Origin of the sequence: Pseudomonas sp. URMO17WK12:I11, assembly GCF_007677725.1 — a bacterium.
Classification (GTDB): domain Bacteria; phylum Pseudomonadota; class Gammaproteobacteria; order Pseudomonadales; family Pseudomonadaceae; genus Aquipseudomonas.
The window spans coordinates 1-56585 of the sequence record NZ_VEDF01000014.1; the positions used below are offsets into that span (position 1 = coordinate 1).

The window sequence follows — 56585 nt, forward strand, 5'->3', positions numbered from 1 at the left end:
CGGGCTGCGCCATTCTCCCGGTGACTGATTCGGCCTGGCGGCCGGCTTCGCTAACATAACGTGCGTCACATTATGCGCACATTCGTATTTCCCACACGATACCCACCCAGGGTACATTTCAAGCTCTGGAGCTCACCAAGACGTTCCACTGCCAATCCAACCAAGGACGTCCCCGGTCATGTCCCACCATCCATCCGCCGACCAGATCGTCGATCTCTATGATCGCCACGCGTCCATCTGGAACAAACTACGCGCCAATCACTTCATCGATAGCAAATGGATCGAGCGCCTCGCTTCGCTGCTCGCGCCGTCGGCAAATGTGCTTGATCTGGGCTGCGGCTCTGGCCAACCGGTCGCGCGTTATCTGATCGAAACCGGCGCGTCTGTCGTGGGTGTGGATTCATCTAGGCAGATGATCGCATTGTGCAGCGGGCAATTTCCTGCGCAGGAATGGATTCACGCAGACATGCGCACGCTAGCGCTCAATCGCCAGTTCGACGCGATTCTGGCTTGGGACAGCTTTTTCCACCTCAAGCCCGATGATCAACGCCAGATGTTCCCGATTTTCCGCCGCCATGCTTCGCCGAATGCGTTGCTGATGTTCACAAGTGGTCCCTCGTATGGCGAGGCCTTGGGCACATTCCAGGGCGAGACGTTGTATCACGCGAGCCTGGATCCCCGAGAATACGCTGCGCAACTGCATGACCATGGATTCGAACTGCTGGAACATGTCGTAGAAGACGCGGACTGTGGCGGTCATACCGTCTGGCTCGGGCGGCGCCTACCCTAGCCTTATATGCATTTAAGTAATAACTATGCTAAATATTCATTTAGTTGAGTTATTAGAATGCTTCTTCTAATCCGCATCTGCCCCGTCCGTCGCCAAGCCATCTTCCGAAAGAGTACAAATGTTCTCACGCCCGCAATTGCGGCATAAGCTGTATAAATTAACAGTATCAAAAGCATTTTAGTCTCTGTCTGGTTCTGCCAGGCGGCCTGCGCTCGTCAAGCACCTCCGTTCCCCCAGGAGCCCACTATGTCGCTGAAAGCCCCTTTTGCCGTGGTCCTGCGCACCTTGCGCGGCGTGCGCAATATTTCCCAGCGCGATTTCGGCGATACCAGTCGCACGTTCCTTTCCAAACTCGAGGGCGCTCGCGCGAGTATCACGCTGGACAAGCTTGAACAGGTCAGCCAGAGGCTGGATCTAAGTCCCCTGACGCTGCTGACCCTCACCCTCCAGGAGCAGACAGGTAAAACTGCAGCACGGCTCATCGAGGAGCTACTGAGGGAAATAGAATGTCTCGGGGCTGATGGACGCGCCTCTGAGCCAGTGACCCTGCTAGCTCAGCGCCGTCAAATCGATCAGGTCGGGCAGCTGCCCCCGCCTCATGGATAACTGCCCTTCACCTGATACCGCTGGTCGGTGTCGCAGTGCTCGCAATGGATCATGCTCACAGTGCCGGTACTCAGACACAGTGAGAGGTCAACGGCATGGCCACTCACACTCCTGTACCTGGCCCACCTCAGGGTGGGCCTTTTTTCACGAAGCTGAGGACGCTGAGATGAATAGACAACTGCAAATGGGTGGCGGCAGCGTGCAGGATGACTGGCCTGAGCTTGATCGGGACCAACGCAATGACAGGGCCGACGACCCGGACGCCGACCCGAATGTAGCGGATGATGATGAAAATCGCCCTGGGGTGCCTGCCAGCGACCCGGAATCCGGCGCTTGAGTGTCAGCTTGTCAGCGTTGAATCAGTGACGGTCTGGCTGGGTTTGCTGCCGGATAATCGCCAACTTACCGCGGTTATACCGTAGCGCTCAGCCATGGGCCTGCTCACCTTTCTGATTTTCTCCCGGCCGAACTTGGGAATGATGCCAATACCTGCATCACAACTCGCCCAGTGCCAGGCTTCTGCGTTATCGATTTTCTCCAGGCGAATGATGAAACTACGCGGCTGGCCATGCAGCAGGTAATCGATAATGTACAGCTGGGGACTAGGCATCACGCAGCCCTCCTCTTCTCCATGGATGACTTGAAGATTGAGTGACGCGACTGCGCAAAGATTCAATAAAATTGTCGAACAATTCGAATGAATGGCTGAATGTGCGCTGACGATACCCAACTGGCCCGCCAGAAACGCTGGCGGGCCGTGGAAAAACCGCTACTGCTGTTGCTGGCGCCCTCCTCCATGGCTGTTCTGACCACCCTTGCGGCCTGCTTCGGATGCCCGTTGCCTGTCATTGGCGAAATTGCCGCCCGACGCCTGGCCACCTTTATGACCAGCGCGTGAAGCCCGTTCACGGTCATTGGCAAAATTGCCTGGATTGGTTTCCTTGGTGCCGCCACGTTGCCCGGTCCGTTGTTGATCACCAGCCATGTCGTTTCTCCATTGCGATGCAGATGGGTGGGGCGCATGAAACATTGTCATGCATAGTTTCCGAGCCACCAGCGCACGCGGATGCTCAATCCATTTACCTGGCGCCGACCGGTGGCGCCAAACACCCGCCATGCAAATACTTGTGCCATGGGAGTTGCCTGCACGGAATTTTGGTTCACCTGGCGCTGGCCCTCGCAGCAGAGCCTGCGGCCTGCCTATAATGCGCCATCCAGTGCCCGGCGATGCTTCGAGGGGCGTTCATCAGGTGTGCAAAAGGCATTTCCATGACTTCATCCTCCAAGCAGCCCGCTTCGCCACACGACCCGGCGTTGACGCCGAGCCACCTGGACTTTCCGGTGGTGGGCATCGGCGCCTCTGCCGGTGGCCTCGAAGCTATTCGCACGTTCTTCCAGCAGATGCCCAGCGACTGTGGCATGGCCTTCGTGGTGGTGCTGCATCTCTCGCCAGACCATCAAAGCGTGGCCGATCGTATCATTCAGGAATCGACCCAGATGCCGGTACGTCAGGTGACCGAGCCGGTGCCGATTGAGCGCAACCACGTGTACGTGATATCCCCGGCCAACCGTTTATCCACCAATGACGGCTACTTGCGCGTGACGCCGGCCAACCGCCGCCGTGGCGACCATGTCGCGATCGACCTGTTTTTCCGCGACCTCGCCGAGGTGCACAAGGACCATGCTTTTTGCGTGGTGTTGTCCGGCACCGGCGCCGACGGCGCAGTGGGCTTGTCGCGCATCAAGGAACAGGGCGGCGTGACGCTGGTACAAACACCGGACGACGCTCAGTACGACAGCATGCCACGGGCAGCAATTGAAACGGGCATGGTCGACGTGGTACTGCCCGCCGCCGAGATGCCGCAACGGTTGCTCGAACTTTGGCGTACCGCCCGCCATGTGAAACTGCCCGAGATCGAGGACGAATCCTTGCCGCCGCCCTTGGGCAGCCGCGCAGGCGACCCGCTAGCCGCAGAGCCGCAGCTTGAAGAGATTCTGCTGCAGTTGCGCAGCGCGACCGGCCACGATTTCCAGCATTACAAGCGCGCGACCGTATTGCGACGCATCGAGCGCCGCTTGCACGTCACCGGTCAGACTGATCTAACCGGTTACCTGCGTTACCTGGAACAACACGACGACGAAGCCCCTGCTTTGCTGGACGATCTGCTGATCGGGGTGACCAATTTTTTCCGCGACCGCGAAGCCTTCGAAGGGCTGGAACGTCACGTACTGCCGCAGTTGGTCGCAAGTATTGAAGATGGCAGTGAAATTCGCGCCTGGTCGGCAGGCTGTTCGAGCGGAGAAGAAGCTTACAGCTTGGCCATGCTGCTATCCGAGCAGTTGGCAGTGGAACAGCGTTCGGCCAAAGTTCAAGTCTTCGCCACCGATCTTGATCAGCGCGCGATCAGTGTGGCGCGCACCGGCATGTACACGGAAGCCATCGTCACCGATGTGCCGCCCAGCCGTTTACGCCAGTTTTTCGTCAAGGAAGACCAGCACTACCGGATCCGCAAGGAAATCCGCGAGAAGGTCTTGTTCGCCCGCCACAATCTGCTCGCCGACCCGCCGTTCTCGCAAATCGACCTGGTGGTCTGCCGCAACCTGCTGATCTACCTGGACCGCGAAGTACAGCGTGAAATCCTGCAGATGTTCCACTTCGCGCTGCGCAGTGGTGGGTTCCTGTTCCTGGGCTCATCGGAATCCGCGGATGTTGCCAGCGAACTGTTCGTGCCGGTGGACAAGCGCAACCGTATCTACCGTGCGCGCGACGTCAGTCCGGTCGGGCGCGGCTCCGGGCGGCAATTGCCCGGGGCCAGCGTTGCCAGCGTGACCCAGCACCGACAAGCCCAGGCCAAGCCCAGTCGCAAGCCGTCCTATGCCGAGATGCATCACCGTGCGCTGGCACGGCGCACACCGCCGAGCCTGATCATCGACGGTGACGGCAATATCTTGCACATGAGCGAGGGGATCGGCCACTACCTCACACTGGCAGGCGGCGAGCCGAGCCGCAATCTGATCAACCTGGTACTGCCCAGCCTGCGCCTGGCATTGCGCACTACGCTGTTCCAGGCCCGCCAGGGCACCGAAGCGGTGACCTCGCGGCCGGTCGACTTCGGCGAGGGCGAGCAGTACCAGCAGGTGGAAATTACCGTGCAGCCCTTCAAGGACGAACAGACTACCGGCGAGTGCCTGCTGGTCGTCTTCGACGCCCGTACGCCGGATACCACGCTGCCAATCCCAGGGGTCATTCGGCAAACCGACAGCATGGTGCTGCAGAACCTTGAACGCGAGCTCCAGCGCACGCGGCTGCAACTGCAGGAAATCATCGAACAGTCGGAGATCTCCAGTGAGGAGCTGACTGCCTCCAACGAGGAAATGCAGGCGGTCAACGAAGAGCTCCGCTCGGCCAGCGAAGAATTGGAAACCAGCAAGGAGGAGCTGCAGTCGATCAACGAGGAGCTGCTCACGGTCAACTACGAGCTCAAGAATAAGGTCGAAGAAACCGACAAGGTCAACGACTATCTGAGCAACCTGATCGCCTCCACCGACATCGCCACGGTATTCGTTGACCGCAACCTGCATATCCGCTGGTTCACGCCTCGGGCCACTGACCTGTTCAACATGTTGCCGGTCGATACCGGCCGTTCGCTGCTGGACATCACCCACCGCCTCGACTACCCGGCAATGGCCGACGACGCCCGCGCCGTGGCTCAGGGTGAAACCATCATCGAACGCGAAATTGGCGCCCAGGACGACCATTGGTATCTGGCCCGACTGCTGCCCTACCGTTCAAGTGAACGCAAAATCGATGGCACCGTGTTGACCTTCATCGACATCAGCAAGAACCACGCGGCCGAAGAACGCGTGCGGCTGGGCGAAGAACGCCTGAGCCAACAGCTGGCTGAATCGCGCAGCTCCAGCCATATGAAGGATGAGTTCTTCGCGGTGATGTCACACGAATTGAAGCATCCGCTCAATCTCATTCAACTCAATGCCGAAATCCTGCGCAGGCTGCCTGCGGTGACGACCCTACCTGCTGCCAACAAAGCCGTGGGCGCGATTCGTGATGCGGTGGTGAGTCAGGCCAGGATCATCGATGACCTGCTCGATGTGGCCCGCATCCGCACCGGCAAGCTCAAGTTGAAGATCGAGCCAGTCGACCTTGCAGCGATTCTGCGTAGCGTTCACGCCGTGGTGCTGAGCAATAATCCACCTTGCACGGTCCATCTCGAACTTCCGCTCGACGATCAGGTGCTGCTCATCGACGGCGACAGTACCCGCCTGGAGCAGATCATTTGGAATTTGCTCAACAACGCGCTGAAATTCAGTCCGGCGGGCACCTTGATTCGTTTGGTGCTCAGCCATGATGCCGGCACAGTTCGCCTGCAGGTGATCGACCAGGGCCAGGGGCTCGAACCGAGCAGCCTGCTGCACATCTTCGATCTGTTCGCCCAGGCTATGCCCCATCAACCCCATGCCCGCGACGGACTCGGCATCGGCCTGTCGCTGGTGCGCCAGTTGGTCGAGGCTCACGGTGGAACGGTGACCGCGCATTCGGACGGGTTGGGCCAGGGCTGTACCTTTACCGTGATATTGCCGCTGTCCAACGTCGGTTCGCTGCAAGCCGTGCACGCTCCCGCATTGCCAGATGAAGGACGCCTGCAGGGGCTGCATGTACTGCTGGTCGATGATTCACCCCAGGTACTGAGCGTGATGCAGGAGTTGCTGCAAATGGAAAGCGCGCAGGTATCGGCCTTCAGCGACCCGCGTCAGGCGTTGTCAGCCTGTGCCGATCAGTCATTCGATGTGATCCTCTCCGATATCGGCATGCCCGAAATGGACGGCAATGAGTTGATCAAAGTACTGCGCGCTTTACCGCATCTGCAGCACACCCCCGCCATCGCACTGACGGGCTACGGCGCCAGTGTCGACCAACATCGCTCGCGCCAGGCTGGTTTCGACCGGCATTTGAACAAGCCGGTAGGCTACGATGACCTGATCGAGGCAATCGAGACACTGATTGGTTCCGAGCGCTATTGACCACCGCTAACGATAATTGCAGCTTCGACTCAACTTTTCAGGCAGCCCGGCAGACTAAGCTTCAATAGGAACTGGAATTATCGGGAGACTGCATGAAGTTGGTCAAACCACGCGCCTCGATCATCTGCCATCACGGCAAGAAGCCGGACAGGTGGCTGTGGGTACGTAAACCGGATGCGCCGTGGACATTGCCGGGCGGCAAGATCGAACCCGGCGAAAGCCCCGTTGAAGCAGCGCGCCGCGAGTTACTTGAAGAAACAGGCCTCGAGGCGCAGAGCCTGACCCTGCTCATGCGGCATGAAACGCCGGAGCGTATGCACTTCGTCTTCGAAGCCGAATTCGCCGAGCCGCCCCAACCTGTCCCTCTGCACGAAATAGATGCGCTGCGCTTCGCCCATATCGACAACGTGTCGTCACTCAAACAAGAGATGAAGACGTTGATCGAATCTTTGCTGGCGTGCGACAAGAGCATCGCCTCTTCCCTGCGTTAGCCCCGCCCTTGGCGCTGATCAGGCGCCAAGGCTGCGTGAATCAAGCATGCACGCTCCACTGGCACACACCTGTCTCGATGGCCATCTCGTCAATGGCATGAATCATTCCGCTTGCCAGCGCTTCGCGGGGGCCGAGGATACGCGGATATGCCATCAGGTAACGGGGGATGTCGAGCACCTCATCGCTTCCTTCCGTGCGCTCGGCGACGATCTGCGCGTACAGGCGCAAATCGTAATCCAGGCTCATGGCGTACTCGGCCATGCGCGAATGGTCCACCGACCCATGCAATGTCCAGTGGAAGGGATGAAACAGGAATTTGCTGTGGGCACAGGCCGTTCGGTGCTCACCCGCCAGGAACAGGATATTGCCCATCGATTCCACGGTGCCCAAGTTGTGGGTGTGCACGGGTACCGGCAGGGCGCGCAGAAAGTTATACAGCGTGAAGCCGTAGCTGCACTCCCCGCCCATGGTGGCGATGTTGAGCTGCAGGATTTCTGCCCCTTGTTGCACGACCTTGGAGCAGGTGGCGATGAGGTTGCCGCAGGTCGAGGAGTTGATCGGCCCGGTGAAATGGATGATGTGTCTGGCCATGCGTGCCTCCAGAATTGGCAGGTCCGTTCCAGGAATCCAGGGCGCTGCGACGGGGTCACTGCAGCCCGGCTTTGCTATGCGGTGGAAAAGCCGCAGCACCTAAAGTTCAACTCATCCAGACTGCTGTCGCTTAGGTGGATTGCGCTGAACCCTGACCCCTTCCTGCCTGTCGTTTATTCAGAGTGAAGGACAGAGGACCAAGGTGATGAGGACAGCAGCGTGAGCGATATCCGCATCGGTATATCCGGATGGCGCTATGGCCCCTGGCGCAAGGACTTCTACCCCAAAGGGCTACGCCAGGACAGCGAGTTGGCCTTCGCCTCGCGCGCGGTCAACAGCATCGAGATCAATGGCTCGTTCTACAGCCTGCAAACCCCTGAGCGCTACGTGAGCTGGCGAGACGAGACGCCGGACGACTTCGTCTTCTCGGTCAAGGGGCCGCGCTATATCACCCACGTGCGCAGGCTCAAGGAGATCGACGAAGCGATTGCCAACTTCTTCGCCTCCGGACCGCTGTTGCTCGGCGACAAGCTCGGCCCGTTTCTGTGGCAGTTCCCACCGAACATGAAATTCGATCAGGCGCGCTTCGCTGAATTTTTCGAGCGCTTGCCCAGGGATCGCAAAAGCGCGCGCGACTGTGCCCGGCACTGCGCCGAACGCCTGCAGGGCAACGGCGGTATAGCGATCAAAGGCAACGCCAAGCTGCGCCATGCCGTGGAGATACGCCACGAAAGCTTTATCTGCGAAGACTTCATCAAGTTGCTGCGCAAGCACAACGTTGCCTTGGTGGTGGCCGACAGTGCCGGCAAGTGGCCGCAGTACGAAGATGTCACCGCTGATTTCGTCTACATGCGGCTGCACGGCGATGTCGAACTCTACAGCAGCGGCTACACCGCCCGCGCCCTGCGCCACTGGAAACGACGAATCCAGGCCTGGAGCACTGGCGGACAGGTCGAGGATGCCAAGCTGATCCTCGATGCCGCCCCGCGCCGTCGCAAGTCGCGGGACGTGTATTGCTACTTCGATAACGACCAGAAGGTCCATGCTCCCTATGACGCGCGCAGATTACTGGAGAAACTGCACTTGGATTTCCACCTGCTGACCGAGCCCGGCGTAGTGCCAGAGGTGGCACTGTGAACCCTACCCAGCCCGCTCCGCACGCGATTATCGACAAGGTAACGGCAGTTCGTCAGCTCACTGTGCTGACGATCAACGTGCACAAAGGCTTCACCTTCTTCAATCGCCGCTTCATCCTGCCAGAACTGCGTGAGGCAGTTCGGGCCACGGGTGCTGACCTAGTGTTTCTGCAAGAAGTCCATGGTAGCCACAAGCAGCATGCCATCGCCCATTCAGCCTGGCCTGATACCCCGCAATACGAATTTCTCGCCGACAGCATGTGGCCGCAGTTCGCCTACGGCCGCAACGCGATCTACCCCCATGGCGACCATGGCAACGCGCTCTTGTCCAAATTCCCGATCGCGCGCCACGAAAACCTTGATGTTTCAGTCGAAGGCAACGAACAGCGGGGCTTGTTGCATTGTCAACTGGAGGTACCGGGGCATGCTCAGGTGCACGCGGTGTGCGTGCATCTGGGGCTGCGTGAAGCGCATCGCCAGAGCCAGGTGAAGCTGCTGCTCGAACTGCTCGAGCGCCTGCCTAGCGACGCGCCGGTGATCATTGCCGGCGACTTCAACGATTGGCGCTTGAGAGCTGATGCTGTATTGAGCGAACACCTGGTTGAAGCCTTCGGCGAGCGGTTTGGCAGCCCGGCGCGTAGCTTCCCGGCACGCTGGCCGATGCTGCGCCTGGACCGCATCTATCTACGTAACGCGATGCCGACCAAGGCGCAAGTGTTATCCATGTATCCCTGGTCACACCTGTCGGACCATGCACCACTGGTAGCGGAGATCAACCTGTGAAACGACCCTGGGTAGACGGTAATAACGTCGAGCTGCTGATCAACGGCGAAGAATACTATCCACGGGTATTCGAGGCGATGAGCCAGGCTCGAGCTGAGATTCTGCTGGAAACCTTCATCATCTGGGACGACAAAGTCGGCAAACAACTGCAACAGACGCTGATCGAGGCGGCGCAACGTGGTGTTCGCGTCGAGGTCGCAGTCGACGGCTACGGCACCGGCGACCTGCCCGACGCCTTCGTCGCCGCGATGACCGACGCAGGTGTTAATTTTCACGCGTTCGATCCGCAGCCTCGGTTGATCGGCATGCGCACCAATCTGTTCCGTCGCCTGCACCGCAAGATTGTCGTCATCGATGCCGAGCGGGCCTTCATTGGCGGCATCAACTACAGCGGCGATCACTTGGGCGACTATGGCCCCATGGCCAAACAGGATTACGCTGTCGAGGTCACCGGCCCAGTGGTGGCCCAGGTACATGCCGCCAGCCGCCGGCTGATGTCGCCCGTGCTGGAACCTCCTAGCGAGCTGCGCCCGGTCACCGAACCAACCGGCAACACCACTGCTGTGTTGGTCGAGCGTGACAACCGCATGCACAGCACCGACATCGAGGTGCAGTACCTGGAGGCCCTGCGTTCGGCCAAGCACCGCATCCTCGTTGCCAACGCCTACTTCTTCCCGGGCTATCGGCTGCTGCGCGAATTGCGCAACGCCGCCCGCCGTGGCGTCGAAGTGACGCTGATTCTGCAGGGCCAGCCAGACATGTGGTGGGTGCGGGCCCTGTCGCGCCTGCTTTATAACTACCTACTGCGCGATGGCGTTCGCATTCACGAATACTGCCAGCGCCCGCTGCATGGCAAGGTCGCGCTGGTCGACGATGAATGGTGCACGGTCGGGTCGAGTAACCTGGATCCGCTAAGCCTGTCGCTCAACCTTGAAGCCAACCTGTTCATTCGTGATCGGTCCTTCAATCAACATCTGTACGAGCACCTCAGCTCGCTTTCCAGCGAAAAATGCAAGCCAGTGACGCTGGAGCGGATGATCCGAGGCTATTGGTGGCGCGCGCCGCTGATCTTCGCCTGCTTCCACCTCATCCGGCAGTTCCCCCGTATTGCAGGGTGGTTGCCAGCCCACCGGCAACGCCTGCGCTCCTTGCAGCCAGAGGTTCAGCCCCAGGGCGATCTGAACGAGGGCAATACCTGATGGCGCAGAAATCCTGGCAGGTCTGGGGCAAGCGGTTATTCACCGTGGCGTTCCTCATTCTGATCCCTGTGTTGCTGTACTTCCTGGCCCGCAATCTGGACTGGAACGAGGTACGGGAATCGCTACTGGCGTACAAACCCAGTACGTTGGTCATAGGCTTGCTGTTGGCGATGTGCAGTTACCTGATCTTCGCCAGCTACGACTTGCTGGCAAAGGCCTACACCGGTCACGACTTGCCGGCCAGACAGGTACTGCCGGTCGCCTTCGTGTGCTATGCCTTCAACCTCAACTTCACCACCTGGGTGGGCGGCGTTGCCCTGCGCTATCGACTGTATGGCCGGCTCGGGCTGGACACGTCGACCATCACCCGCATTCTCACCCTGGCACTGCTGACCAACTGGATGGGCTACATGGCGCTGGCCGGCACGGTATTCGCGCTGGGGTTTGTCGACCTCCCAGAGAACTGGGCGGTCGGGGCGACCGGCTTGCGTATGATCGGCGTGCTGCTGCTGGCCATTGCGGTAGGTTATCTACTGGCCTGCGGCCTGGCTAAAAAGCGTACCTGGCGTTGGCGCGAGCACGAGGTCACCCTGCCCTCGCTGCGCCTTGCCTTGTGCCAGGTGGCACTGGGCGCGAGCAACTGGGCAATGATGGCGCTGTTGATCTACTGGCTGCTTCCGAGTGACGTGTTCTATCCCGCGATTCTCGGCATTTTGCTGATCAGTTGCGTGGCCGGTGTGGTTGCGCACATTCCAGCCGGGCTGGGTGTGCTTGAAACCGTGTTCCTGGCGCTGCTGCATGGCCAGGTCAATCAAGGGACCTTGGTCGCCGCGCTGCTAGGCTACCGCACCCTTTACTACCTGATTCCGCTGGTAGCGGCCGTGCTGACATACCTGGTACTGGAGAAGCGGGCCAAGGCCATGCGCCAGCGCGACAATCCTGCTTAGAGCCATAGTCGGGCGGGCGCCCGGGAGGTGGATGATGCGTGTTCCTGTCTTGGCACTGTTACTCGGCAGCCTGGTCAGCGGCGATCTGCTGGCCGCAGCTTGCGACGTCAGGACACGTTCGTCCAGCGAGGCAGTCAAGGCCGTCGAGCGGCACTCCTGTTATAGCTACAGCAAGATGCCGGACGACGCGATCAATTGGTCCTGCAGCAATGAGAGCAAGGACATGCTCAGCACCGAGAAACAGAACGTCGCAGAGTGCCCGGGCCACAGCCTGGGCAGTTGCATCGCGCCGCTGACGCAGGAGGCGCTGGCCAATCCAAAATCCACGGGGCGCACCGAGCCCTCTACCAAGCCTGCCCTGCCCAAGGATGCACGCGTGGTGACCTACTATTACGATGCTCCCAGTCTGGGTCAGGCGCGAAGTGATTGCGAGCGCAGCGAAGGGATCTGGCAAACCCACTGACTCGCGCTGGGGCCGCGCCTTGACGGGCGCGGCCCCAGCGAGCGGCTCAGGGCGAAATCGGGTCGCTGGCGGGGAAAGTTTCATCCAGCGCATTGTCGACGCTGGTTTCGTTCGGCTGCACCGCGCCTGCGCAATCGCAGTCAGGCATGCGGCAGTGTTCACCGTTGCGATGGCCACTGGCGCAGGCCTCGCAGCAGTAGGCTTTGGTGCCCTGCTGCGCGGCATTGGCATCGATCGTACAACTGCAATGGTTACATGCGCATCGTAATTCGCTCATTGGATTTTTCCCTCTTCTTCGTCGATGACGTCATCAGTCCAGGGTTCACCGTCCAATGGCGCTGAACGGGCGAGTTCGGCTTCATCCAGGCCAAAACCGCCGCCGATTTCTTCGGCATCGACCTCGCGCAGGTCCAGGTCAGCCGGGCCGCCGTTACCGCCTGGCTCATGGGGATCACGCGCGCCGGTTTCATCCAGCAGGGTTTCCGGGCTCAGGTCGTCGTAGGTCACATTGTCTTCATGCACGCACTCGGTCAGCGCTTCGCCGCCGGTCATGCCACTTTCGGCCACGCGGCTGGCGGGAAATTCGTCTTCGACTTCCTGGGCCGGTCGCTCGTCTCCTACTCGGCCTCGGCGTTCATCGTTGCGCTCGCTGAAGTCAAGTTCGTGCACGCTGCCCATGCGGTCTTCGGTGGTGTCGATTTCCGTGGGGGTATAGGGCTTCGGTTCGTCTGGTCGAGACATCTCGGCTCTCCGTCTGTGGGATTACCCAATGATCGACTCCGGCAAGCCACGGATGATTCAGAGTTTTTTTGAACTACCGGGCGATTGGCCACCTCCCAACCATAGACAGTGGATCATGCGGAGCCAGCGATGGCCAAGTCCCTCGAGGAGTACGAGCGCAAGCGCGATTTCAACGCCACCCCCGAGCCCAGCGGCGCAGGTGGCAAGGCCCGTCGCGCCCATGCCCTGCAGTTCTGCATCCAGAAGCATGATGCCAGTCATCTGCACTACGACTTCCGCCTGGAGCTCGATGGCACCCTAAAGAGCTGGGCGATTCCCAAGGGGCCGTCGCTCGATCCCAAGGTGCGTCGGCTGGCCGTGCACGTTGAGGACCACCCCCTCGATTACGCGGATTTCGAAGGCCACATACCCGAAGGCCACTACGGCGCCGGCGATGTGATCGTCTGGGACCGCGGTGTATGGGAGCCAGAAGGCGACGCCAAACAGGGCTATGCCAAAGGAAAACTGCGCTTTCGCCTGCAAGGGGAAAAGCTCAACGGCGTGTGGAACCTGTTTCGCACCCACCTGGCCGGCAAGAAAGAACAATGGATGCTAGTCAAGTCCAACGACGGGCAAGCGCGCAGCGAAGCTGAGTACAGCATCGTTGAAGCGTTGCCGGACAGCGTGCTCAGTGACCGTACGCTAATGCCCAAGCGCAAGCAGCCAGTTGCCTCCGCCAAGCCGGCCAAAGCCCCGCGCAAGCGCACTAAGGCCGGCGTCAAAGCTCAGCTGCCGGATGAGCTGCACCCGCAGCTGGCAACGCTGGTGGACTCCCCACCCGAGGGCGATTGGCGATATGAGGTGAAGTTCGACGGCTACCGGATCATGGCGCGCATCGAAGGCGATGATGTACGCCTGTTCACCCGCAACGGCCATGACTGGAGCGCCAAGATGCCCGGTCAAGTCGCGGCGCTGCGCGCCCTAGGCGTCGACTCCGCATGGCTGGACGGCGAAATGGTGGTCAACGATGAAGACGGCAAGGCCGACTTCCAGGCGTTGCAGAACGCTTTCGATACCGAGCGTGACGAGCAGATTCGCTACTACCTGTTCGACCTGCCGTTTCTCGGTGGCCACGACCTTCGCCAACTGCCACTGCAGGATCGCCGCCAAGCGCTGCGTCAGCTACTCAAGCGAAGCGAGTCTGACACCTTGCTGTTCTCCGAGGATTTTGACCAGCCCGTGGAATCCCTGCTCGACAGCGCCTGCCGGCTGGACCTCGAAGGTTTGATCGGCAAGCGCGTCGATAGCCCGTATGTCGGCCGGCGCAGCGCCGACTGGGTCAAGCTGAAGTGCAAGAAGCGCCAGGAATTCGTGATCGTCGGATTCACCGACCCCAAAGGCAGCCGCTCCGGTTTCGGGGCCCTGTTGCTAGCCCTGCACGACGATGACAGTGGCGAGCTGCGCTACGCCGGCAAGGTCGGCACAGGCTTCAGCGCCACCACATTGCACAGCATTCATGCGCGGCTCAAGCCTCTTGAGGTCGACAAGCCTGCCCTGGCAAAGCCGCCTACCGGCGCCGAAGCCCGTGGCGTGCACTGGCTCAAGCCGCACCTGCTGGCCGAGGTTGCCTATGCACAGATGACGCGCGACGGTGTCGTGCGGCACTCGGTATTTCACGGGTTGCGCGATGACAAACCGGCCACCGCCATCGACCTGGAGCGTGCCATGCCCGCCAAGACCGTGCCCAAACACCAGCGTGCCGCCGTGCCGGACGACTTGGGCGAATTGCGCCTGACCCATCCTGATCGCGTCATCGATGCCAGCATCGGTGCCGATAAGCGACAGATCGCCGAGTACTACGCTGATGTCAGCCAGTGGATCCTGCCGCAGCTCAAAGACCGCCCGGTTGCACTGGTACGCGCACCGGATGGCTTAGGGGGCGAGCTGTTCTTTCAGAAAAACGCCGGTCAATTGCATATTGCCAATGTGCTGACGTACGACAAGGCCACCGCCGGCCAGGCCGCGATGGTCATCAATCGGCCAGACACCCTGCTGGGCGCGGTGCAGATGAACATGCTGGAAATGCATACCTGGAACGCCACCGACAAAGACTTTGAGAAGCCTGATCGTTTTGTGCTCGATCTGGACCCGGATCCTGCGCTGCCCTGGAAAGCCATGTTGGAGGCGACTCAGCTGACCCTGACCCTGCTTGATGAGCTGGGCCTCAAGGTATTCCTCAAAATCAGCGGCGGCAAAGGCCTGCATCTGGTCGTGCCGCTGACGCGCCGCGCCGGCTGGGATGAGGTCAAGGACTTCAGCCACGCGATCGTCAATTACCTGGCCAAGCTGTTCCCAGATCGCCTAAGTGCGGTGTCTGGCCCGAAAAACCGCGTGGGCAAGATCTTCATCGACTACCTGCGCAACGGTAAAGGCGCTACCACGGTATGCGCCTACTCCCTGCGCGCACGTGAAGGCCTGGCTGTGTCGGTACCGATCTGGCGTGAGGAACTGACCCAGCTCAAAGGCGCCAACCAATGGCACATCGGCAATGTCCGCGAGCGCTTGGCCGAGGCCGACGACCCGTGGGCCGAGATGAGTAAAGTGCGCCAAAGCATCACCGCGGGTATGCGCAAGAAAATGGGGCTGGCATGAGCATCGACACCCTTCACGACCTGGACGCTTTAACGCAGCTGCTGCGAAGCTTTGCCGAGCGCCGGCAAGCACTGAGCGTAGATCCCGATCTGGCCCAGCTCATACGCGCACTGCAGGCCGGCCACTTCGATCGGCTTCCACTGCCCGGCCGGGGCGATACCTTGGCGCGCTGGCAGTTCCTGGCTAAGGTGGCCGGCTGTGATCTGGCGCTGGCCAAGCTTTACGAGGGCCACACCGACGCTTTGGCCATCCTGGCCGAATGTGCTGCGCCGCATCTGTCGGGTGACGGCATCTGGGGCGTGTGGGCTGCTGAGCCGCCGACGGCTCGGGCGCGTATCGTTGCCCGCGAAGGCGACAAGGTATGGCTTGCCGGCAGCAAGGCGTGGTGTTCAGGTGCCCTGCAGATCGACAACGCCTTGATTACCGCTTGGGCAGACGACGATCAGCCACAGCTTGTCGCCATCGCGCTGTCGCATGCCAATCAAGGCCTGGATGTCGACAACTGGCAAGCCGTGGGCATGGCGACCACCGCCAGCATTGAACTGACCTTCAATGATGCGCCGGGCATTGCCGTCGGCAGGCCTGGACAGTACCTGTCCCGCCCCGGCTTCTGGCAAGGGGGCGCTGGTATCGCCGCGTGTTGGTACGGCGCTGCTCAGGCACTTGCTGAGCACCTTCGCGCCCAGTGTCGCCGCCCCCACGCCGATCCTCACGCGTTGGCACATCTGGGCACGGTCGACACAGCGCTGAATGCGGCGCGCACAACCTTGCGCGAATGCGCGACATGGATCGACCAGCACCCCGACCTGGACGCCAGCCTGCCCGTGCGCCGAGTGCGTGCCCAGGTCGAACAGGCCGTTGAGCTGGTGATTCGCCACGTCGGCCGGGCTTTGGGCGCCACGCCGTTCTGCCGCGACAGTCACTTCGCCAGGCTCATGGCCGACCTTCCCGTATTCGTGCGCCAAAGCCATGCCGAGCGAGACCTCGCCGCGCTGGGCCAGCAGGTGACCGAGCAGCCCGCAGGAGCATGGCAGCTATGAGCGAAAATCTGATTCAAGCCAGCGCTGGCGTGCCCTGGTCGGCGTGGCAGCACTCTGCGCACCTGGCCCGCGCCAGCTGGATGCCTCCTGAGCAGCTGTGCCCGCCGGGCCGCCGCCTGGTGCTGATCGCGCCGCACCCGGACGACGAAATTCTCATGGCAGGCGGACTGTTGACGCAATTTCGCGGCCGCGAACACGAACTGCTAATCATCTCTGCCACCGATGGCGAAGGCAGCCACCCGGACTCGACCCACTGGACTGAGCATCGCTTGCGCAGGCAGCGCCCACTGGAAAGCCGTCAGGCGCTGACGCAGCTGGATCTGGATCTCAACAACCTCGATTGGCGCCGGCTCAATCTCAAAGATGGCAGCCTGCCGCGCGAAGAAGCGTTTCTGGTCAACCACCTGACCCAGGCCTTGCGCCCTGATGATGTGCTCATGGCCACCTGGCGGGGTGACGGCCATTGTGACCATGAGGCCGTTGGCCGTGCTGCGGCGCAGGCTGCCTTGGCACGCAAGGCGCAATTGGTCGAGGTCCCGGTGTGGGCCTGGCACTGGGCCCAGCCGGATGACCCGCGCCTGCCCTGGCCGCGTGCGCACCGCCTGACACTGGACGAGGCCAACCTGGCGCGCAAGCGCAAGGCACTGACCGCCCACGTCAGCCAGCTGGAACCTGATGGTCCTCGTGCCCCGGTATTGCCCGCCACGCTGCTGGACTGCCTGTTACAACCTTTTGAACTGGTGTTCTTGTGAACGGAGTAGTCATGAGCCTCGATGCCCAGTATTTTGCCGACCTGTATGCCACGACCGAAGATCCGTGGGCATTTCGCACCCGCTGGTACGAAAAGCGCAAGCGCGACCTGGTGATGGCCAGCCTGCCCCGCCAATGCTACCAACGGGTTTTCGAGCCGGCGTGTGCCAACGGCGAGTTGAGCGCACAGCTGGCCGAGCGCTGCGCCGAGCTGCTGTGCCAGGACCTGGACCCCACTGCTGTCACCCTGACGCGTGCACGCTTGGCCGAGGTCAGTAACGCATCGGTCGAACAGGCCCGGCTGCCGGGTGATTGGCCAGGCGGCCAGTTCGATCTGATCGTGCTGAGCGAGGTGGGCTATTATCTCGATCCAACCGACTGGCTGCAGGTCATCGAACAATCGGTTGCCAGTCTGGCTTACGACGGCGGGCTACTGGCCTGTCACTGGAAGCACCCGATTGCCGGATGCCCTCAGGATGGGCGCGAGGTGCATCAGATGCTGGCCAAGCACCTGCCGCTTTATTCGGTATTCCGCCACGATGAGGCCGACTTCATACTCGAGTACTGGTCGTGCCAGCCTAGCGTGGTCGACCTCGACGAGACATGCTCATGATCGGCGTGGTGATTCCCGCCCATAACGAAGCCCGGCGCTTGGGGCGCTGTCTCAAGGCCATGGCCGCAGCGGCCGCCTTGGCCGAGCAGGCCGGCCAGGCTGTGGCTGTGCTGGTGGTGCTGGACCGCTGTGTCGACGGCAGTGCCCAGGTATGCGCGCGTCATGGGGTCGAGACCATTGCAGTAGAGGCTGGCAGTGTCGGCATGGCACGGCGCATAGGTGCGCAAGTCATGCTCGAGCGCGGGGCACAATGGATCGCTTGCACCGACGCCGATAGCCAGGTGCCTGCGCATTGGCTGTTATCGCAGCTCGCCTGCACGGCAGATGTGGTATGCGGCACGGTGCATGTTGCCCGCTGGCAGCCGTGGCAACGGGGTGCATTGCGCCAGCTCTACTTGAGCCGCTACGAGGCCCGGGAGGGGCACCGGCACATTCACGGCGCCAACCTCGGGATTTGTGCACGCGCCTATGCGCGCGTGGGTGGGTTTCAGCCCCTCGCGGCGCATGAAGACGTGCAATTGGTGCGTGATCTGGAAGCGGACGGTGCGCACATTGTTTGGACCGCCAAGCACAGCGTCGCGACTAGCAGCAGAATCGACAGCCGGGCACGAGAAGGCTTCGGTGATTACCTGGCTAGCCTCGCCTAACGGCCCAGTGGCCTGACAAGGCACCACGTGTCGATGCCTTGTCAGGTTGCGCCAACCTTCAGGACGCTTTGCGAGGACGCTTGGTGGTCTTCTTCTCGGCGGCGGGCTTCTTCTCGGCGGCCGATTTTTTCGGCGCTTTGCCACCCAGGCTGCGCTTGAGCAGTTCGGTAAGGTCAATGATATCGGCGCTTTTCTCTGCAGCGCCGCCTTCGCCTTTCTCCACAACCGCAATCTTGCCTTTGCTGGCCTTTTCTTCGACCAGGTCCATGATCGTCTGGCGAAACGCGTCGTGGTATTCGTCAGGCTCCCAGGGGCCGCTCATGTCCTCTACCAGGCGCTTGGCCATTTGCAGTTCGCGCTTGTCAAGCTTGGTGTCGGTGACGCTCTTGTCCAACTCGAGCGTATCCAGTCCACGCACTTCCTCCGGCCAGCGCAAGGTGATCATCACCAGCGCCTCATCCAGCGGCCGGATCAGCGCCAGGTGCTGGCGGGTGTGCAGCACCACCGTCGCCAACGCCACCTTGCCGGTACCCTCGAGGGTTTCGCGCAGCAACGCATAGACCTTGCCGCCGCGCTTGTCAGGGCTCAGGTAGTACGGCGTGTCAAAATGCTGGAGAGGAATCTCCGAAGCCTCGACGAAGGAAAATATGTCGATGGTCTGCGTCGCATCAGGGCGGGCCTTGCGGATTTCTTCTTCGCTGATGACCACGTAACGACCTTTCTCGTACTCCACCCCCTTGACGATGTTCTCCTTGTCGATTTCCTTGCCGGTGACCTTATTGATTCGCTTGTAGCCCACCGGGTCCATGCTGCGCTTGTCCAGCCAGTCGAAGTCGACCCGCTCGGTGCGCACCGCGGTATTAAGTGAAACGGGGATGTGCACCAGGCCGAAGCTGATTGCACCCTTCCAGATAGCCCTGGCCATGAGCAGCTCCTATGGTTGAACAGGCTTGCAGTGTCGCGGGCCCATGACTCAACTGACCCCTTGGTGCCGCCAAGGTTTACTTCAACATGCCGTGCGGCGCGTTCAGCGCAGTGGGTTGCAAAGCACCTGCTTTAAGGCTTGCCCGGCGAGGTGAACCTGCTGCGCCCAATCGCCTGCGGCATCGCTGCCTGCGTCGTCGGAGATGTACTTCAGGCACAACAACGGTATGCGCTCCTGGCAGGCAATTAGGGCCAGCACATAGGCCTCCATGTCCACTACATCGTAAGGCGCTTCAACATGCCCGGTCTCGAAACTGTCACCGCTGCCACAGACGCCAAGTGCAAGTCCTGGATGAACGAGGCCATGTTCAAGCACAACCGGGACATCGGCCAGCGGCGTTTCATAACGCGCAAAGCCCAACGGCGTGACGTCCATGTCACGCTGCACGAAGCGGTTGCAGCAGATTAACTGTCCCTTGGCGTGACGCTGACTACCTGCCGAGCCAAGGTTGACGATCAACCGCGGACGCTGGCGCTGAATCGCCTGGGTCAAGGCGATGGCAGCGTTGACCTTGCCGATGCCGGTGAACAGCACGTTGCACCCTGTGAAAAAGTCGCCCGCCTCCGCCTCGAGGGCGAACACGAATAGAGTGTCGGCGAGCGATACATCGTGAAGTACGGCAGGAAACGTCATCGGGCAATCCATACGGCTGGGAAATACCCGCCATTGTCGGGCAAAGCCCGCTCAATGCAAGTCGATGCGGCATCCCAAATTACCGAGGGCCGCCATGGCCTCAACCGTTACGGGTCAACGTCAGGGCGACAGCGGCGATGCGCTCGACTTCTTCGTAGCCTGGCTCGTCCAGTTGTTCGCCGAACACATCCGGGTCGAGTTCGCGATAGCTCCAGGACCATTGAGGTCCGGCCAGGCGCTCTCGTGCCGCTTCAAGCAGCGCGTCGCGTCCTTCGACGATGGCAACGCCCGTGTACAGCAGCAGCGACCCATGCGCGGCCAAGCGTTGTTGAGCTTGCTCGACGATGCGCAAGGACAAGTCGGCCCCGAGTGAGCCGCCACCGTGGCGATAAGTGCGCTCGCCGACATCGAGCATGTAGGGCGGATTGGCCACGATCAGATCGAACGTACCCGTGATGCCGTCCAGGAGGTTACTGGGCTCGACCGAAAGGTTACTGACCCCAGCCAACGCTGCATTGACGGCGGTATAACGCAAGGCTAACGGATTGATATCGACCGCCGTAACCTGCGCGTGCGCCGCCGCGCGGGCAATCAGCAGCGCCCCGATACCGCTCCCGCATCCGATGTCCACAGCATGCTGTACACGCGTATGGCGATGCTGAAGATGGTCTTGGATTGCCTGAGCGAAGCGATAGCTGTCTGGGCCGAAAAATACCGCATCGCTCGCTTCGGTGGGATAGGCCGAGTGGACCAGCAGCAGTTCGTCCAGGTTGGAAAACCGCACCTGACTGCGCAATAGCTCGCCATCCTCGCTCAACAGGCCGGCCGCTTGCAGCGGTCGTAACTCGTCTGTAGACAGCAGCGCAGGCGCGAACGGTCGGCTCCAGCCAAACACATCGCGCAGCGAATGGGCGCGCTGAGCCTCGGGCCGTGCGTTATTGCGCGCATGGGTAGCCGGCGTTACACAAGTGAACCGATAGCCGTCGGCACGCAGCCGTTGACCTAGTTGCAGCAGGGCCTGATCGGCCTTGACTTGGTGCGGGTCGAGCATCATCAGCGGGGCTCCTCCTGAGCGAGACCGGTTGCGAGCAGATAATTGCGGGTTGCCAGCAAGCCATCCGGCGTGGCGTGGCGATTGCCGAGCATGCGCTCGATCAGGTCCCCCACGTCTGGGTCGCCAGCGCTCTGCAGCCGCGGCACCTCCAGCGCCAGCTCACCCTCCCAGGCGCCGGGCAGCACACGGCGGACCGGCGCCTGCCAGTCGGCGGCGATCCAATCGTGCCAGAGCTGCTTTTCATAGGGAGTGAAGACCCCGAACATGGGCGCGGTAGGGCCTTCGATCAGTTTCCACCAGCGGCTGTTAGCGGGGTCTTCACCGCGCCTGATCCATTCCTGCTGCTCCATCGCCGCCACAAAATCGGGCATGGCCCCCGGCTCGGACAGCCATTGGTTGATGGTGCGCTTTTGCAGGCGGCAACGGTCGGCGTGCATGAACTGGCCGAACAGGCTCTTCTGCTCGAGCGCCGTAAAGAGTTCTTCATCAAGGTTGAAACTGGCGATCAGGCTGGGTGTATCGACGCCTAGATCGTTCAGGCGATAGCCGCGACGTACGCGGGCGTAGAATTCGGCTTCCTCGCCACGCGGGCAGAGCTGCTGCAACGCTTGTATGGATTTCTGCGCATGGCCGCTGGCGGCATTGTCGATGGTGATGTGCAGCTGAAAGTAATAGCCGTCGATGCCCAGCTCGGCGAGCTCATAAGTGGTGATCAACAGGTGCAGAGGAGGCTGTTCATAGCCTAGGTTGTAACCAATCACCTCAGGCAGAAAACGATCACTGTGCTGGCCCAGCGCCAATTGCAGCGAGCCCTGCAGATAGCGCTCATCGCTGAGCACAGGCTCCTGGCAACCCAGACGGCTAAGCAGACGTTGGTAGATGAGCACATGGTTACAACGAGGGTCGCCGTTGCCCAGCTCCTCAAGATAGGTGCGGATCAGATCGTGATAACGGGGGTCCGCCCAGTGCTTGAGCGTACCTTGCAACCACGCGCCGTCGACCGCCTTGGTCGGAGCCACCTGCTGCAGGAACCAGATCGCTTGCGACCGGTTGCTGAAGTAACGCCGTGGAGCGCCTTGCTGGCGCTGTTTCAGATAAGCCGCGTAGTCGCGCGCAACGTCCGCCGAGTGGCGCACGCTCCACTGGCCAAGCTGCGCAAGCGTGTCGGGCAAATCATCGGGTAACTGGTCAGCACGCGAGAGTTGCGTTTCAAGCCACTGGGCAGCGTTGGCCTGGTGGCCGTCGAGCATGGCCCGGTAGCGGTCGAGCAAGCCGTTCGAAGTGGCAGTTGCGGCAAAAGCGGGTGTCATGACCGTCATGCCAGGCTCCTCATGCAATCATGGTTTCTGGTTTTCCCTTGGCATCGGTTCCGGATCTGGGGCCGGTTGCGGTGCGGGCTTATCATCGTGTTGCTGCATCTGGACCGAAGGTTTGCTTGGATCACTGTCCTTGCCAGGATGATTGTTGTCCCTGTCAAAACAGCCACCGAGCAGTATCAGGGAGCCCATGAGGGCAATCAGGAGCGCGCGTGGCATATCGACCTCCCACGTTTGGTCAAATCGCAGTGCCAGGTTCCCCCGGCACTGCGTCAGGTCACTTACGAACGGCCGCCTTTGCGGCCCGAATCGCCGCTGGTGCGGCCACCACCCGATTGCTGACCGCCTTTGCGGCCGGCTTCGGACGCTTTCTCGCGGTCATTGGCGAAATTGCCAGGGTTCTTGGTACCACCTTGGCTGCCGCTGCGGCTGTTCTCTTTGTTGGCCATGGTCTCTAACCTCGATGTGGGATTCGAAAGTGCACGGCGCCGTGCCGTACATAAGCTCGGAGTTCGGCGATAGCGAGGGATTCGGTTTATTGCGGCGCGTTCTGACCGACGGCATTAAATAGGCGGTGGCAGTTTATTTTGCGCGCCAGTGGATTCTTCTGCTTGCTGGCGACGGCCGAGCCAGGTGCCGACGATAGCCCAGGCAAGCGCCAGCACCGCGCCCATCGACATCGCCAGTTGTGGATGATCTGCCAGCAAGTCCAGGCCCCGTTTGAGCCAACCACTCAAGGCGTCGCCTGCACGGTAGACCACGGTATCGATGAAACTCTTGGCCTTGTACTTGTCTTCTGCCGGCAGCACGGTAAACAGCATCTCGCGTCCTGGCCGTACCAGCGCATACTCGCCAGCCCGGCGCACCACCATCACCACCACGAACAGCCCAAGTACCGGCGCCAGTGCCAGCCCGATGAAGCCGACCGCCATCACCAGCGGTACTGCCACCAGCAAGATACCCACGCCCATGCGCCTGGCCAGTCGACCGGTGAAGAACACCTGGGTGAGAATCGCCAAGGCCTGCACCACGGTGTCGATCAAGCCGAACACCTGAGTCTGGCGTGTGCGGTCGGTAAAGGCCTCGCTGACGATTCGCGCCTGCTCGAAGTACAGAAAGGTACTGACGCTGGCCAGCAGTACCACGAACAGAGCGATGCCCAGCAAATAAGGCGAGCGCAGCACGGCAGTCGCGCCAGCGAAAGGATTGCCGCCCAGCGGGCGAGAAGTCGGATGGGCAACGGCCGCCGGCAATGGCCGGCGTTCACGCCAGCGTTGCAGATAGGCACATGCCGCGACACTGCCGAGCAAGCAGGCAGCGGCCACCACTACCAGCCCGGCGTGGCCAAGCGGCGCAACCAGCAGCGTGCCGAGTATCGGCCCGCTCAAGCCACCGCAGCTCGCGCCTGCCGCCAGCAACCCGAACAGCCGCTTGCCTTGTTCGGTGGTGAAAACATCGGCCAGCACGCTCCACGCCAGGGATATGCTCAGCAGGTTGAACACCGACAGCCAGATATAGAATGCCCGCGCTGTCCATAGGTCGTCCGGCTGGGCGGCGAACAACACCGCGAACAGCATCAGGTTGCTGGCGAAAAACCCATAGGTCCACGGCAGGATATGCCGTCGCCGCACCTTGCTGACTAGCCAGCCGAACAAAGGCAAGCACACCAAGGTGGCGATGAACGTGCCAGTGAACAGCCATTGCAGATTGTCGATCCCCCCTGCTACCCCCATGGTTTCGCGCACGGGGCGGAGCATGAAGTAGCCGGTGAACAACAGGTAGAACAACGACAGCCCGGCAATCACCGCAGGGCCCTCCCCGGGCTGGAGGGTCAGCGCCTGATCCAGACGCCTGCGCCAGGTGCGCATGGCTCAGGCGAACTGCTTGATCAACGCTTGCTGCTGCGCTTGGGTGAGCAATGGCTCATGTCCGGCCTTGAGCTGATCGAGCTGGCGATCCGGGCGACCGGTGGCCGGGATCACCGCGGTCGCCGCGCGATGGCTGATGGCGAACTTGAGAAACAGCTGCGCCCAGCTACCCACGCCTGCTTCGGCGGCCCAGGCTGGCAGCGGCTGCTGCTTGACTTTGGCGAACAACCGGCCATCGTCGAAGGTGCGGTTGATCAGTACTGCGATCCCTTTGTCCTGGCACAGAGGCAGCAGTTCGCGTGCCGCCTGCGGGGCGTTGACCGAATAGTTGATCTGTACGAAATCCAACGGCTCGCTGCGCACGATACGTGCAACCTCATCGTGGCCGCTGTTCAGATAATGAGTGATACCCACATAGCGGGTTCTACCTTGTTGCTTGAGCTCCCGAGCATAGGGCAATTGCCTTTGCCAGTCGCGCAGGTTGTGGATCTGCAGCAAGTCGACTTTGTCGGTGCGCAGGCTCCTGAGGCTGCCGGTCCATTGGTCCTGGGCGTCCGCTTGGCTGTTGGCGGCGATCTTGGTGGCGATGAAGCACTGTTGGTGCCAACCGCCCTCCTCCAGCAATTGGCCCAGAATTGCGTCGGCGCCGCCATAGTTGGGCGAGGTGTCGATCACCTTGCCGCCGCCTGCGAAGAACGCTGCGAGCACCGCCTTGAGCTGCACGTAGGCAGCAGAGCCGGGCTCGACTTCAAAACTGCCCGAGGTGCCGGCCCCGATCACCGGCAATGCCTCGCCGGTTGACGGTATCTCGCGGGTGAGCAGCCCACCGTCGGCCACCGACGTGGAAGGCGCGGCATACAACCAAGGGCTGGCACTGGCAAGCCCCAGCACCGCACCTACACGTAGGACATCGCGTCGGTTGTACATGGCAAAGCTCCCGTCATCGATCGGAAACTTTCAAGGCTAGCTGCTGGTGTCGCTGGACGCCGGTGATTCTGTATCTGGATATTTTTTTGAAGTCAGCCTGCGAGCAATGCACTGAGATCCAGTCTTGTCCCTTCCATCGGTGGGCACCGGTAGTAACCGCCACTCAGCGGTCGGCTGAAGCGGTACAACGCGTCGGTGATCCCGTCCTCAAGGCCACTCATGCGTCGCAGTTGGGCCTCGAAGGCATCGAGGCTATGACCCAGGGCGACGAATGCCAGGCCCATGCCCCGGTGATCGGACCAGGACACCGAACGACGCACCATGAAGGCCTCAGGCGCGTAGCTTTCCTGGGCCGTGCGTTTGACATGGGCGGACTCTGGGGCGTCGTCCAACTCCTCGTTGTCGCTCATGCGCCGGCCGATGATGTGGTCCTGATCGGCCTGGGGCAACGATTTGAAATGCTGCAGGTCATGCTTCCACAGCTGGAAGGCGGCGAAGCTCGAGCCTGCAAGACCCGGCTGCGTGCCACGGTAAATGGCCGCCTCGATGGCTTGCTCGTCTCTCGGGTTCTCCGTGCCGTCCTCGTAGCCGGTCAAGTCATACCCGCCGCGGTGTAGAAAGCCATCGACGCTGTCCGTCAGGCGCAGTGCGGGCGCCAGCAACTGCTCCAAGTCCTGCGCGCTCAAAATCAGATCGCCACGCTCATCACCGCGCAACCACAGCCACAGGGCATGCTGGGTGCTCGGATTTTCCACGGCGGCGTCAAGCTGCGGGAAGGCGCGTAGCCCTGCGATGCTCCGCCCCAGCGCCTTGACCAGCGGCGCACCGATGCCCAGAATCAAGCGCTGGCCGTCCACCTGCGGCAGCAAGGCGTCGAGTACGGCGGGCAGCGCTTCGGGCGTCTGCAGGGCGAAAAACAGGTGACGTGCGTGCACCGGCACCGGGGTGGCAACCAGACCTTGCTGGAACGGCATGACAGGGGAATCCTCGGGAAAAGCGCGAATGCTACTGCGCCGTGCTGCATGCCGCAATGCAGTTGCGCTCAAGGCCTGCTTTGACGTTGGCGCAGCTGGCGCTTGAGCTCCTGCAGCGGTGGGGCGTAGAAGAAGCCGAAAGAGACGCTGCCCGTGCGTCCTTTGACGGCATGGTGCAGGCGGTGGGCACGGTGCAGACGTTTCAGGTATCGGTTGATCGGCCGCAACGTGCGCGGCCAATGCCGGTGAAACAGGCCGTCATGGGCCACGATATACAGCAATCCATAGCCGGCCACTCCGCCACCCACCCATTGCAGCGGCGCATGCCCGGCCTTGCCGAGGGCGATCAGCGTCGCGGCGATCACGCCGAGCGCCAGCAGATAAACGTCATTGGTTTCCAGCATGCCCAGCTGCGGCTCATGGTGTGAGCGGTGCAGCCACCAGCCCCAGCCATGCATGATGTACTTGTGGGCCAGCGTACCGACACCTTCCATGGCCACCAAGGTGCCAAGCAGCACGGCGAGATTGAACAGCATGTGAGGTCCGCGGCGAAAAAGAATGGCGCAAGGGTAACGATTAGCCGGGTTTTTTTCCACGCAGCCTTGACCGGCTGTAGGACGATTCCTGATGAACGTACTGTCATGATTTTGCCCTTGACCCCTTGAACTCGGCGGCGTAAGTTCCGCGACGCAATTTTGCATCCCCGAACAGGAGCCCCGCTTTTGGACAGTAGTCCCAGTCGCTTGCGACAGGTCCACTCGGCGAGCTAGTTCGGCACCTTTCGCCGCTGCCTTGCCATTGGCCAGGTGGTGGAGCCCTCAGCCCTCAACGGCTGCCTCCCCCCTTTTCCATCCGTGGTCCTGCGCATTACCTGCTTGGTCAATGATGCGGGCATGTGCCCGTGGAAGAGGTTTGCTATGGATTGGAAAGTCTTTCTGCTGCGCGTTGCGGTCGCCTTGCTGCTGGGCGCCATGATCGGTGCCGAGCGTCAGCTGCGCCAACGCCTTACGGGGCTGCGCACCAACGCCCTGGTCAGTACCGGTGCCTGTCTGTTCGTGCTGATGACCCAGGCGGTGCCTGGCATGGCGCCGACCGATGCCTCGCGCGTGGCCGCTTACGTGGTTTCCGGTATCGGGTTTCTCGGCGGTGGCGTGATCATGCGCGACGGTTTCAATGTCCGCGGCCTGAACACTGCAGCAACCCTGTGGTGCACGGCCGCCGTGGGCGTACTGTGCAGCCTGGGGCTGCTGCTCGAGGCAGCGCTGGGTAGCCTGGTGGTGCTATGCGCTAACATTTTGTTGCGCGAGATCGCCCAACGCATCGATCGCCAGGAGATGCTGCCGGCCAGTGAGGTCGAACAGCACTACGAGGTTCGCGTGGTTTGCCGCGCCGAGGATGAAATCCAGGTGCGCAGCCTCATGCTGCACAGCCTGTGTGATCCGCAGTTGCGCCTGCAATCGCTGCACAGCGAGGACTTGAGCGACCCTGCACGGCTGGAAGTGCGCGCAGAAGTGCTTGGCGATCCGCAGGCACCGACGCAGCTCGAACGCCTGGTCAGCCGCGTGAGCCTGGAAAAAGGCGTCAGCTCGGTTCGTTGGCAGCTCCGCCCACAGACCCTCTCGGCTGATTGATGCTCGGTTTCATTGTGTGTCTGCACTGAACGCCGCTGCCACTGTATAACCGTCACGCCCGCGGCGCTTGGCTTCGTACAGCGCCGCATCGGCGGCGGCCATCAAGCGCTCGGCAGAGCACTCGCCCTGCGCAGGTTCGGCAACGGCAATGCCGGCACTGGCTGACACCCAGCCCACAGGGCTGCCGTCATGCACGATGGCCTGTCGACGTAGCGCCTGCATGATCTCGTCGACGACCAGCTCCGCGCCGGGCACATCCGTGGCTGGCAACAACAGCGTGAACTCCTCGCCGCCATAGCGCACGGCCAGGTCCGCCGGGCGTTTCAGGGCCGTTTGCAGCACCTCGGCAAAGCGCTTGAGGCATTGATCGCCTGCCGGATGGCCATAGCGGTCGTTGTAGCGCTTGAAATAGTCCAGGTCCAGCATCACCAGGGCGACCGGATAGCCCTGGCGTCGCGCCCGTTTCAGCTCGGCCTCGAACACGGCATCGAGGCGTCGCCGATTGCCCAGGCCCGTCAGGCTGTCGGTCAAGGCCAAGGATTTCAGGGTCTGGTGTGCCTGATGCAAGGCACGCTCGATGGCGATGCGCTCGCGCAACTGGCGCAGCACGATCCAGCCGAATGCCGCCAGACCTGCCAGCAGCAATAGCAGTACCGCCACAGATTTCAATACATCACGCCGCCAGGGCGCGATGATCGATTCGCGTGACAACCCTGCCTCCACCACCAGTGGATAACTGGACAAGGCCCGATACGCATAAAGCCGCGCGGTGCCGTCCACTACCGCTATGGTCTCGACCAGTCCCTCATCGGCGTAAGGCAGATGATTGCGAAACACCTCGCTGTCGGCGAGGCTGCGCCCTACGACCTGATCCACGAACGGGCGCCGCACCAGGATGGTGCCGTCGCGCTTGGCCAGCACCAGCGCGCCGAGCTCATCGATCTTGAAATCACCGTAGTAGCGCACGAACCAGTCGACCTTGATGGTGCCGAGCAACACGCCGGCGAAGCTGCCATCGGGGTTATCCAGGCGGCGCGAGATCGGGATGATCAGGTCGCCCGTGGCACGGCTTCGCACGACTGCACCGATGTGCACGCGGCGATCGGTGTGGGTGCGGTGGTAGATGAAATACTCGCGATCGGCGTTATTGGCGTTGGCCGGCGTGGCCGACCGGTCGGTCACGATCCAGCGTCCGTCCGGGCCATAGACGAACAACCCATGCAGTTGCGGCATGATCGCCATTTGCTGCGACAACAGCGCATGCAGCCGTTGCCGATCGATGCGGGCAAAGCCATCGCCCTCCAGCCGCTCGGCCAGCGCCGCAGTGATGGCGTCGACCTGGCGAATGGCATCCTCGGCATGCTGGCTGGTGGCTCTGGCGAGGTTGGTGACCATGTTCTGTGCATTGCTGAACGCCTGCCGATAATCGCGCCAGGTGCGCCAGCCCTCGACGACCACGAACGTCAGCATGACCACGGCCATGAACGACAGCACCAGGCGGAACAGAGCCGCAGCACGGCCTTCGCCGCCTGGCGTCAGTTGCCCCTCCTCATCCGGTTTTTTCGCCGTGTTCATCAAATTCCTGCCTTCAAGCCCATGCCTGGTCTGACCCTGAACCGCCGCGCAGGTGCCTTCTGCAGCGAACGAAGGCAAGAAAAACGAAACCTTTGCTGCGCGACAGGGCTCAACAGTCTGCGACACTGAGGTCGCGCCAACGGTTAGAAGGAGTCAGGCATGAGCAATCTGTTCATTAAACGCGCTGGGTTGTCGCTGGTACTGGGCATGGCGTCGCTGCACGCAATGGCCGCCACCTCCGATGATTTCGTCGAAGCCGCCACCGAAGCAGGCATCGCCGAAGTGGTCACCGGCAAGCTGGCACAGGAAAAAAGCCAGAATGCCGAGATCAAGGGCTTCGCTGACATGATGGTCACCGATCATACCAAGGCCAACCAAGAGTTGGCTGACATCGCCCGTAAGCTGGACATCAGCGTGCCAGATGAAGCAGCGCTGACCGACAAAGTGAAAAAGGTCATCCTGGAATGGCGTGACGAGTCGTTCGACAAGTCGTACGTGAACAACCAGGTCGATGCCCACGAAAAGGCCGTCGAGTTGTACAAGAAAGAAGCCGCCTCCTCGGATAAAGCCGAGCTGAAAGCCTTCGCTGCGAAAACGCTGCCGACCCTTGAAGCCCACCTGCAAAAAGCCAAGGCCCTGCAGACTACCCACGGTAAATAACTGACTGACGAATTGAGGCCACAGATGAGTAACGATGCACTGCGAAGCGAAATCCTGACCCGTTTGCTACACGCCCATCCCCATGGGCTCGGCAAGGAGCTGCTGGACAACTATCGCGGAGAGAAAGCCGTGGCCGGCATGCTCAAGACGTTGCAAGAGGGCGGCCTCATCCAGGATGGCGCCGTGGCGGTCGATGATGCGCACGAAATCAGCGTGCATTATCCGATCAAACTGTCCTCGGCAGGTGTCGAGGCAGCCAAGCAAGTCGAGGGGCAAGTCGAGGGCTGATGCCCCCTCACCCATCGCCGGACAGCCGGCGATGGGTGAGCCCGTTCATTTATCCGTGTTGCCCTTCTCCACATCCCTGGGCGGTTTCGCTGGACCTTGCGGGTCTACCTGTGGGTCGTCGAGATCAGGCGAGTCAGGATCGAAGCCCAGCTCATCTGCGTCTTCGGCGTGCTCCGAGGAATGTGGCCCCTTGTGTTGCTGCTCGGTGTTGTTCATGCGTCGCTCTCCGATGAATGTCTATTAGAGAACCCACCCGGGCAGCGAAGTTTGATCTGATTGCAGCAAGCCTGCTGCCAGCACCTGTCTTTCAGCGTGGCGCGTGTCCGATGCCTGCGCCGTCCAATCCCATCTGCCAAAAGTCGGCTTCGAGCCGTGAGGCCTGGCCAAAAATATGCGCCAGATCGGCGAAGCGCTGCTCGGTCATGCTGCGCGCCGCCAATTCATCCAAGTGCCGCCGCGCAGCAGCGGCGACGCCCTGATAAGCATCACCGGCGTACTCGCCAATCCATTCTCGATACGGGTGGTCGTTCAGATCGCCAATGCGCTGCGCCAGGCTACGGCCGATCTCGGCATAGCCGATCACGCACGGAGCCAGTGCCGCATGCAGCTCCAACAGATCGCCTGCTGCGCCGCAGTCAAGCACGTAACGGGTGTAGGCCACGGTAGCCTGGTGCTCCGGCGCCGCCTCGATATCGGCTTGCGACAGTCCCCAGCGGGCACAGAGGCGCAGGTGCAGTTCGGTTTCATCGAGAATGGCCGCCAAGCCCGCCTGCGCGGCGCGGATATCGACGGGCAGGCGACTTTTGTAGGCAGCCAGTGCCCACGCCCGAGCGAATTGAATCAGAAACAGGTAGTCCTGGATCAGGTAGGTGCGAAATGCAGCCTCAGGCAATGTGCCCTCGCCCATCTGACGGACGAAGTCATGATCCACATAGGTGCTCCATTGCTCATGGCTAGCCGTTTTGAGGCGCTCGAAAATATCCACGGCTTAACCCTCCTCGGCGTACACGGCATCGAAGAACGCCAGCTCCAGCGCCACGCTGCGGCGATAGAAATCGCTGGCGAGCGCCGCGTGTTGCGGGCCGACGCGATCAAGCTCGGTCTGCAGAAACGTTACGAAATCGCAGAATGCCGGGTTGTCATGCAGGGTGATCCATTCAGCGTGCACGAAGTTGTCGGGCAACGGCTTGGGCGCAGCGCTCGCCCAGTCCAGGTACAAGCCTTCGGCGACATTCAGCACCGCCAGGGCTGCGGCGTAGGATCGCGTCGCCGCCGCTTCCTGCATGATCGCCTTGAACCCCGCGGTAGGCGCCGTGTCGGCAGGCGTGGCGCGCTGCTCAGGGCTTACGCCCAATGCTTCGAATGCGCGCAGGAAGTAGGTGTTTTCCTCGCTGCTGATCATGCCGGCGAAACGGCCCAGGCACAGGCGTGCGGCAAAGGTGTCGGCGCTGGCGATGGCCGCGCCCAGCAGGGTCAGGAAGCTGTCGAGAAAACGGTGATCCTGCACCAGGTAACGAACCATGACCGGGTCGGCCAGGCTACCGGCACACAACTCGGTGACGAAGCGGTGGCTCACCGCAGCGGTCCAGGCTGACTGGTTTTGGCGTTTGAGCGTTTCACTGAAGCGTTCGGTCATGCAGCTGTCCCCTTATTGGGCAAGACAGCGAGGCCAGTGCGGCTGGGCAGTGGATGGCCTCGCAGTGAGGCCGGCAGGAAGGCAGGTCAATATCCCATCCCTTCGCCGGCATTATCCGGATCAGGTTCGAAGGGTCACCGCGCTGCGCAGGCCAGCGGTATCTCAGCCCGTTGCCGGGCTCCCCTTGGTAGGGCTCAGGTATACAGCGCTGAGGGGCAATTGTCACCCCCGATGAATATCCCGACTGCGAGATATGAGGTGCGAGGTGCGAGGTGGTGGCTCAACGGCCTGGCTAACGGCGTTTTGCCACCAGTCATCACGCTGTCACCTCCCTGTCGTATTTTCAGGCACCTCCCAGGGTCAGGAATACCTGCAGTGATCCGCCGCTCCCTCTCATCGACAGGCCTCTTGCGTCTACTCATCATGATGCTCTGCGCCGCCACCTTGACCTTTCTCTGGGGCTTGCACCTCACCCAGAGCGCGGCTGCCCGCGACGGGGCGCTGAAGGCCAAGGCCGCCGAGCAACTCAACCTTGCGAGCATCGTCGCGCACAGCCTGCGCCAGCAGATCGACCACGCGCAGCAGCGTGCGAGCGCCCTGCACCGCGCTTGGCAACTGCCCTCGCCTGAGCGACCCCGGGTTGCCCAGCTGTTGCTCGATGACCCCTTATTCAGCGCCGCGAGTCTCTATGATCGCCAAGGGCACCGGCTTGCGACGAATCCAGCCAGTCGCCGAGGGTCATTGCCGGGTGAGTGGCTCAAACAGCTGCAACTGCACGTTGCTGATCATGGCTTCAAGCCTGTGCTGGCAAACGTCGTGCCGCACTCGGTGGCAACGCTCACAGCCGCAGCGGGGCTGGTGTTCCTGCTGCCTTTGCCTGACGCCGCCGGGCGTGAGATCGGGGCTGTTTTGTGCGTGCAACTGAACACCGAAGATCTGGCGGCCTGGGTGCAATCCGTGGATCTGGGCGGCAGCGGCATGCTGCGGGTGCTGCAGAAGGATGGTGAAGAACGTCTGCGCCTTACTGCGGATGGCGCGGCGGCGCCCGAGCAGGCAATGACGCCGAGCCTGGGCCAAGGCGCCACGCCTACCGCGCAGGCGACGCAATACCTTGCTGGCGCGCCCTACCAGAGTCTTTTCCGGCAGGTCCCAGACCGTGGTTTCAGTGTGGTGGTGAGCCAGCGCCAGGACGAGATCCTCGGGCCCTCGTCCACGGTCTACACGCGGCAGTTCTGGCTGAACCTGAGCATGACCCTGATGATCCTCGCCAGCCTCGCCTGGACCCTGCGGCTGCTGCGCAAACGTCAGGAGGCCTTCAGCGCCCTGGAACAGGCGCAGCAGGTCAATCAGCAACTGATCGGACGCCTGGAAGATGAGCATCGACGCAGCAGCCAGGCCGCCGCCACTGACCACCTCAGCGGGCTGCACAATCGTCGCCAGTTCGTCGAGGTCGCCAGCCAGGCCCTGACCCAGCAGCGCGGCAAGCGCCGCTTGCTGGCAATGTTGTTCATCGACATGGACCGCTTCAAATCGATCAACGACTCGCTCGGGCACAAGGTCGGCGACCTGCTGCTGCAAGCAGTGGCCGGGCGCATTCAGCGCCTGCTCGAACCCGGCGACGAGGCCTCGCGCTTTGGCGGAGATGAGTTTGTCGTGCTGCTGGCCGGCGAGCGCAGCGAAGAACAGATCGATACCTGGGTGCGCACGCTGGTGCAGAAACTCTCGGCCACTTATGCCCTGGATGGCCAGGAGGTCAATACCAGCCCAAGCGTCGGGGTGAGCATCTGTCCACGCGATGGCCAGGACATCGACAGCCTGATCCGCTGCGCCGATGCCGCTATGTACTCGGCCAAGCAAGCTGGGCGTGCCCAGTACCGTTTCTTCGATCAGTCGCTGAACCTTCCGGATATCCAGGCCTTCACCCTCGAGCAAGCCTTCGGCACGGCGCTGACCGAACGCCAGTTCGAGCTGCACTACCAGCCGCAGATTCGCCTGGATACCCAGCGTGTCCTAGGGTACGAGGCGCTGGTGCGCTGGCAGCATCCGGAGTTCGGCTTGCTCTACCCTGATCGCTTCATCGGCCTGGCCGAGCGCAGCGGCTTCATCATCGAGCTGGGCTGGGAGGTCTTGCGCCTGGCTTGCGAGGAGCTGGCCCGCTGGCAACAGCAAGGCCGCGCGGCGCGTCTGGCGGTCAATGTTTCAGCCCTGCAGTTGCGTCAGACGGATTTCAGCACCAGGCTGTTGGCCGAGCTGCAAGTGCGCGGCATCGATGCCCGGCGATTGGAACTGGAGATCACCGAAACCACCATTCTCGATCCCGAGGGTACGGCGCTGGATCACCTGCATCGTTTGCGTGACGCGGGGCTGGGCATCAGCCTGGACGACTTCGGCCGCGGCTACGCAGGCTTTGCGCATTTGCAGTCGCTGCCGCTGAGCAAACTGAAAATCGACCGCTCGCTGATCGCGCCGCTGTCCAACAGCTACGACGACAGCCCGATCGTCTCCTCGACCATCATCCTGGCCAAGCGCCTGGGCCTGGAAGTGGTCGCCGAAGGTGTCGAAACCCGCGAGCAGGTGGTATGCCTGAAGCTCGCAGGATGCGACATCGCCCAGGGCTACCACTTCAGCCGGCCATTGTCGCCGGCGCAACTGCGCGAGTACCCGCCGTTTCACGGCGTCGAGCAGCAGGCGCTCACTCTTTGAAGTTGAAGCGGGCGATGCCACCGACTTCCGGTCGAATCGCGTAAAGATCGCCAGCATCCGGGTAGTGGCGCAGCTGCTCGGGCGACATGCCAACGCGCGCGGTGGTGATGTACAAGGTGCCCAGGCCGTCGCCGCCGAAGCAGCAGCTGGTTGGGCGCGGTACCGGCATCACCACTTGGTCGGTCAGGTGGCCATTGCAGTCGTAGTGCAGCACGCAGCTGCCATTGAACTGACAGACCCACAGCCCGCCTTCGCGATCGAGCGCGATGCCGTCTGGCCGGCCCAGTTCGGCTGGGGTCTCGGCAAACAGGCTGATCTGCTCCAGGCGACCATCTGCCGGGTATTCGGCGCGGTAGATGCGCCGCTCGACCGAGTCGACGAAGAACAAGCTGCGCCCATCGGCCGACCAGGCCAAACCGTTGGGCAAGGCCAGGCCGTCATGAATCACGTCGTCATTGAGCTCGGCATCGAAGCGGAACAGCGCCCCGGTCTTGCCGCTGGGCGCCTCGTCCATCAGGCCGGTGACGAAGCGTCCTTGCGGATCGCACGCGCCGTCATTGAAGCGGTAGGTCGAGCGCGGGTGCACCGGTACCGAATACTGGCGAATGCGTCCGGTGTCGAGATCGAGCAGCACGGCGCTGGCGTCTTCGGTGAAGATCAGGTTTCCGCGATCGGTCAGGGCCAGTGCGCCAATGCGCGCTGCCGACTCATACAGCCGTTCGACCTGGCCATCGGGCAGTAGGCGCAGAATGCGCCCGCCGGTGATGTCGACGAAGTACAGCGAGCGGCTGCGGGCATCCCACACCGGGCTCTCGCCGAGATCGGCGCGGGTGTCGGCCACCTTGACCGGCACGTAGTGACACTCCTTGATGCGACTCCAACGCGCAGCGACCTCGACCAGACTCGCCGCCTCGACCCGCGCCAGATCGCGTGGATAACTGACGCCGCTGTTCTCGCAGAAGCGCGTGGCGGTGAACTGACCGTTGCTGGCGCGCAGGATATACCCGGTGTCGTGGCACAGAGCGCTGGCCAGGTAGAGCACCCCGGGGGTCACCCACTCGGGCTTGAGCTCATCGGGTGCCTGGTCGATACCCCACATGCGCGTCTTGGCCACCGGCGAAATCGCGTTGACCAGGATGCCGTGCTCCAGGCCCTCCATGCTCAAGGCATTCATGATGCCGACCTGAGCCATTTTGCCGGCGGCGTAGGCGACCAGCCCCGGCTGCGCATAGCGCTGATACATGGCGCGGTCGGACGTGGTCAGCACGATGCGCGGCGCCGTTGAGTGTTTCAGATATTTCCAGGCATGCTTGGCCAGCCACACCGGGGCGTGCACGCTGATACCCAGCGCGCGCTCGAGAAAGGCGTGCTCTTGGCTCTCGATGCCCTGGTAGTCCACCCAGCCGGCGTTGTGGATGAGGATGTCCACGGCACCGAAGTGGGCGATCGCCAGCTCCACCAGTGCCTGACATTGCGCTTCGTGATCGAGCTGACCGACATGCCCGATCACTTCATAGCCTTTGCTCTGCAAGGCCTTGAGCGCGGTGTCGATGGCCTCGGGGTTCTGCCCCTGGCCTGAGCGGTCGGTACCCAGGTCGCTGATGACCACGCGGGCGCCGCGGGCGGCCAGTGCGGCGGCGTAATCCAGGCCTAGGCCTTGAGCGGCGCCGGTGACGATGGCGACTTTACCGGTGAACGGGTCTGTAATTGGCATTGTAGAGCCCTTGCGATTCTCCTTTTTACGATAACAATAAAAAAATCAATGACTTAATATTAAAAGCATGCAAATTTGATATCTCCGAGATATCACCGCCACCAGCTCCCGTTCGACTCGATGAAGGAACATGCAATGATCGAGACACGTTTGCTCAGGCAGTTCATCGCCGTCGCCGAGGAGCTGCACTTTCATAAAGCCGCGCTGCGCCTGCACATGGCGCAACCGCCGTTGAGCCAGGCGATCAGCCGCCTGGAAGAAAAGCTCGGCTTCAGCCTGTTCCTGCGCAACAAACGCGCGGTCAAGCTCACCGCTGCCGGCATGGCCTTCCTGGAAACCGCCTACCGCACGCTCAAGGAGCTCGAACAGGGCATCGAGTACGCGCGCAATGTCTCCGAAGGGGTTTGCGGCAAACTGACCATCACGGCGATTTCCATCGCCTACTACGAGTCGTTGCTCACCACCTTGAAGAAGTTTCGCGAGGTCTATCCCAATGTGCGCCTGACCATCCGCGAAATGCCTTCGGCCTCCCAGGCCAAGGCGCTACTGGCCGGCGAGGCTGACATCGGTTTCATGCGCAAGCTGCCGATGTCGCCCGACGCCATCGAATCGCGGCTGTTGCTCAGCGAGCAGATCCTCATGGCCTTGCCGGCCAACCACCACCGCGCGCAGCAGCAACTGGTGGACTTGCGCGACTTTGCCGAAGAAGACTTCGTGTTCACCCCGCAAGCATTGGGCAGCGGCTACCACAGCCAACTGATCGCCTTGTGCGAGTCGGCCGGTTTCTACCCACGAATCGTGCAGGAGGCGTCGCAGATCCATACGCTCATCGGGCTGGTGGCCTGTGGTTTCGGCGTGGCGTTGGTCCCCGAGTCGATCGCCTACTCCACCCTGCGCGACCGCGTGCAGTTCCGGCCGATCCGCCCCATCAAGGGTCAGCCGACCCCGACCATGGGCCTGTACATGAACTGGAATGCCCAGAACGCCTCACCGGCCCTGGGCAGTTTCATCGCCATGCTCGACCACGGCACGCCGCGGCGCTTCGCCGATACCATCCACAACCCGATCAGCCTGGATGGCATCGCCTAGGTGGCATTAGAGGCTCAAGCGGTAGTCGCGTAACCAAGCATCGAGCGCGAGCGCTGTCTCCAGATTGTTGCGCCGCAGTTGCGAATTGAAATACCCCGAAGGTTGCCGCAACTCTGCGGCCAGGCGCCCGTGATCGATGATCTGGAACACCCGGTTGCTGGTATCGCTGAGCAGCAGCCCTGCCCGCTCGCGCAAAAAAAGCTCGTAAGCCTGGTTGGCCGACGTTGGGTACGGACTCTTGCGCCGTTGCAGCACGGCCTGCGGGAGCAGGTCGGTGCAAGCTTGCTTGAGCAGCCACTTCTCCTCACCGTCCTTGCCCTTGATCGCCCACGGCACGTTGTAGACGTATTCGACCAGGTCATGGTCGGTGAACGGTACTCGCACCTCGAGACTGGCCGCCATGCTCAGGCGGTCCTTGCGCTCGAGCAGAATCGGCAACCAGTGCGCCAGGTGCAGGTGGCACAGCTCACGCATGCGCCGTTCGTGCGGGCTGTCGCCTGGCAAGTGCTCGACCTGGGACACGGCTTGCTGGTAGCAGCTTTGCTGGTAGCTGGCGAAATCGCACAGGCGGTTGAAGTCGGGGTTGATCAATTCCGGCTGCAGCAGCTGCATGCGCGACAACCAGGGAAATTGCTGCGCGGCGATGGCCTGGGGATCGCGGAACCAGGCGTAGCCGCCAAACACTTCATCGGCGGCCTCCCCGGAGATGGCCACCGTCGAATGCGCACGGATGGCCTTGAACAGCAGATAGAGCGAGGTGTCGACGTCGCCGAAGGTCGCCGCCGAATCGTTGGCACGGAACACCGCGCGCCGCGCTGCCTCATCGATCAACTCGGCATTGTCGATGAGGATGGTCTGGTGCCGGCTGCCGATATGCTCGGCGGCGGCCAGGGCATAAGGCTGATCGCGTTCGGGTCGAAACGCATCGCTTTGAAACTGCTCGGCCTGACCGACGAAATCCACGGAAAATGAATTAACCCGGCCGCCCTGTTGCGCCTGCAGACGCTGCTGGGCCATGGCCGTGAGAATGGTCGAATCGAGCCCACCGGACAGCAGCGAGCACACCGGCACATCGGCGTGCAGCTGCTCGCCGAGAGCCTTGGCGAGTAGCTCGCGGGTCTGCGCCACGGTGCCTGGCGCATCGTCGCGGTGCTCGCGACGCTGCAACTGCCAGTAACGGTCGAGCTTCGCCAGCCCATTGGGGCGCCAGGACAGGCGATGGCCTGGCGCTAGCTCGTCGATGCCGCGCAGAGCGGTGCGAGAGGTGCCGCGCGAGAGGCTCAAGGCATCCACCAGGCCGACTTCATCGAGCTGCGCGGTGAAATCCGGGTGCGCCAGGATCGCCTTGATCTCCGAGCCGAACAACAGCCCCTGTCCGAGCCTTGCGTAATACAGCGGCTTGACCCCAAGGCGGTCGCGCACCAGCAGAAAATGCCCATCGCGGCTATCGAATACGGCGAAGGCGAACATGCCGGTGAGGTGGTCCGCGCACTGCTCGCCCCACTCCAGGTACGCATGCAGCACCACCTCGGTGTCGCTGCGGGTCTGGAATTGGTGGCCGCAGGCGCGCAGGCGTTCACGCAGCTCAGGGTGATTGTAGACCTCGCCGGTATAGACCAGCGTGACCTCTGCGCCTCCCGGGCAGCGATAGGTCATCGGCTGCACACCGCCTGCCAGGTCGAGAATGGCCAGGCGCCGATGGCCCAGCAGGGCATGCCGATGCAGCCAGCTACCGCTGGCATCCGGCCCGCGCAAGGCCAGCGTCTGACTCATGCCGGCCAGCACACCGGGGTGTTGGGTCAAGTCGCGGGTGTAGTCCACCCAACCTGTGATTCCACACATGCTGCGCTCCTTACACCTGAAGCCGACGGGTCGGTAGCAGGCCGATCAGGCCCTGCAGCCGCGTGGCGATGTCCAGCAACTGCCACTCGCTGTCACGGCGCCCCATGATCTGCAGCGCCAACGGCGCCTTGCCATCGCTGGACAGGCAAATCGGCACGGTGATCGCCGGCAGACCGCTGAAGCTGGCCAACGGGGTGAAACTGATCTTCTGCGCGTAGTCGGCGTCGGCCGGCGACGGAATGGTCGAATCGCCCGGCTGCGGATTGCGCCGGTCAAAGGGCCGGTTGGGGTCCATGGGGAACACCACGAAATCCAGCCCTGCGCTGTCGAACCAGGCGTCAATCCCTGCACGCAGTTGGTCCATGCGCTGCTGGATGCGCTGGTACTCGGCATCGCTGACGCCCTCGCCCACCTGCAGCGCGCTTAGCGTCGACCAGTGCAGTTCGCAGTCGAAACGGCGCATCCAGGCCGCCGAGGCCAGCCAGGCATCGCGTGCGCACAGCTGCCAGGCATCGCCACGACACGCCCACAGCTGCGCCATGCCAACCGCCTGTGCCGGCATGCCGAGCTCTGCCAGCGCAGTGCGTGCCTGGCCAAGCATGTCGAGCATCGCCGGACTGGTCAGGGCCGGGTCCAGCGCCTGCTCGAGGAGCGCCACGCGGTAGTGCGGCTTGCGCACACGCTGTTGGCCGAGCAAGGGATCGAGCCCCAGCAGCGGCCACAGCCACTCGAGGTCATCGGCACTGCGGGTGACCCAACCCAGCGCGTCCATGCGCGGCGACAGCGGGAACACGCCGCCCAGGTTCTGCGCTTTCTGGGTCATGCGCAGCCCGACCATGCCGCAGTGGGAAGCGGGCCAGCGCACCGAGCCAAGCACGTCAGTGCCCAGCGAGATGTCGCACAACCCTGCGGCGACCGACACTGCCGAGCCGGTACTGGAGCCGGAGGGGTCGATGCTGGGGAAATGCGGATTCACGCAGCCTGCGCCAAAGGCGATGTTCAGTTCCGTGGTGGCGACCTTGCAGGTCAAGGCAATCCGAGGATCGAGCCCAGTCAGGGCTGCAGCGCTGTGCTGTGGGTAGTGCCGATAGGCGCGCAGGCCCAGCCGAGTGGGCAGGCCGGCGACATCCACGGTGTCTTTTACGCCCAGGCGGTACCAAGGCGCCAACGCCTCGCGGGTACTGGTCAGGCAGCGGTAGGTGCTGTCGGCGTGCACCTGCCATTGGCTGTACTGCATCGCCCATTCGGCGGCCAGGTCCGGCTGCCGCTGCAGCAGCGCATGGCGCTTGCGCAGGCTCAAGGCAAGGTATTCAGGCTGTTCCCGGCCGCTGCTGGCGTCGGCGCCGCAGTTGCTCAGATAGCGGCTGATGGTGTCCTGGGTACTAGCGAGGCTCATGGGTGTAATCCTTGACAGTAAGGGCGGCCGCCCACGGTTGGGGCTTGCCGGTGGGTGATAAAGGCAGGTCGGCGACACGGCGCACGGCAATGGCGCGCGGGTATTCAGCCGGCAGCTGCTGCAGCGCCTGCAGCACCGCCGCTTCGTTGAGCGTGGCGGAACTGAACAGCACTTCGTAGGCCTCGCCGCGCAGGGCATCGCGCACCGCCACGCAGGCCAGTGTCGGGCAGGCCAGACGCTGGCCAAGCAGGCTGGTCAGGCGCGCCAGATCCAGGCGCACACCATTGACCTTGATCAGGCTGCTGGCCCGGCCCAGCCATTGAAAGCGCCTGGCATCCATCGCCAGGATCTGGTCATCGCAGCGATAGCTCGGCGCCGCAGTTGCCTGGCCTTGCTCACGAGCGATGCGCGCACTGGCCACTTCCAGCGCCGCTGGCTGCCCCAGCGGGCTCAGCAAGGTGACATCGTCGAACAGGGTCCACGGCTGCTCGGGCTGGCTGTCGCGGTCGAGCTCGCGGTAGGCCATGGCGCCGGTTTCGGTCGCACCCAGCACCTCGACGAAGCGCACCTGCGGCCCGGCGAAGCGCTGCACCGTAGCCAGGGCGTGCTCGGGCAGGATAGAGGCGCTGTGCAGCACCAGCACCGGGCGCTGCCCTGCCAGTCGGGCCAGCAGTGAAGGCAGCAGGCGCCAGGTGCTGGCAATGGCAAGGATCACGCACGGCCCGTGACCGCTGAGCTCCGGCAGTTGCTGGCGTTCCAGCGAGCAACTGTGCAGCGTCGCCTGCATCACCTGGGCACCGACCGTGCCGAGGATCATGCCGTAGCAATGGTTGCTGGGCGCGAAGGCGAAGATCTGCTCGGCGCCAGGCGCCCAGCGGCCGAGGATCAGCGCCGCCTCGCGCTGCATCTGCGCCATGCTGCGCAGCCACTGGCGTGGCGCTCCGGTCGAGCCGGAGGTGGTGAAGCAATGCTCGTGGGTCATCCGATGGCCTGCAAGCTCAGTTGGTCTTCCAGCTTCTGCGCCACGAACTGCTGCATGCGCGCCAGGGTTTCGAACCAGTAGCGCACGTCGTCGCTCAGGTAATCGACCTCGAAGCCGAACTGCCCTTCGATGACGGTGATCACTTCCACGGCCATGAGGCTGTCGAAGCGCTCACCGAGAAAATCGCGAAAGCTCGCGTCGGCGGCGATGCTCTCTACCTCCTCCCCAAGCAGTTGCCCGAGGGTTTGGCGGATACGGTGTTCGATGCTGAGCTCGTTCATGGGCGCGACGTTCCTTGTGAATATCCAGCGTTGGTGAATTGCGCTCCGGCGCCGTAGTACACGTGCACCGGCTGAATCGGATCGAATTCCAGGTAGATGAAGGCGTTCGGGTAGCGCCGGTACAGGCACTCGCGCAGGCTTGTCGCCAGTGCGTCGAGCACCGCCTGCGGGCGCTGCGCCGACACCGTGAGGTGCAGGTGAAAGTGCGCGGGCTGCGCGTCGTGGTCGAGGATTGGCAGCGGCATACCGGCACGAAAGGCGCAGCTTTCGGCCAGGTCCTTGAAGAACACCAGGCAGTGGCCGGCGTCGGCGCCGATGGCTTTGAGTTCACGGGTGAAATCCAGCGCCAGTTGCTTGCGCTGCAGCGCAGGCAATGGTGCGCAGGTGATGTTGAGTCTGGGCATGGCGAATTCTCAGGAAAGGTGCAAGGTGGGCAGGCTGTCACGCTGGCCATCGGCATAGGCCTGGAGCAGCCGGCCCAGGCACGTGGACAGGGCGTCCAGCCCCTGCAGGAACAGCGGCGACCAGGCATAGCCGGCCGGCCCACGGACCTTGTCGAGGAAAAACCGCAGGCGCGCAGCGTCCACCGGCAGGCCGAGCTGCACCGCCAGGGCCACCGCCTGGTAGGTACTGAGCAGATCGGGAATGCGCTGCCCCTGGTTGGCAAAACCACCCTGGCGCACCTGGTGCGCGGCCAGTAGCTCGGTCGCCGCCTGGTTCACCGCGTGACCCAAGTGGGCCAGACAGCCCAGGGCCTGCAGCCCCGCGCGCAGGGAGGGTTCGCCACCTGGATACGAGGCGTGTTGCCGGCCTTGCCGGCACCTGTCGATGAATGCCTCGATGGCGGCCATGTCGACACGCGTCTCGATCCCGAGCTGACGCACGATCGATACCGCCGAGGCCGTGGACACCATGTCCGACCCGCGCCCCTCCCAGAAGCCAAAACCACCGTCAGGATTTTGCAGCGTGGCCAGCCACTGGCCGATCGCCGCGCGCGGCGCCGCCTGCTCGGTGAATGCGCCCGCCGCCAAGCCCCAGTTGGTGCAGCGCACTTCGGCACCGCGGCCGGGCATGTACATGATTCCCGGTTCGTTGGGCATCTGGCAGCCCTCGATCCAGCGCAAGGCAGCCGCGCGCTGTGGCTCGGCCAACTCGTCGCCCAGCAGCGCAGCGGCTGTGGTCAGTACATCGGCGGCGGTCGCCACCTGGCGATAGCTGTAGCCACCCTGTGGCATCGCCAGGCTGCCGAGAAAGGCCGCCACCGGTTCAGCCACGCGGGTCACCGACTCGCCCAGGGCCTTGAGCGTGCCCACTGCACAGAAGGCCGCCCAGACATCCTCGCCGTCATACCCGGCCCAGCGCACATAGGCACCGCTTGGCCCCCGCAAGCTATCGACCCATCTCGCACATTGCTCAGGTTCGCGAGGCCCTGCCTGCAAGGCCGCCAGGCTTGCCGTGGCGCGGTAGGTGGCCCACAGGCAGGGTACCTGCGCTGCCTCGCTGAAGCGAAAGCCACCCTCGCTCGACTGCTGCGCTTGCAACCAGGCGATCAAGCGCGCCTGGTCCCAGCGCGGTGCTGGCAGGCCCTGACGTACCAGCACCCGCGCGGCCATCACGCCATAGAAACAGGCGCGCGTGTCGGCCACGTTGCGCAAGGCAAAGTCGGCCGACCAGCTGAGCCCGCCATTGGCGCACTGCAAGCCTTCGAGCCAGGCGTACAACGGGGCATGTTCGCGCACCTGGCCATTGCACACCTCGATCAAGGTGCGCAGCGCATAGTGGCTGGCCCAGGCATCGGCGGCTTGTCCAGGGCACATGGCATAGGCGTTACCGTCGAACAGGGTATGCAGCCACTCGGCGGTCTGCTCTGGCTGCATCAGTTCGATGCCAAGGTCGGCGAGGGTTTGCGTGCAATAAAAGGTAGCCCAGGCATCGGAGGCCATGCCCTTGCTCCAGGCGAAGCCACCGTCGCGGTTGCGCCGCGACTGGATGTAACCCTGCACGCCAGCGACGTCGGCCGTGTCGAGGCGTTCGAGCCATGCCAAGGTGCGGATCGCGGCGTACGTGCACCAGAGGTCCGGCTGAGCATTGCCCAGGCCTTGACCCTGCGGGAAGCGCGGGACGATCATGACTGGCCACCGACAAAGCGCAGGTTGGTCTTCTTCCAGCTTTTTTGCGAGGCGCCGCTCTTGTTCAGCGCGGAGAGGTTGTTGACGAACACGATGCGCGCCAGGCGCAGCCCCATCGACTGCTCGCACCGCGCCAGCAGCTGTTGTTGCAACTGCGCTTCCTGGTCGGTATCCCAGATCACATCGCGTTCCAGGATCAACGAGGCGCTGTCACGCTCGCGGTCCACTTCGATGACGTAGCCGGTGGCATCGCACGCGCCGTACACCACATCCTCGACCGCGCGGATTGCCAGTTCGACCCCGGCGACCTGCACACTGTCGCTGTCCCGGCCGTTGACCGACACGGTCGGGCTGAGCGCACCTGGCTGCCACGGGCCGGTAATGCTCACGCTGTCGCCGGTGTCCAGGCGCAACAGCGGCCGGGCGTAGAGGTTCAGCGGCGTGACCACCAGCCGGCCAGTCAAGCCCTCGGTCGGCGTGACCAGGCGGCCGTCGGGCAACAACAGTTCGAAGTAATTCGTGGCTGTGGCCAGGCGCATCTGCCGGTCCTCACCGGTCGCCGCCAGCGTACCGGTTTCGGTGCTGCCATAGCTGGCGTCGAACACGTCGCACTGCCACCACTGGGCCAGGCGTTGGCGCAGCGGCTGGGTATTGACCTCCCCCAGCAACATGATTGCCTGCACCGAGCCTGCGTAGCGCTGCAGCACGTCGCGTTGCTTGAGGTAGCGCGTCAGTTGCACCAGCACCCCAGGGGCGATGAACAGCACGCTGGGTCGATAGGTCTCGAACAGGTTGCACAGCCGCTCCCAGTCGCTGATACCGGTGGTGAACGGATAGGCCCGGACATGGGAGACATCCAGATAATCGCAGACATTGGCGATCAGGTCGCCGACGGGAACGATATCCGAAGGCATCAGGTTGGCTACCCGCGCGCCAAGACGCAGCACCGCCTGCCAATGGCCGGCGACACTCACGACGTTCCACAGAATGTCCTGCTTCAAGCGCGGCGTCGGCGTGGGTACGCCGGTGGTGCCAGTGGTGGCGTAGTACCTGGCAGCTTCGTCCAATGCCGCCGTACAGAACGCCAGCGGCTGGCTCTTCAGGACGGCCTTCGGCGTGATTGCCAGGTTTTGAAATGCATCGAAGCTGTAGTGGCCGATGCCTGCATAGTGGCAACTGTGCTGCGCCCGGTTCCACACTGCTTGCAACTTGCGTTGGTAAAAGTCGGCGTCGGGGATGAGCCCCGCCTGCTGCTGAAGTTCCTGCTCGGCAGCCTTCAGCAGGCCGAAATCCTTGTCGCCGTGAATCAACATCGCCCCGCCCTCTTGTTTAGACAGCGCAGAAGAGTGGCGAGACGGTCGGGCCCGGTAAAATACTTATTTCAGAGGGCCCGTGATAGCTCCAAGGTATTATTCGCTACGTATAGAGGCCTAAACGGATTGTGTAGTGAGACGTTTTGCCTTGCAGATAGCGACAAACTCGCGTAATGCGGTCGCGCATGCCAATTGAAGGAATTTTCCCACCGAGCCCGAGGCGGCTGGCGAATGACAGCCAATAGCCATCAAGGTTTTGCCATCGCGCATTGCCAAAGCCGGGCGATATCTGCCGCACGGTCCTGTAATAGCTGGGAGGCGTTGGCGCAGGCCAATTCCAGGGTCATGGGCCCGCTGACTACGGCAAAAGCAGCATCGATACCCTGTGCATACAGCTGTTGATACCCTTCGCCTAGCATGCCGGCGAGGACGATTACCGGTACCCCGTGTCGCTTGGCCACGCGTGCGACCCCCAGGGGCGTCTTGCCGCGCAGGGTCTGTGCGTCGAAACGGCCTTCGCCGGTGATTACCAGGTCGGCGCCCTGCACCAGCGCGTCGAGACCAGCCAATTCCGCGACCACCTCCACACCTGGGCGAAAACGCGCCGACATGAACGCCTTGGCCGCAAAGCCCATGCCGCCGGCAGCCCCGCAGCCGGGCAGGTCACGCCAGTCCTCGCCCAGGCAGCGGGCGCAGTGATCGGCAAAATGGCCCAGCGCCTGGTCCAGCGCCAGCACCTGCTCGGCGCTGGCGCCCTTCTGCGGACCGAATACCGCCGAGGCGCCATTGGCACCGCACAGCGGGTTATCGACATCGGCGGCCACTTCCACCTGCACTTCGGCCAAGCGTGGATCCAGGTCGCTGGCATCCAGGTGGGCCAGTGCTGCCAGGGCCAGACCACCCTCCTCCAGCGGCTGGCCGTCGGCGTCCAGCAAGCGCAGGCCCAGGGCGCGCAGCATGCCGCTGCCGCCGTCGTTGGTGGCGCTGCCGCCGATTGCCAGGACGATGCGCTGGGCACCGGCAGCCAGGGCCGAGGCGATCAGTTCCCCGGTGCCCCAGGTGCTGCTGCGACAGGCGTCGCGCTGGGCCTGAGGCAGCAGCTGGATGCCACTGGCCTGGGCCATTTCGATCACCGCAGTGCGGCTGCTGGCCAGCCATCCCCAGGCAGCTTGGACACCCTGCCCCAACGGCCCGCGCACGGTTTGCCAGCGCAGCTCGCCGTGGCTGGCCGCGACGATGGCCTGCAGGGTGCCTTCACCCCCATCGGCCATGGGGCACTCGAGCGTCTGCGCGGCAGGCCAGACCTGACCCACGCCCGACGCGATGGCGCGGGCCACGCCTGCAGCGTCGAGGCTGTCCTTGAACGAGTCGGGGGCAATCACGATTTTCATGGGCTTCTCCTGTCCTGATGGCAGCATGCTGACAGCTGCCAGGCCTAGCGACCTCGGTCGGATGCACAACAGGCCCCTGGCGTTGTTTGGGCAAACGCCTGTGCCGCGTCTACTCGGCCGGCAGCAGTTGCAAGCCCAGGTACAGACTGAGCAGGCCTTCCAGGCGCAACGGATCGACTTCGCTCAACTCGGCGATGCGCTCCAGGCGATAACGCAAGCTGTTGCGGTGGATGCCCAACGCATCGGCGCATGCCTGGCTCTGACCGTCGTGGGCGCACCAGGTGCGCAGCGTCGTGAGCAGCTGGCCGCTGGCGTCTTTGCTGCGGATACGCTGCAGCGGTTCGAGCAGCTCGTCCAGCGCGTCATCGTTGCGATGGCGCCAGAGCAACGCCGGCAAACGGTAGCGTTCGAGGCTGAGCAGTTGCTGTGCGGGCAGCACCTCGCGGCCGTAAGCGAGCAAGTCGCGTACGCGGCGGTAGCCCTTGCGCAATTGCTCAAGGTTCTGCGCCACTCGTCCCGACGCCAAACGCTCGACTGCCCAGCCGTGGCGTTGCAGACGTTCGATCAGGCGCGCCTCGTCGACCGCCACCGCCGCCGGTCGACACCAGAGCAACGACTCGCGCGCCGGGCTCACGCACCAACTGTCGGGGTAGCGGCTCAGCAGCCAGGCCGACAGGGCATCGGCCGGCGGCCCGGCGCGCAGCTCGAACAAGCAGGGCACCCGCGGCAGGTGTGGTTTCAAGCCCAGTTGCCGAGCTTCGTCCAGCAAGCGCAGGGAATCGCCGCTGCCGCCCAGCAGCAAGGCCAGCAGGTCATCGCAGCGCTGGCGCCGCCATTGCTGTTCGACTTGCAGATGGCGCTGCGCCAAGAGCATTTCCGCCGTCATGCGCAGCAGTTCGCCGTAGGTGCGCAGCTGCTGAGGATCGCCGGTCAAGCCAAGCACGCCCAAAAGTCGCCCGTCGAGCATCAGCGGCAGGTTGACGCCGGGTTGCACGCCCTTCAGGCACTTGGCGGCCTCGACGTCCAGCTCCACGACCCGGCCATTGGCCAGGACCAACTGCGCGCCCTCATGACGGGTATTGATGCGCTCCGGCTCGCCACTGCCCAGAATCAACCCCTGGCTGTCCATGACGTTGACGTTGCAGGGCAGAATGGCCATGGCCCGCGCGACGATTTCCTGTGCCAGGTCATGGTCCAGTTCGAACATACGACGATCCTTAATGCGGGGCGGGGTTTGTACTGCAGCACAGCGCCATGCACGATACGCTGTGCAAAAGCACAAAGACAGGCGCGTCGCACTCCCCGAGACTCAACAGGGCGAGCGCCGGCACAGGCGACGCGGTGACAACCATAACAAAAGAGATCTCGATCATGGCACACAGCCCTGCCCCTGACCAAGGCACCGATAGCACCCGCAACGCGCTGTACCGGCGCGTCACCCTGCGGCTGATTCCGTTCATTTTCATCTGCTACCTGTTCAACTACCTGGACCGCGTCAACGTGGGCTTTGCCAAGCTGCAGATGCTCGATGCATTGCAGTTCAGCGAAACCGTGTATGGGCTCGGTGCCGGTATTTTCTTCATCGGCTACGTGCTCTGCGGCCTGCCAAGCAACCTGGCGCTCAACCGTTTCGGCCCGCGACGCTGGATCGCGGCGATGATGATCGCCTGGGGTAGCCTGTCGACCTGCCTGCTGTTCGTTACCACGCCGACCGAGTTCTACACCCTGCGCCTGCTGACCGGCGCGGCCGAGGCCGGGTTCTTCCCTGGTGTGGTGCTGTACCTCTCGCGCTGGTTCCCTTCCGACCGCCGCGGTCGCATCATGGCCCTGTTCATGTCGGCCATTCCGGTTTCCGGGCTGCTGGGCGGACCGTTCTCCGGCTGGATCCTCGAGCATTTCGCCGCTGGCCAACATGGCCTGGCCGGGTGGCAGTGGATGTTCCTCATCCAGGGCCTGCCCACCGTGGCCCTGGGCGTACTGGCGATCAAGCTGCTCAGCGACGGGTACCAGACCGCAACCTTCCTCAGCCCCGCCGAGCGGCAGGTGATCGCTGCCGACCTGCAAGCCGATGCAGCGAGCAAACCGGTGACCCGCGGTGACAGCGTGCTGGCGGTGCTGCGCAATCCGCTGATCTGGACGTTCGGCTTCATCTACTTCTGTATCCAGAGCGGCGTTTACGCAATCAACTTCTGGTTGCCGTCGATCATCAAGAACATGGGCTTCGACAATCCGCTGTTGATCGGTTGGTTGAGCGCTATTCCCTACCTGCTGGCCGGGGTGTTCATGATCCTTTGCGGGCGCTCGGCCGACCTGCGCAACGAACGCCGCTGGCACCTGGTGGTGCCCATGCTGATGGGCGCGGTGGGCTTGCTGATCGCCGTCAACTTCGCCGCCACGCCGAGTGTCGCCATTGTCGGGCTGTCGATTGCCACCATGGGCGCGCTCACCGGCCTGCCGATGTTCTGGCCCATGCCGACCGCCTTGCTCAGCGCCAGCGCAGCGGTGGCAGGCCTGGCACTGATCAACTCGGTAGGCCAGATGGCTGGCTTCCTCAGCCCGTACCTGGTCGGGTTCATCAAGGACCAGACCGGGTCTACAGATGCTGCGCTCTATGCCCTGGCCGCGTTGATCGTGGTCGGCAGTCTGGTGGCGCTGCGCGCTACCCGCGCAGGTGCGCTGCGCAACGCGCACAGTCACTAAGCCGAGTCGTCGGCAAGCCCCTGGACGCGGGCTTGTCGGCGAGCGCCCTCGCCGCGCTGGCACCGATCGTCAGCTCGACGCACCCCTCGCGTTGTCCCGCCATCAAAGGTTGCAAAGGCCCCCTGTGGAGAAGCCCTGTGACCGAATACGCCGTGGCCCGTCTCGACCAACTCGATCCGCACCGCCCGCTACGGGTGCAGGCTGGCAATGAAGAAATGATCCTGGTGCGCCAAGGCCAGTTGGTGCACGCCTTCCAGGCCAACTGCCCGCATGCCGGAGCACCGCTGGAAGAAGGTGTTGTGTGTAGCGGCTTGCTGGTCTGCCCGTGGCACAAGGCGGCATTCGCCATCGACGAGGGCGCCGTGTGCGAACCTCCGGCGCTCATCGACCTGCGCCGGTACCGGGCCTGGGTCAAGGATGCGCAGGTGTGGGTCGATGACCGGCCATTGCCGCGCAGTGAGCCGCCACGCCACAGCGACGCCCGCACGTTCGTGGTGATCGGTGCCGGCGCTGCCGGTTCTGCTGCTGTGGCAACCCTGCTCGATGACGGCTTCGGTGGCCGGCTGATCTGGCTCGATCAGGAGCGACAGCCGGCCTACGACCGTACCTCGCTCAGTAAATTCGTGATCGCTGGACACTTGCCGCCTGATGAAGTGCCGGCTTTGCTGGAGGCCGAGCAGTTGCGCAAAGGGCGGCTCGAGCGCAAGCTCGGCAAGGTGCGCACCCTGGATGTGAAGAAGCGCCAGATCACCCTGTCAGACGGCCAGCGGATCGACTATGACGCGGCTCTACTGGCCACCGGCGGCAAGGCATTGCGACCGCCATTGCCTGGCGTGGACTTGCCCGGCGTCTTCACCTTGCGTTCACGTGACGACGCAGCGCGCCTGCTCGATGCAGCCGAGCCTGGGCAACCGGTGGTCATCGTCGGGGATGGATTCATTGCTCTTGAGGCTGCCTCGGCCCTGCATGAGTACGGCGCCAAGGTGCATGTGGTGACGCGACACCCGCTACCTCTGGCCAAGCAACTGGGCGAACGCATCGCCCGCTGCATCCGTACCCTGCATGAGCGCAAGGGGGTGCATCTGCACGGCCCGACCGAGGTAGCGCGCATTCTGGGTGATCGTCAGGTCGAAGGCGTGTTGCTGGCCAACGGTGAGCGATTGCCAACCGCGTTGGTGCTGCTCGGCACTGGCGTGAAACCTGCCACGGCCTGCGTTCAAGGTCTGCCGCTGGCCGATGACCAGTCGGTGCCAGTCGACGCCCAGATGCAGGCCGCCCCAGGGCTTTGGGCTGCCGGTGATCTGGCCAGTTTCCCTTACGCCGGGCAGACGACACGTATCGAACACTGGCGCTTGGCCCAGCAGCAAGGGGTGATCGCGGCCGCCAACATGCTCGGCCAACAGCGCCGCTATGACGATGTGCCGTTCTTCTGGACCTATCAGCATGGGCGAACCTACGAGGTGCTGGGGCATGCGCAGGCCTGGGACCGCATCGCGTTCGTCGGCGAGCCCGAACAGGGCGACTTCATCGCCGTGCAATGCACAGGCACGCAGGTCAGCGCTGTGGTCGCCATGGGTTACTCCGATGCCATGGCGGTGCTGTCGCAACGCCTGAAACGGCCATTGTCGGTGGATGAGGCGCTTGCGTTGATTGGTTAGCCAAGGTGCAGAAAAACCGGCTATGGTTTTCCCAGATCAATAACAAGCATCGGGAGCGCCCATGCCCGCCGCACTTCGCGCCAGTGAACTGGCCGCCTTCGTCGACAGCCACTTCGCCCATCGCGGGCTGATGCCGGAAACGGTGATCGCCGAATCATGGTTTCGCAGCATCAAGCAGCATCACCTGAGCCCAGACCTCGGCCCTGTCGATAACGTGCTGAGCGCGGCCGAGCTTCGCCAGCATCAGGCGCAGCACGAGGCCTACCTGGCAACGGCCAGTCAGGGCGTAAGTGGCCTGGCGCGCCGGGTACTCGATGCCGGCTTCGCCGTGCTGCTCAGTGACGCTGACGGCGTGACCCTGGACGCCAGACTGCCCGCCGATGCCCAGCGTTACACCCGCTCCGGGCTGATCGTCGGCGCGCGCTGGGACGAGTCCATCGCCGGCACCAATGGCATCGGCACCGCCCTGGCATCGCAACAAGCGCTGACCATCCACCGCCAGGAGCATTTTCTCGCCAGCAATGCCCGCCTGAGCTGCTCGGTCTCACCGATTTTCGATGCCCATAACCAGTTGCTCGGTTGCCTGAATGCGACCTGCCTGTACAACGACGGTCCCAAGCAGGCGCAGCACCTGACCCTGCAACTGGTGATCCTGTATGCACGGCTGATTGAAAACAGCCACTTCCGCCAGCGCTATCGCGACCGCCTGACGCTGGCGTTGAAACCCCGCGACGACTTTGCTGACCTGGCTGCCGAGCAGTTGTTGGCGCTGGATGAAGCAGGTCGGGTGATCGGAGCCAATCGGGCCGCGTTTCTTGCCTACCCTGGGCGCCCGCTGCTGGGCCTACACATCGATCAGCTGCTGGCGGCCGATATCGACCGCCTGCTCAATCTCACCCGTGGCGGCGCGCAGGGCGTGCAACTGCGCAGCCCGCACGCCGCTCAATTGCTCGAGGTGGGCCTGCGCGTACCGGGCGGCTATCGATCCAGCGCCGCGCTGCGGCCTGCACCTGCGCGCAGCAACCACCCCGCGCTGCAACAGCTGGCCGGCCAGGATGAGCAGTTGCTGAACGGCGTGCAGCGCCTGCGCAAGGTGCTCGACAAGGACATTGCCATTTTGCTCAGCGGCGAAACCGGCACCGGCAAGGAAGCGTTCGCCCGCGCCTTGCACCAGGCCAGCCAGCGTCACGCCAAGCCTTTCGTAGCGCTCAATTGCGCCGCGATCCCCGAATCGTTGATCGAGAGCGAACTGTTCGGCTATCGCCCAGGCAGCTTCACCGGGGCCGACCGCAAGGGCATGAAGGGCAAGTTGGAGCAGGCCAACGGCGGCACCCTGTTCCTCGACGAAATCGGCGACATGCCGGCGCATCTGCAGACCCGCTTGTTGCGCGTACTGGCCGAGCGCGAGCTGCTACCCCTGGGGGCGGCAACGCCGGTGGCGCTGGATATTCAAGTCATCTCGGCGACCCATCAGGATCTGCCGACAATGATCGTCGAGAAGCGTTTTCGCGAAGACCTGTACTATCGCCTGTGCGGCCTGCGCATGCACTTGCCGGCCCTGCGCGAGCGCAGCGACCAGCGCCAGTTGATCGAGGAGCTGCTGGCGAGCCTCGCCCCCACCCTGCGCCTGAGCAGTGAAGCACGCGACCGCTTGCTGGGTTATTCATGGCCGGGCAACGTGCGCCAGTTGCTTAATGCGTTGCGTCAAGCGGTGGCGTTGGCCGAGGGGGATGAAATCGGGGTGGCCGATCTGCCCGAGGAGCTGCTGCAACCAGCGCCCGCCGCCAGGACTCAGGCGCTGGAGCAGCAGGTCGAACACACAGAAGCGCAGCATTTGCTGGCAGTCTTGCAGCGTCAACGTTGGAACATGAGCGCAGCTGCCGAGGCCGCCGGCATTTCACGCTCGACCTTGTACCGCAAGATGAAGCGCTACGGGATCGTTCAGCCGAATTTACTGGGTTGATTGCATCGCGAAATGGGGGCGAAGCCCCCACCTGCTTTCTGTGCTTTCACCACAGCCTTATGAGGTTTCTCGCGACACTCAGCCTTGTATGTAAACCACCTGCGTGCGGGTGTACTCGTACAGGCCATGCTTGCCATCCGCGCCGCCGACGCCGGACTTGCGTGCGCCGGCGTGGAAGCCCTGCATGGCCTCGAAATTCTCCCGGTTGATGTAGGTTTCGCCGAAGTCGATCTCGCGACAGGCTTTGAGGGCGGCGTTCAGGTCGCGGGTGTACAGCGAAGACGTCAGCCCGTATTCGCTGTCATTGGCCAGGGCAATGGCCTCATCCAAATCTTCCACCACCTGGATCGGCAATACCGGCCCGAAAATCTCCTTGCGCATGATCTCCATGTCGGTCTTGCAGCCGGCCAGCACCGTGGGCTGGTAATGAAAGCCTGCCCCCAGGTCGGCGACCTGGCCGCCAGTCACCACTTGCGCACCTTGACCCACTGCCGTGCGCACCATCTGCGCTACTTTGTCCAAACCTGCCTGGTTGATCAGCGGCCCCATGTCCAGGTCGGCGTGCAGCGAGGGGTCGCCGTAGCGGGTCGCCGCCATGGCCTGGGCGACCTTGTCGACGAAGGCGTCGGCCACCGCGCGCTGCACGTAGACGCGTTCGGCACAGTTGCACACCTGCCCAGTGTTGATGACCCGCGAGGCGACGATGGCCTTGACCGCAAGCTCCAGGTCAGCGTCTGCCAGGACGATCGCCGGTGCCTTGCCGCCCAATTCGAGGTTGAGCTTGGTGATGTTCGGCGCCGCCGCAGCCATGATCCGCGCGCCAGTGCCAACACTCCCGGTGAAACTCACCAGATCCACCCCCGCATGGCTCGACAGGCCATGACCGACGCTTGCCCCCTTACCGCCGAGCACGTTGAACACCCCCGCGGGCAGGTCGGTTTCGGCCACCAGCCTGGCGAACTCATAGCAGTTGAGCGGCGTCTCTTCGCTGGGCTTGATCACGATGGTATTGCCGGTCAGCAGCGCCGGCGCCATCTTGCGCGCGATCAGGAAGAACGGGAAATTCCACGGCAGGATCCCGGCCACCACGCCCAGCGGCTTGCGCATCAGGAAGATGTGCTCGGCGGCGCGATCACTGGTCAGCACCTCACCCTCAAGGCGCCGTGCCCACTCGGCCATGTAGTCCAGGTAGTCGGCGGTGAAGTTGACCTCCACCTGGGCCAAGGCCGGCACCTTGCCGCCTTCCTGCGTGATGATGCGCGCCAGGCGCTCGGCATTGGCTCGGATCTTCAGCGCGATTTGCCGCAGGTAGCCTGCACGTTCGATGGCAGGTGTGCCCGCCCAGCGCTTTTGTGCCCGGCGAGCGGCATCGATGGCCCGCTCCACTTGCTCGGCTGGCGACTCCGGGACACGACCGAGCAACCGACCATTGGCAGGGTTGTACACCTCGATCAGCGATTCACTGGCGACGAAGGTGCTGTCGATGAAGTTCTGGTATACCGAATCGGTCATGATCATTTCACTCCTGTGGCTGATTGTCTGCCAATGGCGGCTGCATGGCGGGCTTGGCGCTGAACTGCTGCCAGATCGCACCCTCACGCTTGAGGTCGTGGGCACGCTTGATCAGGTACTGGTGCACCTGCTCGACCTGCTCAGGCTTGAGATTGTCGGCGAACGACGGCATGCCGTCCGGGACACGACCGCCATACAGGATGCCGAGGAACATCTGGTGCTTGTCCGCACTGAGTTTGCGCAGATCTGGCAACACACCGCCGCTGACCGCATGGATACCATGGCATTGGGCGCAGTTGCCGTCGTACAGCTCGGCGCCGGCGGCGACGGTCTGCGCATCGGCAGTGAGCGGCGGCGGCTCGGGGGCACCGGCTGCAGGCGCCGGCTCACGCAAGGTAGCGGTGCCGCCAAGCTTGTAGGTCAGTACCTGGGAGAACGGCTGCACCCCCGCGCGCAGCGACAGTGCCCCGGCGAAGGTGGAAAACGCCCCGCCCCAACCGGCCATGAAGGTCACGTACTGTTCGCCATCGACCGAATAGGTAATCGGCGCCGCCATCACGCCGCTGGCCGCCGGCGACTCCCATAGCTTCTTGCCCGAGTCGGCGGCATAGGCGATTACCCGGCCGTCGGCGCTGCCCTCGAACACCAGGTTGCCGGCAGTGCTCAAGGTGCCGCCATTGAAAATCGTGATGTACGGCACTTCCCAGGCCGGCGCCTGTTTGACCGGGTCCCAGGCAATCAGCTTGCCCGACCAGGTCTTGGCCATTTCCAGCAAGCCATCGGGCCCTTCGGGCATCATCCCGGTGCGCAGGCCCAATTGGTAAACGCTCTTGAACGGATTGCGCTTGGGCGCCTCGGGGATGTGCTCGTAGTAGGCCGACATGATGTGCGCCGGGATGTACACCAGTCCCGTCTGCGGGTTGTAGGACATTGGATGCCAATCGTGCGAGCCCCAGAATGCCGGGGTCACCAACTTGCGCTTGCCGTCTTTCCAGTAGGCCGCCGCTTCGTCGTCGACGATGGGCCGGCCGGTCTTCATGTCGATGCCCTTGGCCCAGTTCACCGGAACGATGTTCTTGGCCGACAGCAACTCGCCGGTGGCGCGGTCGAGCACATAGAAAAAGCCGTTCTTGGGCGCCTGCATCAATACCTTGCGCGGTTTGCCGTCGATGGGCAGTTCGGCGAGGATCATGTGCTGGGTGGCGGTGAAGTCCCAGGCGTCGCCGGGGGTGGTCTGGTAATGCCAGGCGTACTCGCCGGTGTCGGCATTCACCGCAACGATCGACGACAGGAACAGGTTGTCGCCCTTGGCCTGGCTGCGCCATTTGGGGTCCCACATCGAACCGTTGCCGACGCCGATGTACAGCAGGTTCAGGTCCGGGTCATAGGCGAACGAGTCCCACGCGGTGCCGCCGCCGCCCCATTGCACGTAGGCATCGCCGTGCCAGGTCTTGCTGGCAATCGCCATGGCCTTGTCTTCTGGCGGCAACTTCGGATCGCCCGGCACGGTGAAGAAGCGCCAGGCCTGCTTGCCGGTTTCGGCGTCATAGGCGGTGACATAGCCCCTTACACCGAACTCGGCACCGCCGTTGCCGATGATCACCTTGCCGTTGACCACCCGCGGGGCCCCGGTGATGGTGTAGCTGCGGTTGTGGTCATCGCGGGTATCGACTGACCAGACGCGCTGACCGGTCTTGGCGTCCACGGCTTCCAGCCGCCCATCCAGCACGCCGACGTAGACCTTGCCCTGCCACACGGCGACCCCGCGATTGACCGCGTCGCAGCACGCCTCACCGGCGCGGTTGCGGTCCGAATGCGGGTCGTATTTCCACAGCAACTTGCCGTTGCGCGCATCCAGGGCATACACCACCGAGAATGGCCCGGTGGTGTACATCA

General features: G+C 63.0%; 53 protein-coding genes, 2 pseudogenes and 1 riboswitch (1 of these 56 running past the window's edge). Of the genes and pseudogenes, 23 read left to right on the forward strand and 32 right to left on the reverse strand.

The window, feature by feature from the left end; translation table 11 throughout:
- Positions 1–178 precede the first annotated feature (178 nt).
- From FS665_RS20730 to FS665_RS23450, 3 genes are all read left to right on the forward strand, one after another.
- Positions 179–790, forward strand: coding sequence for a trans-aconitate 2-methyltransferase (locus tag FS665_RS20730; protein WP_145192818.1), 612 nt, complete (start codon positions 179–181; stop codon positions 788–790).
- A 246-nt stretch (positions 791–1036) separates the two neighbouring features.
- Positions 1037–1396, forward strand: a complete 360-nt coding sequence (locus FS665_RS20735) for a helix-turn-helix domain-containing protein (protein WP_256675120.1) — start codon at positions 1037–1039, stop codon at positions 1394–1396.
- Positions 1397–1562: 166 nt separating this feature from the next.
- Positions 1563–1733 carry a hypothetical protein gene (locus FS665_RS23450; protein ID WP_178108384.1) on the forward strand — a complete coding sequence of 57 codons (171 nt, stop codon included), beginning with the start codon at positions 1563–1565 and terminating at the stop codon, positions 1731–1733.
- A 3-nt stretch (positions 1734–1736) separates the two neighbouring features.
- Here FS665_RS23450 and FS665_RS20740 read toward each other — a convergent pair whose 3' ends face one another.
- Together FS665_RS20740 and FS665_RS20745 are read right to left on the reverse strand one after the other, a co-directional pair.
- On the reverse strand, positions 1737–2006 hold the full coding sequence (locus FS665_RS20740) for a DUF6555 family protein (protein WP_145193028.1): 270 nt from the start codon (positions 2004–2006) through the stop codon (positions 1737–1739).
- 159 nt (positions 2007–2165) lie between these two features.
- Positions 2166–2381 (reverse strand): general stress protein, encoded by a 216-nt coding sequence (locus FS665_RS20745; RefSeq protein ID WP_145192820.1) that lies wholly within the window; start codon positions 2379–2381, stop codon positions 2166–2168.
- Positions 2382–2665: 284 nt separating this feature from the next.
- Here FS665_RS20745 and FS665_RS20750 point away from each other — a divergent pair, with 284 nt between their 5' ends.
- Positions 2666–6436, forward strand: coding sequence for a CheR family methyltransferase (locus FS665_RS20750; RefSeq protein ID WP_145192823.1), 3771 nt, complete (start codon positions 2666–2668; stop codon positions 6434–6436).
- A 92-nt stretch (positions 6437–6528) separates the two neighbouring features.
- Positions 6529–6927 carry an NUDIX hydrolase gene (locus FS665_RS20755; protein ID WP_145192825.1) on the forward strand — a complete coding sequence of 133 codons (399 nt, stop codon included), beginning with the start codon at positions 6529–6531 and terminating at the stop codon, positions 6925–6927.
- A gap of 40 nt (positions 6928–6967) precedes the next feature.
- Here FS665_RS20755 and FS665_RS20760 read toward each other — a convergent pair whose 3' ends face one another.
- A complete protein-coding gene (locus FS665_RS20760; RefSeq protein ID WP_145192827.1) occupies positions 6968–7519 on the reverse strand; it encodes an ATP-dependent Clp protease proteolytic subunit in 552 nt (183 codons plus the stop codon).
- A gap of 219 nt (positions 7520–7738) precedes the next feature.
- On the opposite strand from FS665_RS20760, the gene FS665_RS20765 reads away from it, so the two are divergent.
- From FS665_RS20765 to FS665_RS20785, 5 genes are read left to right on the forward strand one after another with little or no spacing between them, the layout of a single operon-like run.
- A complete protein-coding gene (locus FS665_RS20765; RefSeq protein WP_145192829.1) occupies positions 7739–8656 on the forward strand; it encodes a DUF72 domain-containing protein in 918 nt (305 codons plus the stop codon).
- Positions 8653–9438 (forward strand): endonuclease/exonuclease/phosphatase family protein, encoded by a 786-nt coding sequence (locus FS665_RS20770; protein WP_145192831.1) that lies wholly within the window; start codon positions 8653–8655, stop codon positions 9436–9438. The genes FS665_RS20765 and FS665_RS20770 overlap by 4 nt, the downstream gene beginning before the upstream one ends.
- Positions 9435–10637, forward strand: a complete 1203-nt coding sequence (gene clsB, locus FS665_RS20775; protein WP_145192833.1) for a cardiolipin synthase ClsB — start codon at positions 9435–9437, stop codon at positions 10635–10637. Before FS665_RS20770 ends, clsB begins: the two co-directional genes overlap by 4 nt.
- Entirely contained in the window at positions 10637–11584 is a 948-nt protein-coding gene (locus FS665_RS20780; protein WP_145192835.1) for a lysylphosphatidylglycerol synthase domain-containing protein, read from the forward strand. Before clsB ends, FS665_RS20780 begins: the two co-directional genes overlap by 1 nt.
- 34 nt (positions 11585–11618) lie before the next feature.
- Positions 11619–12047 carry a hypothetical protein gene (locus tag FS665_RS20785; RefSeq protein WP_145192837.1) on the forward strand — a complete coding sequence of 143 codons (429 nt, stop codon included), beginning with the start codon at positions 11619–11621 and terminating at the stop codon, positions 12045–12047.
- 46 nt (positions 12048–12093) lie between these two features.
- Here the strand turns inward: FS665_RS20785 and FS665_RS20790 are convergent, their stop codons facing one another.
- The gene (locus FS665_RS20790) at positions 12094–12324 is read right to left on the reverse strand and encodes a metallothionein (RefSeq protein ID WP_145192839.1); all 231 of its coding nucleotides are present in this window, start codon (positions 12322–12324) and stop codon (positions 12094–12096) included.
- Positions 12321–12788, reverse strand: a complete 468-nt coding sequence (locus tag FS665_RS20795) for a phosphotransferase system, HPr-related protein (protein WP_145192841.1) — start codon at positions 12786–12788, stop codon at positions 12321–12323. The genes FS665_RS20790 and FS665_RS20795 overlap by 4 nt, the downstream gene beginning before the upstream one ends.
- Positions 12789–12917: 129 nt before the next feature.
- Here FS665_RS20795 and ligD point away from each other — a divergent pair, with 129 nt between their 5' ends.
- From ligD to FS665_RS20820, 5 genes are read left to right on the forward strand one after another with little or no spacing between them, the layout of a single operon-like run.
- Positions 12918–15419 (forward strand): DNA ligase D, encoded by a 2502-nt coding sequence (gene ligD / locus FS665_RS20800; protein WP_145192843.1) that lies wholly within the window; start codon positions 12918–12920, stop codon positions 15417–15419.
- A complete protein-coding gene (locus FS665_RS20805) occupies positions 15416–16459 on the forward strand; it encodes an acyl-CoA dehydrogenase family protein (protein ID WP_145192846.1) in 1044 nt (347 codons plus the stop codon). Before ligD ends, FS665_RS20805 begins: the two co-directional genes overlap by 4 nt.
- On the forward strand, positions 16456–17211 hold the full coding sequence (locus tag FS665_RS20810) for a PIG-L deacetylase family protein (protein WP_145192848.1): 756 nt from the start codon (positions 16456–16458) through the stop codon (positions 17209–17211). Before FS665_RS20805 ends, FS665_RS20810 begins: the two co-directional genes overlap by 4 nt.
- An 11-nt stretch (positions 17212–17222) precedes the next feature.
- Positions 17223–17822: a bifunctional 2-polyprenyl-6-hydroxyphenol methylase/3-demethylubiquinol 3-O-methyltransferase UbiG gene (locus FS665_RS20815; protein WP_145192850.1), complete on the forward strand. Its 600-nt coding sequence runs from the start codon at positions 17223–17225 to the stop codon at positions 17820–17822.
- On the forward strand, positions 17819–18469 hold the full coding sequence (locus FS665_RS20820) for a glycosyltransferase family 2 protein (protein ID WP_145193029.1): 651 nt from the start codon (positions 17819–17821) through the stop codon (positions 18467–18469). The genes FS665_RS20815 and FS665_RS20820 overlap by 4 nt, the downstream gene beginning before the upstream one ends.
- A gap of 58 nt (positions 18470–18527) precedes the next feature.
- Here the strand turns inward: FS665_RS20820 and FS665_RS20825 are convergent, their stop codons facing one another.
- The 10 genes and pseudogenes from FS665_RS20825 to FS665_RS20870 all read right to left on the reverse strand — a co-directional run bounded on the left by FS665_RS20825 (position 18528) and on the right by FS665_RS20870 (position 26762).
- Positions 18528–19394, reverse strand: coding sequence for a Ku protein (locus FS665_RS20825; RefSeq protein ID WP_145192852.1), 867 nt, complete (start codon positions 19392–19394; stop codon positions 18528–18530).
- A 102-nt stretch (positions 19395–19496) separates the two neighbouring features.
- A complete protein-coding gene (locus tag FS665_RS20830) occupies positions 19497–20087 on the reverse strand; it encodes a nucleosidase (protein ID WP_145192855.1) in 591 nt (196 codons plus the stop codon).
- A gap of 100 nt (positions 20088–20187) precedes the next feature.
- Complete coding sequence (locus FS665_RS20835; protein ID WP_145192857.1) at positions 20188–21141, reverse strand: class I SAM-dependent methyltransferase; 954 nt, start codon at positions 21139–21141, stop codon at positions 20188–20190.
- Complete coding sequence (locus tag FS665_RS20840; RefSeq protein WP_145192859.1) at positions 21141–22460, reverse strand: iron-containing redox enzyme family protein; 1320 nt, start codon at positions 22458–22460, stop codon at positions 21141–21143. Before FS665_RS20840 ends, FS665_RS20835 begins: the two co-directional genes overlap by 1 nt.
- A gap of 18 nt (positions 22461–22478) precedes the next feature.
- Positions 22479–22676: a hypothetical protein gene (locus FS665_RS23765; protein WP_145192861.1), complete on the reverse strand. Its 198-nt coding sequence runs from the start codon at positions 22674–22676 to the stop codon at positions 22479–22481.
- A 62-nt stretch (positions 22677–22738) separates the two neighbouring features.
- A pseudogene (locus FS665_RS20850) lies at positions 22739–22861 on the reverse strand (general stress protein); the annotation flags it as partial.
- 159 nt (positions 22862–23020) lie between these two features.
- The gene (locus FS665_RS20855; RefSeq protein ID WP_145192865.1) at positions 23021–24325 is read right to left on the reverse strand and encodes an NTP/NDP exchange transporter; all 1305 of its coding nucleotides are present in this window, start codon (positions 24323–24325) and stop codon (positions 23021–23023) included.
- A gap of 3 nt (positions 24326–24328) precedes the next feature.
- The gene (locus tag FS665_RS20860; protein ID WP_145192867.1) at positions 24329–25252 is read right to left on the reverse strand and encodes an aldo/keto reductase; all 924 of its coding nucleotides are present in this window, start codon (positions 25250–25252) and stop codon (positions 24329–24331) included.
- A 92-nt stretch (positions 25253–25344) separates the two neighbouring features.
- Entirely contained in the window at positions 25345–26226 is an 882-nt protein-coding gene (locus tag FS665_RS20865; protein ID WP_145192869.1) for a Dyp-type peroxidase, read from the reverse strand.
- 68 nt (positions 26227–26294) lie between these two features.
- On the reverse strand, positions 26295–26762 hold the full coding sequence (locus tag FS665_RS20870) for a sterol desaturase family protein (protein WP_145192871.1): 468 nt from the start codon (positions 26760–26762) through the stop codon (positions 26295–26297).
- 381 nt (positions 26763–27143) lie between these two features.
- Here FS665_RS20870 and FS665_RS20875 point away from each other — a divergent pair, with 381 nt between their 5' ends.
- Positions 27144–27857 (forward strand): MgtC/SapB family protein, encoded by a 714-nt coding sequence (locus FS665_RS20875; protein ID WP_145192873.1) that lies wholly within the window; start codon positions 27144–27146, stop codon positions 27855–27857.
- Positions 27858–27866: 9 nt separating this feature from the next.
- Here FS665_RS20875 and FS665_RS20880 read toward each other — a convergent pair whose 3' ends face one another.
- Positions 27867–29432 (reverse strand): sensor domain-containing diguanylate cyclase, encoded by a 1566-nt coding sequence (locus tag FS665_RS20880; RefSeq protein WP_145192874.1) that lies wholly within the window; start codon positions 29430–29432, stop codon positions 27867–27869.
- A 159-nt stretch (positions 29433–29591) separates the two neighbouring features.
- Between FS665_RS20880 and FS665_RS20885 the strand changes: the two genes are divergently transcribed.
- Both FS665_RS20885 and FS665_RS20890 read left to right on the forward strand, forming a co-directional pair.
- Positions 29592–30092, forward strand: coding sequence for a DUF4142 domain-containing protein (locus FS665_RS20885; protein ID WP_145192876.1), 501 nt, complete (start codon positions 29592–29594; stop codon positions 30090–30092).
- A 24-nt stretch (positions 30093–30116) separates the two neighbouring features.
- A complete protein-coding gene (locus FS665_RS20890; protein ID WP_145192878.1) occupies positions 30117–30380 on the forward strand; it encodes a hypothetical protein in 264 nt (87 codons plus the stop codon).
- A 45-nt stretch (positions 30381–30425) separates the two neighbouring features.
- On the opposite strand, the gene FS665_RS23455 is transcribed toward FS665_RS20890, so the two are convergent.
- The 3 genes from FS665_RS23455 to FS665_RS20900 form a co-directional block, all read right to left on the reverse strand.
- Positions 30426–30596 carry a DUF6021 family protein gene (locus FS665_RS23455; RefSeq protein WP_178108385.1) on the reverse strand — a complete coding sequence of 57 codons (171 nt, stop codon included), beginning with the start codon at positions 30594–30596 and terminating at the stop codon, positions 30426–30428.
- A gap of 91 nt (positions 30597–30687) precedes the next feature.
- Positions 30688–31365 (reverse strand): thiaminase II, encoded by a 678-nt coding sequence (tenA, locus tag FS665_RS20895; protein WP_145192880.1) that lies wholly within the window; start codon positions 31363–31365, stop codon positions 30688–30690.
- A gap of 3 nt (positions 31366–31368) precedes the next feature.
- On the reverse strand, positions 31369–32016 hold the full coding sequence (locus FS665_RS20900; RefSeq protein ID WP_145192882.1) for a TenA family protein: 648 nt from the start codon (positions 32014–32016) through the stop codon (positions 31369–31371).
- A gap of 80 nt (positions 32017–32096) precedes the next feature.
- Positions 32097–32211, reverse strand: a riboswitch (TPP riboswitch).
- A gap of 180 nt (positions 32212–32391) precedes the next feature.
- Between FS665_RS20900 and FS665_RS20905 the strand changes: the two genes are divergently transcribed.
- Positions 32392–34719 (forward strand): bifunctional diguanylate cyclase/phosphodiesterase, encoded by a 2328-nt coding sequence (locus FS665_RS20905; protein ID WP_145192885.1) that lies wholly within the window; start codon positions 32392–32394, stop codon positions 34717–34719.
- Here FS665_RS20905 and FS665_RS23770 read toward each other — a convergent pair.
- Positions 34709–35818 carry an SMP-30/gluconolactonase/LRE family protein gene (locus FS665_RS23770; protein ID WP_256675122.1) on the reverse strand — a complete coding sequence of 370 codons (1110 nt, stop codon included), beginning with the start codon at positions 35816–35818 and terminating at the stop codon, positions 34709–34711. The genes FS665_RS20905 and FS665_RS23770 overlap by 11 nt on opposite strands.
- A 6-nt stretch (positions 35819–35824) precedes the next feature.
- Positions 35825–36433 (reverse strand): annotated as a pseudogene (locus FS665_RS23775) (SDR family NAD(P)-dependent oxidoreductase); the annotation flags it as partial.
- Positions 36434–36568: 135 nt separating this feature from the next.
- Between FS665_RS23775 and FS665_RS20915 the strand changes: the two are divergent.
- Positions 36569–37522, forward strand: a complete 954-nt coding sequence (locus FS665_RS20915; protein WP_145192889.1) for a LysR substrate-binding domain-containing protein — start codon at positions 36569–36571, stop codon at positions 37520–37522.
- A gap of 6 nt (positions 37523–37528) precedes the next feature.
- On the opposite strand, the gene asnB is transcribed toward FS665_RS20915, so the two are convergent.
- The 9 genes from asnB to FS665_RS20960 all read right to left on the reverse strand — a co-directional run bounded on the left by asnB (position 37529) and on the right by FS665_RS20960 (position 48063).
- Positions 37529–39364 carry an asparagine synthase (glutamine-hydrolyzing) gene (gene asnB, locus FS665_RS20920; RefSeq protein ID WP_145192891.1) on the reverse strand — a complete coding sequence of 612 codons (1836 nt, stop codon included), beginning with the start codon at positions 39362–39364 and terminating at the stop codon, positions 37529–37531.
- A gap of 10 nt (positions 39365–39374) precedes the next feature.
- Entirely contained in the window at positions 39375–40760 is a 1386-nt protein-coding gene (locus FS665_RS20925; protein ID WP_145192893.1) for an amidase, read from the reverse strand.
- The gene (locus FS665_RS20930; protein ID WP_145192896.1) at positions 40747–41742 is read right to left on the reverse strand and encodes an AMP-binding protein; all 996 of its coding nucleotides are present in this window, start codon (positions 41740–41742) and stop codon (positions 40747–40749) included. The genes FS665_RS20925 and FS665_RS20930 overlap by 14 nt, the downstream gene beginning before the upstream one ends.
- Positions 41739–42023 carry an acyl carrier protein gene (locus tag FS665_RS20935; RefSeq protein WP_145192898.1) on the reverse strand — a complete coding sequence of 95 codons (285 nt, stop codon included), beginning with the start codon at positions 42021–42023 and terminating at the stop codon, positions 41739–41741. The genes FS665_RS20930 and FS665_RS20935 overlap by 4 nt, the downstream gene beginning before the upstream one ends.
- Complete coding sequence (locus FS665_RS20940) at positions 42020–42427, reverse strand: hypothetical protein (RefSeq protein WP_145192900.1); 408 nt, start codon at positions 42425–42427, stop codon at positions 42020–42022. The genes FS665_RS20935 and FS665_RS20940 overlap by 4 nt, the downstream gene beginning before the upstream one ends.
- A 9-nt stretch (positions 42428–42436) precedes the next feature.
- On the reverse strand, positions 42437–44152 hold the full coding sequence (locus FS665_RS20945) for a prenyltransferase/squalene oxidase repeat-containing protein (protein ID WP_145192902.1): 1716 nt from the start codon (positions 44150–44152) through the stop codon (positions 42437–42439).
- Positions 44149–45465, reverse strand: a complete 1317-nt coding sequence (locus FS665_RS20950; protein WP_145192904.1) for an AMP-binding protein — start codon at positions 45463–45465, stop codon at positions 44149–44151. The genes FS665_RS20945 and FS665_RS20950 overlap by 4 nt, the downstream gene beginning before the upstream one ends.
- A 248-nt stretch (positions 45466–45713) precedes the next feature.
- On the reverse strand, positions 45714–46856 hold the full coding sequence (locus tag FS665_RS20955) for a glycerate kinase (protein ID WP_145192906.1): 1143 nt from the start codon (positions 46854–46856) through the stop codon (positions 45714–45716).
- A 109-nt stretch (positions 46857–46965) separates the two neighbouring features.
- Positions 46966–48063 (reverse strand): sugar diacid recognition domain-containing protein, encoded by a 1098-nt coding sequence (locus FS665_RS20960; RefSeq protein ID WP_145192908.1) that lies wholly within the window; start codon positions 48061–48063, stop codon positions 46966–46968.
- 164 nt (positions 48064–48227) lie between these two features.
- Between FS665_RS20960 and FS665_RS20965 the strand changes: the two genes are divergently transcribed.
- The 3 genes from FS665_RS20965 to FS665_RS20975 all read left to right on the forward strand — a co-directional run bounded on the left by FS665_RS20965 (position 48228) and on the right by FS665_RS20975 (position 53177).
- Positions 48228–49556: an MFS transporter gene (locus FS665_RS20965; protein ID WP_145192910.1), complete on the forward strand. Its 1329-nt coding sequence runs from the start codon at positions 48228–48230 to the stop codon at positions 49554–49556.
- 137 nt (positions 49557–49693) lie between these two features.
- Positions 49694–51214, forward strand: a complete 1521-nt coding sequence (locus FS665_RS20970; protein ID WP_145192912.1) for an FAD-dependent oxidoreductase — start codon at positions 49694–49696, stop codon at positions 51212–51214.
- A 61-nt stretch (positions 51215–51275) separates the two neighbouring features.
- The gene (locus tag FS665_RS20975; RefSeq protein ID WP_145192914.1) at positions 51276–53177 is read left to right on the forward strand and encodes a sigma-54-dependent Fis family transcriptional regulator; all 1902 of its coding nucleotides are present in this window, start codon (positions 51276–51278) and stop codon (positions 53175–53177) included.
- Between the two features lie 78 nt (positions 53178–53255).
- On the opposite strand, the gene aldA is transcribed toward FS665_RS20975, so the two are convergent.
- Complete coding sequence (aldA, locus tag FS665_RS20980) at positions 53256–54689, reverse strand: aldehyde dehydrogenase (RefSeq protein ID WP_145192916.1); 1434 nt, start codon at positions 54687–54689, stop codon at positions 53256–53258.
- Between the two features lie 7 nt (positions 54690–54696).
- On the reverse strand, positions 54697–56585 hold the 3' portion of the coding sequence (locus FS665_RS20985) for a PQQ-dependent dehydrogenase, methanol/ethanol family (RefSeq protein WP_145192918.1). 280 nt of this gene lie beyond the right edge of the window; 1889 of the gene's 2169 nt are visible here — the last part of the coding sequence; its start codon lies beyond the right edge, outside the window; its stop codon occupies positions 54697–54699.

Coding starts and splice junctions, on each gene's coding strand:
- FS665_RS20730 (WP_145192818.1), top strand. CDS start 179: ATGTCCCACCATCCATCCGCCGACCAGATCGTCGATCTCTATGATCGC.
- FS665_RS20735 (WP_256675120.1), top strand. CDS start 1,037: ATGTCGCTGAAAGCCCCTTTTGCCGTGGTCCTGCGCACCTTGCGCGGC.
- FS665_RS23450 (WP_178108384.1), top strand. CDS start 1,563: ATGAATAGACAACTGCAAATGGGTGGCGGCAGCGTGCAGGATGACTGG.
- FS665_RS20740 (WP_145193028.1), bottom strand. CDS start 2,006: ATGCCTAGTCCCCAGCTGTACATTATCGATTACCTGCTGCATGGCCAG.
- FS665_RS20745 (WP_145192820.1), bottom strand. CDS start 2,381: ATGGCTGGTGATCAACAACGGACCGGGCAACGTGGCGGCACCAAGGAA.
- FS665_RS20750 (WP_145192823.1), top strand. CDS start 2,666: ATGACTTCATCCTCCAAGCAGCCCGCTTCGCCACACGACCCGGCGTTG.
- FS665_RS20755 (WP_145192825.1), top strand. CDS start 6,529: ATGAAGTTGGTCAAACCACGCGCCTCGATCATCTGCCATCACGGCAAG.
- FS665_RS20760 (WP_145192827.1), bottom strand. CDS start 7,519: ATGGCCAGACACATCATCCATTTCACCGGGCCGATCAACTCCTCGACC.
- FS665_RS20780 (WP_145192835.1), top strand. CDS start 10,637: ATGGCGCAGAAATCCTGGCAGGTCTGGGGCAAGCGGTTATTCACCGTG.
- FS665_RS20785 (WP_145192837.1), top strand. CDS start 11,619: ATGCGTGTTCCTGTCTTGGCACTGTTACTCGGCAGCCTGGTCAGCGGC.
- FS665_RS20790 (WP_145192839.1), bottom strand. CDS start 12,324: ATGAGCGAATTACGATGCGCATGTAACCATTGCAGTTGTACGATCGAT.
- FS665_RS20795 (WP_145192841.1), bottom strand. CDS start 12,788: ATGTCTCGACCAGACGAACCGAAGCCCTATACCCCCACGGAAATCGAC.
- ligD (WP_145192843.1), top strand. CDS start 12,918: ATGGCCAAGTCCCTCGAGGAGTACGAGCGCAAGCGCGATTTCAACGCC.
- FS665_RS20805 (WP_145192846.1), top strand. CDS start 15,416: ATGAGCATCGACACCCTTCACGACCTGGACGCTTTAACGCAGCTGCTG.
- FS665_RS20810 (WP_145192848.1), top strand. CDS start 16,456: ATGAGCGAAAATCTGATTCAAGCCAGCGCTGGCGTGCCCTGGTCGGCG.
- FS665_RS20815 (WP_145192850.1), top strand. CDS start 17,223: ATGAGCCTCGATGCCCAGTATTTTGCCGACCTGTATGCCACGACCGAA.
- FS665_RS20820 (WP_145193029.1), top strand. CDS start 17,819: ATGATCGGCGTGGTGATTCCCGCCCATAACGAAGCCCGGCGCTTGGGG.
- FS665_RS20825 (WP_145192852.1), bottom strand. CDS start 19,394: ATGGCCAGGGCTATCTGGAAGGGTGCAATCAGCTTCGGCCTGGTGCAC.
- FS665_RS20830 (WP_145192855.1), bottom strand. CDS start 20,087: ATGACGTTTCCTGCCGTACTTCACGATGTATCGCTCGCCGACACTCTA.
- FS665_RS20835 (WP_145192857.1), bottom strand. CDS start 21,141: ATGATGCTCGACCCGCACCAAGTCAAGGCCGATCAGGCCCTGCTGCAA.
- FS665_RS20840 (WP_145192859.1), bottom strand. CDS start 22,460: ATGACGGTCATGACACCCGCTTTTGCCGCAACTGCCACTTCGAACGGC.
- FS665_RS23765 (WP_145192861.1), bottom strand. CDS start 22,676: ATGCCACGCGCGCTCCTGATTGCCCTCATGGGCTCCCTGATACTGCTC.
- FS665_RS20855 (WP_145192865.1), bottom strand. CDS start 24,325: ATGCGCACCTGGCGCAGGCGTCTGGATCAGGCGCTGACCCTCCAGCCC.
- FS665_RS20860 (WP_145192867.1), bottom strand. CDS start 25,252: ATGTACAACCGACGCGATGTCCTACGTGTAGGTGCGGTGCTGGGGCTT.
- FS665_RS20865 (WP_145192869.1), bottom strand. CDS start 26,226: ATGCCGTTCCAGCAAGGTCTGGTTGCCACCCCGGTGCCGGTGCACGCA.
- FS665_RS20870 (WP_145192871.1), bottom strand. CDS start 26,762: ATGCTGTTCAATCTCGCCGTGCTGCTTGGCACCTTGGTGGCCATGGAA.
- FS665_RS20875 (WP_145192873.1), top strand. CDS start 27,144: ATGGATTGGAAAGTCTTTCTGCTGCGCGTTGCGGTCGCCTTGCTGCTG.
- FS665_RS20880 (WP_145192874.1), bottom strand. CDS start 29,432: ATGAACACGGCGAAAAAACCGGATGAGGAGGGGCAACTGACGCCAGGC.
- FS665_RS20885 (WP_145192876.1), top strand. CDS start 29,592: ATGAGCAATCTGTTCATTAAACGCGCTGGGTTGTCGCTGGTACTGGGC.
- FS665_RS20890 (WP_145192878.1), top strand. CDS start 30,117: ATGAGTAACGATGCACTGCGAAGCGAAATCCTGACCCGTTTGCTACAC.
- FS665_RS23455 (WP_178108385.1), bottom strand. CDS start 30,596: ATGAACAACACCGAGCAGCAACACAAGGGGCCACATTCCTCGGAGCAC.
- FS665_RS20900 (WP_145192882.1), bottom strand. CDS start 32,016: ATGACCGAACGCTTCAGTGAAACGCTCAAACGCCAAAACCAGTCAGCC.
- FS665_RS23770 (WP_256675122.1), bottom strand. CDS start 35,818: ATGTGGGGTATCGACCAGGCACCCGATGAGCTCAAGCCCGAGTGGGTG.
- FS665_RS20915 (WP_145192889.1), top strand. CDS start 36,569: ATGATCGAGACACGTTTGCTCAGGCAGTTCATCGCCGTCGCCGAGGAG.
- asnB (WP_145192891.1), bottom strand. CDS start 39,364: ATGTGTGGAATCACAGGTTGGGTGGACTACACCCGCGACTTGACCCAA.
- FS665_RS20925 (WP_145192893.1), bottom strand. CDS start 40,760: ATGAGCCTCGCTAGTACCCAGGACACCATCAGCCGCTATCTGAGCAAC.
- FS665_RS20930 (WP_145192896.1), bottom strand. CDS start 41,742: ATGACCCACGAGCATTGCTTCACCACCTCCGGCTCGACCGGAGCGCCA.
- FS665_RS20935 (WP_145192898.1), bottom strand. CDS start 42,023: ATGAACGAGCTCAGCATCGAACACCGTATCCGCCAAACCCTCGGGCAA.
- FS665_RS20940 (WP_145192900.1), bottom strand. CDS start 42,427: ATGCCCAGACTCAACATCACCTGCGCACCATTGCCTGCGCTGCAGCGC.
- FS665_RS20945 (WP_145192902.1), bottom strand. CDS start 44,152: ATGATCGTCCCGCGCTTCCCGCAGGGTCAAGGCCTGGGCAATGCTCAG.
- FS665_RS20950 (WP_145192904.1), bottom strand. CDS start 45,465: ATGTTGATTCACGGCGACAAGGATTTCGGCCTGCTGAAGGCTGCCGAG.
- FS665_RS20955 (WP_145192906.1), bottom strand. CDS start 46,856: ATGAAAATCGTGATTGCCCCCGACTCGTTCAAGGACAGCCTCGACGCT.
- FS665_RS20960 (WP_145192908.1), bottom strand. CDS start 48,063: ATGTTCGAACTGGACCATGACCTGGCACAGGAAATCGTCGCGCGGGCC.
- FS665_RS20965 (WP_145192910.1), top strand. CDS start 48,228: ATGGCACACAGCCCTGCCCCTGACCAAGGCACCGATAGCACCCGCAAC.
- FS665_RS20975 (WP_145192914.1), top strand. CDS start 51,276: ATGCCCGCCGCACTTCGCGCCAGTGAACTGGCCGCCTTCGTCGACAGC.
- aldA (WP_145192916.1), bottom strand. CDS start 54,689: ATGACCGATTCGGTATACCAGAACTTCATCGACAGCACCTTCGTCGCC.